The 57,198-nt window shown below is 74.9% G+C and carries 50 protein-coding genes; 21 read left to right on the plus strand and 29 right to left on the minus strand.

Translation table 11 applies throughout. The annotated features are described in order from the left end of the window. Positions 1-116 precede the first annotated feature (116 nt). Entirely contained in the window at positions 117-1,703 is a 1,587-nt protein-coding gene (locus tag ACFWH7_RS02500) for a transglutaminase TgpA family protein (protein ID WP_378214854.1), read from the plus strand. On the opposite strand, the gene ACFWH7_RS02505 is transcribed toward ACFWH7_RS02500, so the two are convergent. The 3 genes from ACFWH7_RS02505 to ACFWH7_RS02515 are packed head-to-tail and all read right to left on the minus strand — an operon-like array spanning position 1,651 to position 3,822. Further along, entirely contained in the window at positions 1,651-2,046 is a 396-nt protein-coding gene (locus ACFWH7_RS02505) for a DUF3040 domain-containing protein (protein ID WP_378214855.1), read from the minus strand. The genes ACFWH7_RS02500 and ACFWH7_RS02505 overlap by 53 nt on opposite strands. A 36-nt stretch (positions 2,047-2,082) precedes the next feature. After that, the gene (locus tag ACFWH7_RS02510; RefSeq protein ID WP_378214856.1) at positions 2,083-3,339 is read right to left on the minus strand and encodes a DNA polymerase IV; all 1,257 of its coding nucleotides are present in this window, start codon (positions 3,337-3,339) and stop codon (positions 2,083-2,085) included. A gap of 39 nt (positions 3,340-3,378) precedes the next feature. Then, positions 3,379-3,822 (minus strand): SAV_6107 family HEPN domain-containing protein, encoded by a 444-nt coding sequence (locus ACFWH7_RS02515; RefSeq protein WP_378214857.1) that lies wholly within the window; start codon positions 3,820-3,822, stop codon positions 3,379-3,381. Positions 3,823-3,985: 163 nt separating this feature from the next. Between ACFWH7_RS02515 and ACFWH7_RS02520 the strand changes: the two genes are divergently transcribed. Further along, the gene (locus ACFWH7_RS02520) at positions 3,986-4,861 is read left to right on the plus strand and encodes a spermidine synthase (protein WP_463054447.1); all 876 of its coding nucleotides are present in this window, start codon (positions 3,986-3,988) and stop codon (positions 4,859-4,861) included. Between the two features lie 84 nt (positions 4,862-4,945). Here the strand turns inward: ACFWH7_RS02520 and ACFWH7_RS02525 are convergent, their stop codons facing one another. The 5 genes from ACFWH7_RS02525 to ACFWH7_RS02545 form a co-directional block, all read right to left on the minus strand. Continuing rightward, entirely contained in the window at positions 4,946-5,149 is a 204-nt protein-coding gene (locus ACFWH7_RS02525; protein WP_034655075.1) for a cold-shock protein, read from the minus strand. Positions 5,150-5,469: 320 nt separating this feature from the next. After that, positions 5,470-6,396 (minus strand): proteasome assembly chaperone family protein, encoded by a 927-nt coding sequence (locus ACFWH7_RS02530; protein WP_378214860.1) that lies wholly within the window; start codon positions 6,394-6,396, stop codon positions 5,470-5,472. A gap of 143 nt (positions 6,397-6,539) precedes the next feature. Continuing rightward, a complete protein-coding gene (locus ACFWH7_RS02535; protein ID WP_047233762.1) occupies positions 6,540-6,980 on the minus strand; it encodes a response regulator in 441 nt (146 codons plus the stop codon). A gap of 51 nt (positions 6,981-7,031) precedes the next feature. Continuing rightward, entirely contained in the window at positions 7,032-8,669 is a 1,638-nt protein-coding gene (locus ACFWH7_RS02540; RefSeq protein WP_378214861.1) for a sensor histidine kinase, read from the minus strand. Between the two features lie 7 nt (positions 8,670-8,676). Next, the gene (locus ACFWH7_RS02545) at positions 8,677-10,005 is read right to left on the minus strand and encodes a PP2C family protein-serine/threonine phosphatase (protein ID WP_378214862.1); all 1,329 of its coding nucleotides are present in this window, start codon (positions 10,003-10,005) and stop codon (positions 8,677-8,679) included. 182 nt (positions 10,006-10,187) lie between these two features. On the opposite strand from ACFWH7_RS02545, the gene ACFWH7_RS02550 reads away from it, so the two are divergent. The 3 genes from ACFWH7_RS02550 to ACFWH7_RS02560 all read left to right on the plus strand — a co-directional run bounded on the left by ACFWH7_RS02550 (position 10,188) and on the right by ACFWH7_RS02560 (position 14,315). Further along, a complete protein-coding gene (locus tag ACFWH7_RS02550) occupies positions 10,188-12,482 on the plus strand; it encodes a HelD family protein (protein WP_378214863.1) in 2,295 nt (764 codons plus the stop codon). Positions 12,483-12,578: 96 nt separating this feature from the next. Next, positions 12,579-13,778: a phosphoglycerate dehydrogenase gene (gene serA, locus ACFWH7_RS02555; protein WP_378214864.1), complete on the plus strand. Its 1,200-nt coding sequence runs from the start codon at positions 12,579-12,581 to the stop codon at positions 13,776-13,778. A 117-nt stretch (positions 13,779-13,895) separates the two neighbouring features. Next, entirely contained in the window at positions 13,896-14,315 is a 420-nt protein-coding gene (locus ACFWH7_RS02560; protein ID WP_378214865.1) for a pyridoxamine 5'-phosphate oxidase family protein, read from the plus strand. 58 nt (positions 14,316-14,373) lie between these two features. On the opposite strand, the gene ACFWH7_RS02565 is transcribed toward ACFWH7_RS02560, so the two are convergent. Then, a complete protein-coding gene (locus ACFWH7_RS02565; protein WP_378214866.1) occupies positions 14,374-14,631 on the minus strand; it encodes a DUF5302 domain-containing protein in 258 nt (85 codons plus the stop codon). Positions 14,632-14,733: 102 nt separating this feature from the next. On the opposite strand from ACFWH7_RS02565, the gene ACFWH7_RS02570 reads away from it, so the two are divergent. Continuing rightward, positions 14,734-15,825 (plus strand): aldo/keto reductase, encoded by a 1,092-nt coding sequence (locus ACFWH7_RS02570; protein WP_378214867.1) that lies wholly within the window; start codon positions 14,734-14,736, stop codon positions 15,823-15,825. 62 nt (positions 15,826-15,887) lie between these two features. Here the strand turns inward: ACFWH7_RS02570 and nrdR are convergent, their stop codons facing one another. Both nrdR and ACFWH7_RS02580 read right to left on the minus strand, forming a co-directional pair. Then, complete coding sequence (gene nrdR, locus ACFWH7_RS02575; protein ID WP_378214869.1) at positions 15,888-16,421, minus strand: transcriptional regulator NrdR; 534 nt, start codon at positions 16,419-16,421, stop codon at positions 15,888-15,890. 419 nt (positions 16,422-16,840) lie between these two features. Beyond that, positions 16,841-17,209 carry a LysM peptidoglycan-binding domain-containing protein gene (locus tag ACFWH7_RS02580; protein ID WP_378214870.1) on the minus strand — a complete coding sequence of 123 codons (369 nt, stop codon included), beginning with the start codon at positions 17,207-17,209 and terminating at the stop codon, positions 16,841-16,843. A 332-nt stretch (positions 17,210-17,541) separates the two neighbouring features. On the opposite strand from ACFWH7_RS02580, the gene lexA reads away from it, so the two are divergent. Next, entirely contained in the window at positions 17,542-18,276 is a 735-nt protein-coding gene (lexA, locus tag ACFWH7_RS02585) for a transcriptional repressor LexA (protein ID WP_378214871.1), read from the plus strand. Between the two features lie 96 nt (positions 18,277-18,372). Here lexA and ACFWH7_RS02590 read toward each other — a convergent pair whose 3' ends face one another. The 3 genes from ACFWH7_RS02590 to hflX all read right to left on the minus strand — a co-directional run bounded on the left by ACFWH7_RS02590 (position 18,373) and on the right by hflX (position 23,223). Next, positions 18,373-19,383: an L-lactate dehydrogenase gene (locus tag ACFWH7_RS02590; RefSeq protein WP_378214872.1), complete on the minus strand. Its 1,011-nt coding sequence runs from the start codon at positions 19,381-19,383 to the stop codon at positions 18,373-18,375. A gap of 48 nt (positions 19,384-19,431) precedes the next feature. Beyond that, positions 19,432-21,543, minus strand: a complete 2,112-nt coding sequence (locus ACFWH7_RS02595; protein ID WP_378214873.1) for an ATP-dependent DNA helicase — start codon at positions 21,541-21,543, stop codon at positions 19,432-19,434. Positions 21,544-21,675: 132 nt separating this feature from the next. After that, the gene (gene hflX / locus ACFWH7_RS02600) at positions 21,676-23,223 is read right to left on the minus strand and encodes a GTPase HflX (RefSeq protein WP_378214874.1); all 1,548 of its coding nucleotides are present in this window, start codon (positions 23,221-23,223) and stop codon (positions 21,676-21,678) included. 158 nt (positions 23,224-23,381) lie between these two features. Here hflX and ACFWH7_RS02605 point away from each other — a divergent pair, with 158 nt between their 5' ends. Then, positions 23,382-24,071 carry a class I SAM-dependent methyltransferase gene (locus tag ACFWH7_RS02605; protein ID WP_378214875.1) on the plus strand — a complete coding sequence of 230 codons (690 nt, stop codon included), beginning with the start codon at positions 23,382-23,384 and terminating at the stop codon, positions 24,069-24,071. A 57-nt stretch (positions 24,072-24,128) separates the two neighbouring features. On the opposite strand, the gene dapF is transcribed toward ACFWH7_RS02605, so the two are convergent. Both dapF and miaA read right to left on the minus strand, forming a co-directional pair. Continuing rightward, a complete protein-coding gene (gene dapF / locus ACFWH7_RS02610; protein WP_378214877.1) occupies positions 24,129-25,181 on the minus strand; it encodes a diaminopimelate epimerase in 1,053 nt (350 codons plus the stop codon). Continuing rightward, positions 25,178-26,233 carry a tRNA (adenosine(37)-N6)-dimethylallyltransferase MiaA gene (gene miaA / locus ACFWH7_RS02615; protein WP_378214878.1) on the minus strand — a complete coding sequence of 352 codons (1,056 nt, stop codon included), beginning with the start codon at positions 26,231-26,233 and terminating at the stop codon, positions 25,178-25,180. Before miaA ends, dapF begins: the two co-directional genes overlap by 4 nt. A 176-nt stretch (positions 26,234-26,409) precedes the next feature. Here miaA and ACFWH7_RS02620 point away from each other — a divergent pair, with 176 nt between their 5' ends. From ACFWH7_RS02620 to ACFWH7_RS02630, 3 genes are read left to right on the plus strand one after another with little or no spacing between them, the layout of a single operon-like run. Beyond that, positions 26,410-26,910 (plus strand): type III secretion system chaperone family protein, encoded by a 501-nt coding sequence (locus ACFWH7_RS02620; RefSeq protein ID WP_378214879.1) that lies wholly within the window; start codon positions 26,410-26,412, stop codon positions 26,908-26,910. Beyond that, positions 26,907-28,874: an HSP90 family protein gene (locus ACFWH7_RS02625; protein ID WP_378214880.1), complete on the plus strand. Its 1,968-nt coding sequence runs from the start codon at positions 26,907-26,909 to the stop codon at positions 28,872-28,874. Before ACFWH7_RS02620 ends, ACFWH7_RS02625 begins: the two co-directional genes overlap by 4 nt. Next, positions 28,871-30,904 (plus strand): hypothetical protein, encoded by a 2,034-nt coding sequence (locus ACFWH7_RS02630; RefSeq protein WP_378214881.1) that lies wholly within the window; start codon positions 28,871-28,873, stop codon positions 30,902-30,904. The genes ACFWH7_RS02625 and ACFWH7_RS02630 overlap by 4 nt, the downstream gene beginning before the upstream one ends. Here ACFWH7_RS02630 and ACFWH7_RS02635 read toward each other — a convergent pair. Further along, entirely contained in the window at positions 30,894-31,514 is a 621-nt protein-coding gene (locus ACFWH7_RS02635; RefSeq protein ID WP_378214882.1) for a hypothetical protein, read from the minus strand. The genes ACFWH7_RS02630 and ACFWH7_RS02635 overlap by 11 nt on opposite strands. Positions 31,515-31,737: 223 nt before the next feature. Between ACFWH7_RS02635 and ACFWH7_RS02640 the strand changes: the two genes are divergently transcribed. Together ACFWH7_RS02640 and ACFWH7_RS02645 are read left to right on the plus strand one after the other, a co-directional pair. Then, a complete protein-coding gene (locus ACFWH7_RS02640; protein WP_378214883.1) occupies positions 31,738-32,334 on the plus strand; it encodes a type III secretion system chaperone family protein in 597 nt (198 codons plus the stop codon). Further along, the gene (locus ACFWH7_RS02645; protein ID WP_141389658.1) at positions 32,331-32,843 is read left to right on the plus strand and encodes a type III secretion system chaperone family protein; all 513 of its coding nucleotides are present in this window, start codon (positions 32,331-32,333) and stop codon (positions 32,841-32,843) included. Before ACFWH7_RS02640 ends, ACFWH7_RS02645 begins: the two co-directional genes overlap by 4 nt. A 98-nt stretch (positions 32,844-32,941) precedes the next feature. Here ACFWH7_RS02645 and miaB read toward each other — a convergent pair whose 3' ends face one another. Beyond that, positions 32,942-34,615: a tRNA (N6-isopentenyl adenosine(37)-C2)-methylthiotransferase MiaB gene (miaB, locus tag ACFWH7_RS02650; RefSeq protein WP_378214884.1), complete on the minus strand. Its 1,674-nt coding sequence runs from the start codon at positions 34,613-34,615 to the stop codon at positions 32,942-32,944. A gap of 102 nt (positions 34,616-34,717) precedes the next feature. Between miaB and ACFWH7_RS02655 the strand changes: the two genes are divergently transcribed. From ACFWH7_RS02655 to ACFWH7_RS02670, 4 genes are all read left to right on the plus strand, one after another. Beyond that, a complete protein-coding gene (locus ACFWH7_RS02655; RefSeq protein ID WP_378214885.1) occupies positions 34,718-35,536 on the plus strand; it encodes an amino acid ABC transporter ATP-binding protein in 819 nt (272 codons plus the stop codon). A 103-nt stretch (positions 35,537-35,639) separates the two neighbouring features. Then, the gene (locus tag ACFWH7_RS02660) at positions 35,640-36,515 is read left to right on the plus strand and encodes a glutamate ABC transporter substrate-binding protein (protein WP_053371634.1); all 876 of its coding nucleotides are present in this window, start codon (positions 35,640-35,642) and stop codon (positions 36,513-36,515) included. 99 nt (positions 36,516-36,614) lie between these two features. Continuing rightward, positions 36,615-37,304, plus strand: a complete 690-nt coding sequence (locus ACFWH7_RS02665; RefSeq protein WP_378214886.1) for an amino acid ABC transporter permease — start codon at positions 36,615-36,617, stop codon at positions 37,302-37,304. Next, complete coding sequence (locus ACFWH7_RS02670) at positions 37,301-38,203, plus strand: amino acid ABC transporter permease (protein WP_378214887.1); 903 nt, start codon at positions 37,301-37,303, stop codon at positions 38,201-38,203. The genes ACFWH7_RS02665 and ACFWH7_RS02670 overlap by 4 nt, the downstream gene beginning before the upstream one ends. A 5-nt stretch (positions 38,204-38,208) precedes the next feature. Here ACFWH7_RS02670 and ACFWH7_RS02675 read toward each other — a convergent pair whose 3' ends face one another. The 5 genes from ACFWH7_RS02675 to ACFWH7_RS02695 all read right to left on the minus strand — a co-directional run bounded on the left by ACFWH7_RS02675 (position 38,209) and on the right by ACFWH7_RS02695 (position 43,455). Beyond that, entirely contained in the window at positions 38,209-38,718 is a 510-nt protein-coding gene (locus ACFWH7_RS02675; protein WP_378214888.1) for a regulatory protein RecX, read from the minus strand. A gap of 116 nt (positions 38,719-38,834) precedes the next feature. Then, the gene (recA, locus tag ACFWH7_RS02680; protein ID WP_141389653.1) at positions 38,835-39,950 is read right to left on the minus strand and encodes a recombinase RecA; all 1,116 of its coding nucleotides are present in this window, start codon (positions 39,948-39,950) and stop codon (positions 38,835-38,837) included. A gap of 209 nt (positions 39,951-40,159) precedes the next feature. Next, complete coding sequence (locus ACFWH7_RS02685) at positions 40,160-40,963, minus strand: MBL fold metallo-hydrolase (RefSeq protein ID WP_378214889.1); 804 nt, start codon at positions 40,961-40,963, stop codon at positions 40,160-40,162. After that, positions 40,960-43,152 (minus strand): phage holin family protein, encoded by a 2,193-nt coding sequence (locus ACFWH7_RS02690; protein WP_378214890.1) that lies wholly within the window; start codon positions 43,150-43,152, stop codon positions 40,960-40,962. Before ACFWH7_RS02690 ends, ACFWH7_RS02685 begins: the two co-directional genes overlap by 4 nt. Positions 43,153-43,221: 69 nt before the next feature. Then, positions 43,222-43,455: a DUF3046 domain-containing protein gene (locus ACFWH7_RS02695; protein ID WP_087471778.1), complete on the minus strand. Its 234-nt coding sequence runs from the start codon at positions 43,453-43,455 to the stop codon at positions 43,222-43,224. A 95-nt stretch (positions 43,456-43,550) separates the two neighbouring features. On the opposite strand from ACFWH7_RS02695, the gene ACFWH7_RS02700 reads away from it, so the two are divergent. Both ACFWH7_RS02700 and ACFWH7_RS02705 read left to right on the plus strand, forming a co-directional pair. Further along, a complete protein-coding gene (locus tag ACFWH7_RS02700) occupies positions 43,551-48,689 on the plus strand; it encodes an Lhr family helicase (RefSeq protein WP_378214891.1) in 5,139 nt (1,712 codons plus the stop codon). A 65-nt stretch (positions 48,690-48,754) separates the two neighbouring features. Next, positions 48,755-49,594 carry a DNA-formamidopyrimidine glycosylase family protein gene (locus ACFWH7_RS02705; protein WP_378214892.1) on the plus strand — a complete coding sequence of 280 codons (840 nt, stop codon included), beginning with the start codon at positions 48,755-48,757 and terminating at the stop codon, positions 49,592-49,594. Positions 49,595-49,645: 51 nt separating this feature from the next. Here the strand turns inward: ACFWH7_RS02705 and ACFWH7_RS02710 are convergent, their stop codons facing one another. The 4 genes from ACFWH7_RS02710 to ACFWH7_RS02725 form a co-directional block, all read right to left on the minus strand. Then, complete coding sequence (locus ACFWH7_RS02710; protein ID WP_047234712.1) at positions 49,646-49,987, minus strand: helix-turn-helix domain-containing protein; 342 nt, start codon at positions 49,985-49,987, stop codon at positions 49,646-49,648. A gap of 359 nt (positions 49,988-50,346) precedes the next feature. Continuing rightward, entirely contained in the window at positions 50,347-50,901 is a 555-nt protein-coding gene (locus ACFWH7_RS02715) for a CinA family protein (protein WP_378214893.1), read from the minus strand. Continuing rightward, on the minus strand, positions 50,898-51,527 hold the full coding sequence (gene pgsA, locus ACFWH7_RS02720) for a CDP-diacylglycerol--glycerol-3-phosphate 3-phosphatidyltransferase (protein ID WP_141389646.1): 630 nt from the start codon (positions 51,525-51,527) through the stop codon (positions 50,898-50,900). The genes ACFWH7_RS02715 and pgsA overlap by 4 nt, the downstream gene beginning before the upstream one ends. 107 nt (positions 51,528-51,634) lie before the next feature. Continuing rightward, entirely contained in the window at positions 51,635-54,469 is a 2,835-nt protein-coding gene (locus ACFWH7_RS02725) for a DNA translocase FtsK 4TM domain-containing protein (protein WP_378214894.1), read from the minus strand. Between the two features lie 144 nt (positions 54,470-54,613). Between ACFWH7_RS02725 and ACFWH7_RS02730 the strand changes: the two genes are divergently transcribed. Next, positions 54,614-55,546: an MBL fold metallo-hydrolase gene (locus tag ACFWH7_RS02730; protein ID WP_378214895.1), complete on the plus strand. Its 933-nt coding sequence runs from the start codon at positions 54,614-54,616 to the stop codon at positions 55,544-55,546. Between the two features lie 69 nt (positions 55,547-55,615). Here ACFWH7_RS02730 and ACFWH7_RS02735 read toward each other — a convergent pair whose 3' ends face one another. Both ACFWH7_RS02735 and ACFWH7_RS02740 read right to left on the minus strand, forming a co-directional pair. Further along, positions 55,616-55,981, minus strand: coding sequence for an Imm51 family immunity protein (locus ACFWH7_RS02735; protein ID WP_378214896.1), 366 nt, complete (start codon positions 55,979-55,981; stop codon positions 55,616-55,618). 96 nt (positions 55,982-56,077) lie between these two features. After that, complete coding sequence (locus ACFWH7_RS02740; protein WP_378214897.1) at positions 56,078-56,488, minus strand: hypothetical protein; 411 nt, start codon at positions 56,486-56,488, stop codon at positions 56,078-56,080. Between the two features lie 110 nt (positions 56,489-56,598). Between ACFWH7_RS02740 and ACFWH7_RS02745 the strand changes: the two genes are divergently transcribed. Next, the gene (locus ACFWH7_RS02745; RefSeq protein WP_378214898.1) at positions 56,599-57,186 is read left to right on the plus strand and encodes a TetR/AcrR family transcriptional regulator; all 588 of its coding nucleotides are present in this window, start codon (positions 56,599-56,601) and stop codon (positions 57,184-57,186) included. The last annotated feature ends 12 nt before the right edge of the window (positions 57,187-57,198 follow it).

Below are 57,198 nucleotides of genomic sequence, written 5' to 3' on the forward strand. Positions count from 1 at the left end.
CCCTCGCCCGGCCCCCCGCGGTCCACCACCCCCCCCCCACCGTCCCCCGCGCCCCGACCGCGCGCCGCCCGTAGGACCGTGCGGCCGGCGGCCTGCGGGCCGCCGGCGCGCTCGTCGTGGCGGTCGCCGTCGCGGTCGTCGCCCTGGGTCTCGGTTCGGCGAGCGCCTCGCTCCCCGAGGTCGCGTCCGCGTCGTGGTCGCGTCTGTTCTCCTCGACCGGGCAGACGGTGCGGCTCTCCGACGACCTCGACATGCGGCGCGACCTCGCGGAGCGCTCGGGCGAGGTCGTGCTGCGCTACCGGACCGACGCGGACGAGGTCGGCCCGCTCCGCGTGTTCACCCTCACGGGCTTCGACGGCACGAACTGGCGGCGCGGCGCGGACCGCGACGGCACCCCGATCGAGGGCGCGGACCAGCTGCTGTGGCCCACCGACCCGGCCGGCGTCGAGGAGGCCGCGTCCGTGCGCGTCACGCTCGAGTCGCTGCGGGACACCAAGCTCCCCGTCCCGACCGAGCCCCGCACCGTGGACATCGACGGCGACTGGTCGTACGACGACGTCCGCGACGAGGTGCTCGGGGACCAGCCCACCGGCGCCGGGACCGCGTACGAGCTCGCGGTCTTCTCCCGGCCGCTGGACGCGGCGTCCCTGCGTGGTGCGACCGGCGCGGACCCGGACGACCCCAACTACCTCGACGTGCCCGCGACCGAGCACGAGCAGGACATCCGTGACCTGGCCGCCGCCGTGGTCGACGGGGCGCCCACGCGCTACGACCAGGCGCTCGCCCTGCAGACCTACTTCCGCGACGTCTCGCAGTTCACCTATTCGACCGAGGTACCGCCGGGCGACTCCGGCGACGCGGTCTGGGACTTCCTCGAGGACCGGACGGGATACTGCGTCCAGTTCGCGACCTCGATGACGATGATGGCGCGGACCCTCGGCATCCCCGCACGTCTCGGGGTCGGGTTCCTGCCGGGCGAACGCGTCGACGACTCGAGCTTCCAGGTCACCGGTCGCGACTCCCACGCCTGGCCGGAGCTCTGGTTCCCGGGGCAGGGCTGGGTGCGGTTCGAGCCGACCCCGGCCCAGCAGACGGGCCCGACCCCGCGGTGGGCGACACCCGTGGCCGTGACGCCGGGGGGCCCGGGAGACCCGGGCAACGTGCCGACGCCGGGCGCGACGACCGCTGCTCCCTCCGCCCCCGCGAGCCCGGTGCCCACCACGCCCGGCACGGGCGGCACGACCGGCGGCTCTCAGGACGACGGCGCACCCTGGCTGCTCGTCGTGGGCGTCGCGCTCCTCGTCGCGGTGGCCGTCGGCGGGACGCTGTGGCTCGCCCTCCGTCGACGGTCCGAGACGCAGAGCCTGCGGGACGCCGAGGACGCGTGGGCCGAGCTGACCGACCGGCTCGGGGCGCTCGACGTCCGGTGGCCGACGTCGACGACACCGCGGCGCGTCCCCGCGGCGGTCGTCGCGGCGCTGCAGACCCGTCGCGGGCAGCACCCGCGGGACGAGGACGTCGCCGAGGCGGTCTCCGGGCTGGCGTCGGCCCTCGAGACCGAGCGCTACGCCCCGGAGCCGCGGACGGTCGCCCGTCCCGACCGGCTCCAGGAGCTCGTCGACGCGGCGGTCGACGCCGTCGAGGAGTCGCTCAGCGACCGTCCTGCTCGCGCCGACGGTCCCAGCGCTCTTCCAGTCGGCTGAGGAACGGCCTGCGGGCCGGCTTGCTCGGCGTGGCCGGGCGGACGGTGCCGTCCGCCTCGACGGTCCCCACCGGTCCCTTGCGCGACGAGCGCGGAGACTGGAAGACCAGGACGACGCCCCCGAACATGAGGACGAAGCCGATCACCCCGAGCCAGGTCTGCGAGAGCGCAGCACCCAGCACGAGGAGGAGGAGGCCGCCGACGACGCCGACTCCGGCCAGGACGTAACGCAGCGCCGAACGTCGTCGTGGCGCCTGGAGCGTGTTGGCCAACCGCGGATCGTCCGAGGTGAGCGCGCGCTCCATCTGCTCCAATACCCGCTGCTCGTACTCAGACAGAGGCATGAGCACCCCGTTTCTCCACGTGGTCGTGTGTCACCCTCAGGATAGATCGACATCCGCGGGGGTGGTAGTCGAGCGGGCCCTCGCGGGCCCCATGGCGATGGATCTCACCCCGAACCGCCCTCGGACCGCGTCGACGGCCTCCTCCACCCGACGCCGGGTCGCGCTCGTCTCCTCGACGGCTTCCTCGAGCGTGGGCTGCACGACGGCCTCCGCACGGGGTTCGAGACCCTCGGCGCGGACCCCCACGAGCCGGACGGCGAGGCCCCGCAGGTCGACGCTCGCGACGAGCTCGCGCGCCACGAGATAGATCTCGCGCGCGACGTCCGTCGGGGCGCCGAGGGTCCGCGCGCGGGTCACGGTGCGGAAGTCGCTCGTCCGGACCTTCACGCTCACGGTGCGCGCGACGAGACCCTGGTGGCGCAGCCGGCCGGCGCAGCGGTCGGCGAGCTCCAGCACGCGGGCCTGGACCGCCGTGAGGTCGCGCAGGTCGTGCGCGAACGTCGTCTCGCCACCGATGCTCCGTTCCGACCGCTCCGGCTCGACCGGCCGGGGGTCGCGCCCCCACGCGAGGTCGTGCAGGTGCGCGCCCGCGACCTTGCCGACCGCCGCCTGGAGCGACGCCACGTCCGTGTCGGCGAGCTCGGCGACGGTACGGATGCCCCACTGCGCGAGCACGCTCTCGGTCCGCTCCCCCACGCCCCACAGCGCGCCGACGGGCAGCGTGCGCAGGAACGGGACGGTGGCGGCCGCCGGCACGAGGAGCACGCCGTCGGGCTTGGCGTGCGTCGAGGCCAGCTTGGCGACGAACTTGTTCGTCGCGATGCCGACCGAGCAGGTGATGCCGTGCTCGGCCCGCACGCGACGCCGCAGCTCGGCCGCGATCCGCGTCGGCGGCCCGAGGCGCCGCCGCGCCCCGCTCACGTCGAGGAAGGCCTCGTCGACGCTCACCTGCTCCACGAGCGCGGTGATCTCGCCGATCGCCGCCATGACCGCACGGGAGACCTCGTAGTAGCGCGTGTGGTCCGGCGGGACGACGATCGCCTGCGGGCACAGCCGGCGCGCGGTGGCCATCGGCATCGCCGAGTGGACGCCGAACGCGCGCGCCTCGTAGGTCGCCGCGAGGACGACGCCTCGCTCCGCACCGCCGACGACGACCGGTCGCCCCACGAGCTGGGGTCGCCGGGCGAGCTCGACGGACGCGAAGAACGCGTCCATGTCGACGTGGAGGATGGAGCACCCCTCTTCGTCGTCGCCCCAGTCACGGCGGACGACGGCGCGCGGTCCGCGGCTCATCGCCGCCTCACCGGGCGCTCGACGCGGGCCGCGCCAGGGTCACGACGCCACCGTCCGCAGACCGGGCAGCCGGACGAACCCGGCATCCGGGTCGACGAGCATCGCGACCTCGTCGCGGAAGTCCTCGGCGCACGCCATGAGCTCGTCGGCCCGGCGCGGGTCCACGGCGTCGAACCGACCCGCGTCGACGGCGGCGCGCACGCGCGCCCCGCTCGCGAAGTAGCCGGACCACGCGGCGAGCGACGGCTCGGCGTCCGCGAGCTGCTCCCACACCGAGCGGGCCCGTCCGCGACGCACCGGTCGGGCGCGCAGCGCGACGACCGCCGCCGCGGCACGCAGGGCACCGAGGTGGGCGTGCACGAACCGCTCGCCCGCGTCCTGCGCGAGCGCCGCCGCGACGAGCTCCGCGTCCGCGCGGTCCAGCAGCCGACGGACCTCGGCGGGGACGGCGACCGCCCCCCTCGCGCCTGCTTCGTTCGACATCGCGCACCTCCTCCTCCACTATCGAACACCTGTTCGATCCTGTCAACGTCGGGCGGTCTCCAGCCCGTACGGTGAGCACATGGCTCGCCGCACCTCCCGACGCTCCTCAGGGTCCTCCGCACCACCCACACCGTCCCGACGGCGGGGCGGCGGGGGCCGCGGCGTGGCCGCCGGGCCGGAGCTCCCGACGGGGCCGGTGCCGACGTCGACGGGGACCGCGCACGTCGAGCGCGACCCGGACCACCCGTCGGCCGTCACCCTCTACGTCAACGGCGTCCCGAGCTCGTACCTCGACCTCGACGACCCCGGGATGCTCGCGTTCGAGTACATGCAGCAGATGGCGGCCGTCGTGGACGAGCTCGGCCCCGCGCCCCTGCGCGCGCTGCACCTCGGCGCGGCGGGGTGCAGCCTTCCCCGCTGGGTCGAGCACACCCGACCGGGCTCGACCCAGCTCGGTGTCGACCTCGACGCCCGCCTGCTCGAGCTGGTGCGCACGTGGTTCGACCTGCCACGGGCACCGCGCCTCCGGTTGCGTCCCGACGACGCGCGGCACGCGGTGGCGAGCCTGCCCGACGCCTCGTACGACGTCGTCGTGCGCGACGTGTTCGACGGCGACCGCACGCCCGACCACCTCACGACCCTCGGCATGGCGGCCGAGGTGCACCGCGTCCTGCGCCCGGGCGGCGCCTACCTGGTCAACTGCGCCGACCGTCCGCCGCTCACGACGGCGCGCCGCGAGGCCGCGACGCTCGCGGCCGCGTTCGGGGAGACGTCCGCGGCGGATGGCCGGGTCGCGGCGATCGCGGAGCCCGCACAGCTCAAGGGTCGGCGCTACGGCAACGTCGTGCTGGCCGCGGTCCGTGCAGGGTCAGGTGCGCCGAGCCTGTCGGGCACGACGCTGGCCCGCGCCGTCCGCTCGCTCGCCGTCCCGGCGCGCGTCGTCACGGGCGACGAGCTCCGCGCGTTCGTGGGCACCGCGCCGGTGCTCGACGACCCCGAGGAGGTGCCGGCCGGCGGCACCGCGGCAGATGCGTCCTGAGACGCGACAGGAGCCGCGCCCGACGGGCGCGGCTCCTGCACTGCTGCGACGACCGGGTGGCCCGGCCGCCAGACGTCGGGGACGTCAGAGCGGACGAACCTTCTCCGCCTGCGGGCCCTTCGGCCCCTGGGTGATCTCGAACTCGACCCGCTGCGCCTCGTCGAGCGTGCGGTACCCGTTCGACTCGATCGCCGAGTAGTGCACGAAGACGTCGGCACCGCCGCCGTCCTGCGCGATGAAGCCGTAGCCCTTCTCGGCGTTGAACCACTTCACAGAACCCTGCGCCATGCTCTTCCTCTGACCTTCTGTCCATCCGGGGACATCAGCGAGCGGACCCTTCGTCCACCCCCGTGCGCCGCAATGCCATGTCCCACGTCCTTCGCCGGCGCCCCGGCCGTGTGCGGCCGGCAGGCCCGACGCCGGACCACCCCGCCGGGCGGACCCACGTACCGGCCCTGCACCGGGTCGTGCGCAAGTACGTCACTGCAACGGGTGACAGTGTGGCACGGACCACGTCTGGTCCGCCATGGAACTCGCCACCTCTCGTGATGATTTTTCGGCACATTCCACCCCGGTCCGCGGACCGGGGTGAACCGGGTCGACGCGGCTCAGTCGCCCGACTGCTGGGCGAGGAAGCGCTCGAACTCGGCGCCGAGCTCGTCGGCCGTCGGGATCGGCGCGGACTCCGCGAGCAGGCTCGTGCGCCCGACGGAGCGCGCGAACGCGTCGTACTGCTCCTCGAGGGCGTGCACGACGGCGGCGACCTCCTCGGAGTCGCGCACCTGACGCTCGACCTCGGTCTTCGCGTCCTGCACCGCCTCCGCGAGCCCGCTCGTCGCGAGGTCCAGACCGGTGACGCGCTGCACGTGCTCGAGCGCGACCACCGCCGCCGGCGGGTAGGAGGACTGCGCGAGGTAGTGCGGCACGTGCACGGTGAAGCCCAGCGCGTCGTGCTCCGCCCGGCCGAGCCGCAGCTCCAGCAGGGCCGCCAGGCTGGCCGGTACCTTCACCGTGCCGAACCACGACGTGTGCTCCCCCAGCAGCTCCGGCCGCGTCGCGTGGGCAGTGACCGACAGGGGTCGCGTGTGCGGGATCCCCATCGGGATGCCGTGGAAGCCGACCGTGAGCGACACGCCCAGGCGCTCGACGACGTCGCGCACCGCGGCGACCACGCGCTCCCACTGCACGTCGGGCTCGGCGCCGTGCAGCAGCAGGAACCCCGTCCCCTCGGCGTCGCGCACGTGGTCGATCACCAGGTGCGGCTCGTCGTAGTCGGACCACCGGTCCGTGCTGAAGGTCATCGTGGCGCGCTTGGAGCGGTAGTCGAGGAGCTGGTCGACGTCGAACGTCACCACCCGGGTGACCTCGCCGATCCCCAGCAGGTGGTCGACCGCGACCTCGCCCGCGCTGCCCGCGTCGACGAACCCCGCGACGGCGTGCAGCAGCACGGGCCCCGCGCCCGGTTCCGGCGGCGTGGGCCACAGGCGTGCCACGGCCTGCTCGTCGAGCTCGTAGATCCCGCGAGGGTCCAGCATGCATCCTCCTCGTGACGTCCTTCGCCCGTGCGCTGCCGACGGCGCGCGACGGGCCTGACGAGGACAACACGGCTCGTCCCGCGGTTCTTCCCGACCCCGCGCTCCGTGCGGGTCCTCGGGGTCCGGGGCGGCCCGTGCCCGGGTCAGCGACCGGGCAGCCGCACCACCGAGACGAAGAAGTCGTCGATCTGGCGCACCACGTCGATGAAGCGGTCGAAGTCGACCGGCTTGGTGACGTAGGCGTTCGCGTGCAGGGAGTAGCTGCGCACGACGTCCTCCTCGGCCTCCGACGTCGTCAGCACGACGACCGGGATCTTGCGCAGCGCCTCGTCCGCCTTGAGCTCGGCGAGGACCTCGCGTCCGTCCATCCGGGGCAGGTTGAGGTCGAGCAGGATCAGGTCCGGCGTCGGGGCGCCCTCGTGCTCGCCCTCCTTGCGCAGGAACTGCAGCGCGCTCACCCCGTCGGAGACCACCGAGAGGCGGTTGGTGACCTTGTGGTCCTCGAACGCCTCGCGCGTCATGAGCACGTCGCCGGGGTCGTCCTCCACCAGGAGGACGTCGATCGGCTTGCTGCCGTGGCTCATGCGGGGCTCTCCTCGTCGTCGTGGCGTGCCCGGGCGGGGATCACTCGGGGATCACCGCTCCGCGCCGTCGTGGTCGGAGCGAGCGTAGCCGACCTGCGCGTGCACGTACGCGTGCGCGAGCGTGAAGCGGATCGTCGTCCCGCCCTCCCGCGGCTCGATCCAGATCCGGCCGCCGTGGTACTCGACGATGCGCTTGCACAGCGCGAGGCCGATGCCGGTGCCCTCGTACACGTCCTTGGCGTGCAGGCGCTGGAAGATGACGAACACGCGCTCGGCGTACTGCGGGTCGATCCCGATCCCGTTGTCCTCGACCGAGATCTCCCAGTGCGTGTCCCGCGCGAGCACGCCCACGTGCACGGCGGGCGTCCGGTCGGGGTCGCGGAACTTCAGCGCGTTGCCGAGGAGGTTCGCCAGGAGCTGGTGCAGGAGCGCCCGCTCGCCGACGACGACGGGCAGCGGGTCGTGCGTGATGCTCGCCCCCGTCTCCGTGATCTTCTCGGACAGGTCCTCGAGCACGCCCTCGAGCTCCCGCTCGAGGTCCACGTCGACACGCTCGTTGCCCGTGCGGCCGACCCGCGAGAAGCCGAGCAGGTCCTGGATGAGCCGCTGCATGCGCTTGGCGCCGTCGACCGCGAAGTCGATGTACTGGTCCGCGCGGTCGTCGAGCTCGCCGCCGTACCGCTTCTTGAGGAGCTGCGTGAAGCTCGCGACCTTGCGCAGCGGCTCCTGGAGGTCGTGGGACGCGACGTAGGCGAACTGCTCGAGGTCGCGGTTGGACCGCTCGAGCTCGCGCGCCTGCTCCGCGAGGAGCTCGTGCGAGCGGGCGGCGTCCTCGTGCGACGCCTTGATCTCGGCGACCTGGTTCACGAGCTCGACGCGCATGTGCTCGACGTCCTGGGCGAGGTCCGCGATCTCCGCCGGGCCGGAGGTGACGACCGGCTCGTCGAGGCTCCCGGAGCTCACCAGCCGCACACGGTGCGCGAGCCCGGCCATCGGCTCGGTGACCCACCGCTTGAGGCACACCCAGAGGATGATCCCGACCGCGAGCGCCGAGCCGACCAGGACGAGGACGCTCCCGAAGAGAGCCCTGCTCCAGCGGTCGAGCGTGTCGAGCCGCTCGAGGCGCTCGGCGCGGATCGCGTCGACGTACCGCGCGGTGTCGGCCCGTGCGTCGGCGAACAGCCCGGCCCCGTGCGACTGGTCCACGGCGCGCACCCGTCCCGGGCCGTCGTCCTCGGTGGTCGCGATCGCGGGCTCGGCGTAGTCGGTGACCCAGGCGCGCACCGACGCGTCGGCCTGCGCGAGCGTCGCCGCCTGCTCCTCGTCGAGCCCGAGCAGGTCCACGAGCGCGGGGTCGGGGACGACTCCCTCGGCGTCCGTCCCGACCGCCCGGGTGTAGGCCTCGAGCGCCGTGTCGTCCCCGGTCGCGACGTACGCGCGCACCGCCACCTCGGCGTCGAGCAGGCCCACGTACGCGGCGTCCGCCTCGGTCACCGCGTCGAAGAACGGCCCGGTGACCTCGCCCTGGGTGGTCAGCACGCGCGAGAGGGCGATGGCCGACGTCGCGAGCACGCCGAGCAGGATCACGCCCGCGACGACGAGCGCCCACCCGAGCCGGCGGCGCAGCGTGGGGGCGCGCCGGCGCCCGGCGTGCGCCGTTCCGGTCGTCCCGCTCGCCGTGGCGGTCACCGGGCCCTCACCGGGCCCACTCGTCCGAGTCCGCGAGGGTCGCCGTGCGCTCGCCGGGGGTGCCCTCGTCCCCGCCCCAGCCGAGCACGAGGAGCGCGGCGTCGTCCGCGAGCGGGCCGCCGTGGAGGTCGCGCACACGTCGGAAGACGCGCTCCACGACACCCTCGACACCCTGTTCGAGCGCGCTGTCGACGGCGCGGCGCAGGCCGTCGACGCCGACGCGCTCGGGGCGGGCCTGTCCCGCCGCGACCACCGGCCCCGCGACCGTCGCCTCGACGAGCCCGTCCGTGTAGAGCATGAGCGCCCAGCGATCCCCGAGCTCGACGGACTGCGACGTCCACCCTCCCTGGACCGGGATCCCGAGTGCGCGGCCGCGGGCCGTGGGCGTGATCTCGGTCGCGGTGTCCCGCAGCAGGAGCGGCGCGAGGTGCCCCGCGAGGTAGACCTCCGCGCGTCGGCGGTCCGCGGAGACGAGGACCTGGCAGAGCGTGACGAAGACCTCGGGGCGGGCGCGCTCGGGCACGAGGACGCGCTCCAGGAGCGGGAGGATGCCGTCGGGCTGGGTGTCGGAGAGCACGATGGTGCGCCAGGCCGTGCGCAGCGTCGCGCCCAGCGCGGCCTCGTCAGGACCGTGGCCCGCGACGTCGCCGATGACGCAGAGCACCGTCCCGTCCGGGCGCTCGACCGCGTCGAAGAAGTCGCCGCCCAGGAGACCGTTCCCGCCGGGGACGTAGCCCACCATGACGTCGAGCCGGTCGTCCTGGACGAGCGGCGTGGGCAGGAGCGCGCGCTCCAGCCGTGCGGTCTCGGCCGCCCGTACCTCGCTGCGGTACAGCGCACGCTGCTGCTCGACCGACATGCGCCGCTGCACGGCGTAGCGCACCGACCGGCCCAGGAGGTCGCCGTCGACCTCCCCCTTGACCAGGTAGTCGTCGGCGCCGGCCGCGACGGCCTGGACGCCGAGGTCGATGCCCGAGTGCCCGGTGAGGACCACGAGGGCGGGCGGGTGGGTGCCGGTCCGCACCCGCTCGACCGCCGACAGCCCGACGGAGTCGGGCAGCCCGAGGTCCAGCAGGACGCAGTCGACGGGCCGCGAGACGAGCATCTCGAGCGCGGCGTCGAGCGTCGTCGCGCGATGGAGCTCGACCGTGAGGTCGCCGTCCGACAGCAGCTCCTCGACGAGGATCGCGTCCCCGTCGTCGTCCTCGACGAGGAGGATGCGCAGCTCGTCCGTGGGGGCGAGGACCGCGCGCTCGGACAGCACCTGGTCCCGCGCGCCGGCCTCGTCGCCCCGCGCAGAGGGTCGCGCGGGGACCTGACGGTCGGTCCCGGTCACGACGCCCGCTCCCCTCTGGTCGCCATGGCCCACGATCCTAGCGTCAGCGGCGCGTCGGGCCCGGTCACGGGTGCGGGACGCGCCGGGGACCGGTCCGGGGCGGGGGCGCCCGTGGGCCATAATGGACGGCCGTGTCACGGGCGGGCGCCCGGGCGCGACGCCCGGCCGAGGGAAGGGACAGCGTGGGACGCAACGACGAGCTCCGGCTCGAGCAGGAGGTCGTGGACACCCTCTACGCGCGCCTCGACGAGCTGCGTGCCGCCGCCCGCGCGCGGCTCGACGGCGTCCGTCGGTCCGGGCCGTCCGGCTCGCCGCAGAACCGGAGCGAGCGCGACGCGTTCGCGACCCTGTACGAGGACCGGGTCGCGCAGCTCGACGCGGTCGAGGACCGGCTCGCGTTCGGCCGCCTCGACCTCGACGACGGCGCACGCCGCTACGTCGGGCGCATCGGCCTGACCGACGCCGAGCACACGAGCCTCCTCACCGACTGGCGCGCGCCCGCGGCGCAGTCGTTCTACCGCGCGACGGCGGCCCACCCCGACGGCGTCGTCCGGCGGCGGCACCTGGTGACGCGCGGGCGGGACGTGACGGGCCTGGAGGACGAGCTCCTGGACCTGGACGCGCCCGAGGCCGTGACCGGGACGACGCTCTCGGGCGAGGGCGCGCTCCTCGCCGCGATGGCGGCGGGCCGCACCGGCCGCATGGGCGACATCGTCGCGACGATCCAGTCCGAGCAGGACACGATCATCCGGTCCGGCCTGGCGGGCGCGCTCGTCGTGCAGGGCGGCCCGGGCACGGGCAAGACGGCCGTCGCCCTGCACCGCGCCGCGTACCTCCTCTACGCGCACCGGAGGGTGCTGGAGCGCTCGGGCGTCCTCCTCGTCGGTCCGAGCCACTCGTTCCTGCGCTACATCGACCAGGTGCTGCCGTCGCTCGGCGAGACGGGGGTCGTCAGCACGACGATCGCCGACCTCCTTCCCGGCGTCGTCGCCGACGGCGCGGAGGACCCCCGCGTCGCCCGCGTCAAGGGCCGGGCCGTCATGGCCCGGGCGGTGCGACGCGCGGTGCGCGCGCGCGAGCGCGTGCCTGCGGCGGACGTCCCGGTGCGCCTCGACGGCCACGACCTGCTGATCCGGCGCCGCGACGTCCGCGACGCGATCGCCAAGGCCCGGCGCACGCACAAGCCGCACAACCTCGCGCGCGTGACCTTCGTCCGCGAGATGCTCTCGCGGCTCGTCGACCAGTACGGCCGCCAGCTCGGCGAGCCGCTCGTCGGCGAGGACCGCGCGCTCGCCCTCGAGGACCTGCGCTCCCACCGCGACGTGCGCGTCGCGCTCAACCTCGCGTGGCTGCCCCTCACGCCGGAGCGCCTGGTCGAGGATCTCTGGACCAAGCCGCACCGGCTCGCCGAGGCGGCGCCCGAGCTCTCGCCGGCCGACCGCCTCCTGCTGGAGCGCCCGAAGGGCTCACCGTGGACGCCGGCGGACGTCCCGATCCTCGACGAGGCCGCCGAGCTGCTCGGCGAGGACGACCAGGCGGAGCGGGCCGAGGCCGCCGCACGGGCGGCGCAGCGCGCGCAGGACCTGGAGTACGCACGGCAGGTGCTCGAGTCGTCGGGCGCCGGCGGCGGGATCGTCGGTGCGGACGTGCTGGCCGAGCGCTTCTCGGCGAGCGGCCCGCGCCTCACGACGGCCGAGCGCGCCGCACAGGACCGCACGTGGACGTACGGGCACGTCGTGGTCGACGAGGCGCAGGAGCTCTCGGCGATGGCGTGGCGCATGCTCGTGCGCCGGTGCCCGACGCGCTCGTTCACCGTCGTCGGCGACGTCGCGCAGACGTCGTCGCTCGCGGGCGCGCGCTCGTGGAAGGGCATGCTCGACCCGGTGTTCCGCGACGCGTGGCGCCTCGCGGAGCTGACCGTCAACTACCGCACCCCGGCCTCCGTGGCCGACGCCGCACGGCGCGCCGCCCTGGCCGCCGGGCTACCCGTCTCGCCGCTGACGTCCGCGCGCGACGTGGAGGACGCGCTGCGCGTCGTCGAGGCGGCGCCCGCCGACCTCGCCGCCCTGGTCCGGGCCGAGGCCGACGCCGCCCGCGCGGAGTTCGTCGCCGCGGAGTCGGGGCGCGTCGCCGTCGTCGCCGCCGCGCCGGCCGTCGCGGACCTGCGCGTCGCTCTCGGCCTCGAGGACGCCGGTCCGGACGCCCCGGTCACGGTGCTCGACCCGGTGCAGGTGAAGGGGCTGGAGTTCGACGCCGTCGTGCTCGTGGAGCCCTCCGACGTCGCTACCGGCCCGTCCGGCGCGTCGGACCTCTACGTCGCCATGACCCGCCCGACCCAGCGCCTGGTCGTCGTGCACGCTCGCGCGCTCCCCGCAGGCGTCGCCGGTACCGGGCCGGGCGCCGAGACGCGAGCGAGCACCCCGACGAGCGCCCGTGCGGGCACGGAGGCAGCCGGCGGTGCGCGCGTCGCCCCGTGACGCGGCGGGTCCGGGCCGTGCCGGTCGGCCGTTCACCTCGTCCCGAAGGTCAAGACCCGTTTGGTCCGGACCGCGGACCGGGCGCACCATGGGAGCGTGCTACGCGCCCTCCTCCTTGAAAACCTGCACCCTCTCGCTGCCTCGAACCTCGAGGCGGCAGGGATCGACGTCACCGTCCGCACCGGCGCCCTCGACGAGTCCGAGCTGATCGAGGCCCTCGACGGGGTCCACCTGCTCGGCATCCGGTCCAAGACGAACGTCACCGCGAACGTGCTCGAGAACGCCCCGGACCTGGTGGCGCTCGGCGCGTTCTGCATCGGCACGAACCAGATCGACCTGCGCTCTGCCGCGACGCAGGGCGTCGCCGTGTTCAACGCCCCGTTCCAGAACACGCGCTCCGTGGTCGAGCTCGCGCTCGCCGAGATCATCGCGCTCACGCGCCGCCTCACCGAGCGCGACCGCGCGCTGCACGAGGGCCGCTGGGACAAGTCGGCGGAGGGCGCGCACGAGGTCCGGGGCCGCACGCTCGGCATCGTGGGCTACGGCAACATCGGCACCCAGCTCTCGGTCGTGGCGGAGAACCTCGGCATGTCCGTGGTCTTCTACGACACGGCGGAGAAGCTCGCGCTCGGCAACGCGCGTCGCATGGACACGCTCGACGAGCTGCTCGAGCAGGCGGACGTCGTCACGCTCCACGTCGACGGCCGCCAGGGCAACGCCGGGCTGTTCGGCGCCAAGCAGTTCGCCCGCATGCGCCAGGGCTCGATCTTCCTCAACCTGTCGCGCGGGTTCGTCGTGGACTACGGCGCGCTGCGCGAGGCGATCGTCGAGGGCCGCGTCTCCGGCGCCGCCGTCGACGTGTTCCCGCACGAGCCCAAGCGCAAGGGCGACAGCTTCGACTCCGAGCTGCGCGGCCTGCCGAACGTCATCCTCACGCCGCACATCGGCGGCTCGACGGAGGAGGCGCAGGAGGCGATCGGCCAGTTCGTGTCGGCCAAGCTGCGCGACTACCTCACGACGGGCTCGACGACACTCAGCGTCAACGTGCCGAACCTCGCGCTCGAGCAGACCACCGGGATCACGCGCATCACGCACCTGCACCGGAACACGCCGGGCGTCCTCGCGGCCGTCAACGCGACGCTCGCGGAGCACGGCACGAACATCGAGGGCCAGCTGCTCGCGACCCGTGGCGAGATCGGCTACGTCGTCACCGACGTCGGCTCGCGCGTCGAGCCCGCCGTCATCGACGCGCTCGCCGCGATGGAGCAGACGATCGCCCTGCGCGTCCTGGACTGACGCCTGCCGCGAGCGATCCGCCGCGTGTGCCGGGCGACCGGCGCACGCGGCGAAGGTCCTCGGTCGGCATGACCTTCGCCGCTGAGCGCCCCGTCCGCGTCGGTGCCACGATGAGGCATGACCGGATACACGCACGACGGGCCGCAGATCCTCGACGCCGACGCGTCGTGGGACCTCGTGGAGGGGACCCACGTCGCACGCCTCGCCGTGAGCGTGCGGGGCGAGCCGGACATCTATCCCGTCACCGTGCGGGCGCACGAGCGCACGCTCGCGTTCCGCACCGTGCCGGGGACCAAGCTCGCGACCCTCGCGACCAACGAGCGCGTCGCGCTCGAGTGGGACCACGTCGACGACGACGGGGCGTGGAGCGTCGTCGCCCGGGGCACGGCCCACCGGATCCGGAGCGAGCACGAGGTGGACGCCGTCCAGGACGGTGCGGACCCGCTGGTCCCCACGGTCGACGTGCCGACCGAGGAGTGGGTCGTGGTCGAGGCCCGCGAGCTCACGGGACGGCGCTTCGCCCGGTCGGGGGACTGACCCCGGACACGCTTCGTCCGGCCGCCCCGTGCGGGACGACCGGACGACGGGACGCAGGTCAGCCGGACTTGCGGCGGAACGTTCGCTGGACCGGGCCGACGGTCTCGGAGCCGTGCACGGACCCGGTGTTGGTCTCGCCGTCCGCCGTCCGGTGGCGCGCCGCGTTCTTCCGGTCGAGCGCCTCCCGGAACTTCGCCTTGGCCTCGTCGGTCGGTGCGGTGTCTGCAGCGGATCGCTGCTGGTCGGACGCCATGGCGGTCTCCTCGTCGATGGGGAACTCGGTCGTGCACTGCGGTCGGCCCGACGGTGCGGGCACCTCGCCAGCCTCCCGCACCCGGTCGCCGGACGCCACCTGATTTGTCCCCTGGCCTGCCAGCTCCTCGACGGCCGTCGGACGGCGTCGGGTAGCGTCGGCACCGTGCCGCCCGACGCCTCCCCCGATCCCGCCGCCCGACCGACCGCGCCGCCGTCGCCCACGGACCGCGCCTCGCTGCCGCACCGCCGTCTCGGCCGTTCCGGGCTCGCGCTGCCGACCGTCTCGCTGGGCCTGTGGCAGAACTTCGGGGATGCCGACCCCCGGGCGACCCAGCGCGAGATCGTGCTGCACGCGGTCGACCGCGGGGTGACCCACCTCGACCTCGCGAACAACTACGGCCCGCCGGGCGGAGCGGCGGAGGAGTCGCTGGGGCATCTGCTCGCGCGCGAGCTGCGGCCGGTCCGCGACGAGCTCGTCGTGACGACCAAGGCCGGCTACCGCATGGGACCGGGCCCCTACGGCGAGGGCGGCTCGCGCAAGTACCTGCTCTCCTCCCTCGACGCGTCGCTGCGCCGGCTCGGGCTCGACCACGTCGACATCTTCTACTCCCACCGCTTCGACCCGACGACGCCGCTCGAGGAGACCGTCGGCGCGCTCGCCACGGCGGTCCGCTCGGGGCGAGCGCGGTACGCGGGCATCTCCTCCTACTCGGCGCGCCGCACCCGGGAGGCGCTGCGTGTCGCGGAGCAGCTCGGGGTCGACCTCGTCGTGACCCAGGTGTCGTACTCGATGCTCAACCGGTGGGTCGAGGAGCCCGACCCGCACGATCCCGCGGGCGCGTCCGTGCTCGACGTCGCCGGGGCCGAGGGCCTCGGCGTCGTGGCCTTCTCACCGCTCGCACAGGGGATGCTCACCGACCGGTACCTGCGCGGGGTCCCGGACGACTCCCGTGCGGCGCGCGGCGGGCCCCTGCGACCGGCGTTCCTCTCGGACGCGAACCTCGACCACGTGCGCCGGCTCGACGGCCTCGCCCGCGCCCACGGGCGCAGCCTCGCCACGACGGCGATCCTCTGGGCCATGCGGGACGCGCGCGTCACCTCGGTCCTGCTCGGCGCGAGCTCGACGCGCCAGCTCGACGAGAACCTCGCCGCGCTCGACGCGCCGGGTCTCTCCGCGGAGGAGCTCGCCGCCGTCGACGCGCTGCCCGCGGACACGGGCATCAACGTCTGGGCGTCGCGGTCCAGCGACCTGTAGCACCGCGGACGCGGTCCGGAGACGACGACGCGGGACCGACGACGGGGCGCGGCCTCGCCTTCTCAGGCGTGCGGCGCGGGCTCCTCGCGCACGTCCGGGGCGGGAGCGGCGTCGTCCAGGCCCTCGGCCCGTGCCGCCGACTCGCGCTCCTCGCGCTCGACCCGGAGCGAGGTGATGGCGCTCTCGAAGTCCTCGAGCGAGTCGAACGCCTGGTAGACGCTGGCGAAGCGCAGGTAGGCGACCTCGTCGAGCTCACGCAGCGGCCCGAGGATCGCGAGCCCGATCTCGTACGCGTCGAGCTCCGCGCTGCCGCTCGCCCGGATCGTCTCCTCCACGCGCTGCGCGAGCACCGCCAGGTCGTCCTCGTTGACGGGGCGCCCCTGGCAGGCCTTGCGCACGCCGTTGACGATCTTCTCGCGCGAGAAGGGCTCCGTGACGCCCGAGCGCTTGACCACGGACAGGCTCGCGGTCTCGATCGTCGTGAAGCGGCGGTTGCACTCGGGGCACTGGCGTCGCCGACGGATCGACGCGCCGTCGTCCGAGGTGCGCGAGTCGACGACGCGGGAGTCCGCGTGGCGGCAGAACGGGCAGTGCATGGCGGGCTCCTCCGCGGGTTCGCGCCGACGGGTCGGCGCGACGAACGTATGCCGTCGCGGCGGGGCGGTGCAACACGCCTCCGACCCCCGGGCCCTGCTGAGGGTGGGACGACGGCGCACAGGCGCTCGCCCGTGGACAGCAGAACGGGGGCGGTCGTGGTCGACCGCCCCCGTCGGGACGCCCCCGTCCCCATCTCGCGCGTGACTCGCCTCACGCGCGGCGACGTGCACAGGAGTCGCGGTGGACCGCTCACTCCTCGCCTCGTCCGCCCAGCCCCCCAGCCGGCGTTGTGAGGTGACACTAACTTAGGTGGGCCTAATCAGAGATGCAACCCCTGTGACCCGGCGCACGACGGATTCCTCCCGTGTCCTGCGTCACACGAGTCCGACCCGCCCGCGACGACGGACGTGCGCAGCCCCTAGGCAGATGCCGGAAGAAGGATCTTCTGCCCGGCCTGAAGGCCCGACGACGAGAGCCCGTTGAGCTCGGCGAGCCCGCTCACGACGTCCCGCAGGTCCTCGCCCGGAGCCGCCACGCCCTGCGCGAGCTCCCACAGCGTCTCCCCCGCGGCCACGACGTGGACGCGGACCTCCACGGGCTCGCCCGGTCCGCTCGCGACGGCGACGCCCACGCGCGCGGCGAGCAGCAGCACCACGGCCGCCAGGAGCACGAGGACCACGCGGCCCCGTCGGGTGAGCCGCAGCGGCCGCTCGCCCGCACGCTCCCGCGCCGCCGCCCCGCCCGAGCGGCCGAGGGGCCCGACCGTCGAGATCGCCATCGCATCCATGCCTGCTCCGTCCCGGCCAGCGGACCCGATCGCCTTCCCCGGTCGATCGGACGCCGCGAGCCCTTCGTCTCCATGCCGACCGGGTCGGTCGAACACGTGTACGTAGAACATCTGTACGAAGGTGTATCACGAACGACCGACAGAGTCGAGACATGCTCGAACAGGTGTTTGATTCGTGTCGCAACCTCCCCTAGCCTGGGGTCAGGTCGGTTCGCCGGACATGTCCGCTCGGACCTGGAGGAACGACCGAGGTCCCGGGGCGCACGTCCCGGGGAGGGGAGGCCGCAGGCCGGGAGGCGTCGGCGGCCGCGACGGACGAAGGCGGAGCGACCATGGCGGCACGAGGCACGGACAGGGCACGGGGGCTCGCCGAGGTGCGCGAGCTCCCGGACGGGTCGGCAGGGGGTGACGGGCTCACGCCGCGGCAGCGCCTCGTGCTCGAGACCATCCGCGCATGCGTCGAGCAGCGTGGCTACCCGCCGAGCATGCGGGAGATCGGCGAGGCCGTGGGCCTGACTAGCCCGTCGTCCGTGAAGCACCAGCTCACGACGCTCGAGCGCAAGGGCTTCCTCCGGCGCGACCCGAACCGTCCCCGCGCGATCGAGGTCGTCCAGCCGGACGACGCGCGTCGTGCGACGCCGCTCGGGGCGGCGGGCGCCGCGCCCCAGCCCACGTACGACGAGGCGCACCCCGCGCCGTCGTACGTCCCGGTCGTCGGACGCATCGCCGCCGGCGGGCCGATCCTCGCGGAGCAGGTCGTCGAGGACGTCTTCCCGCTCCCCCGCCAGCTCGTCGGCGAGGGCGAGCTCTTCCTCCTGCGGGTCCAGGGCGACTCGATGGTCGACGCCGCGATCTGCGACGGAGACTGGGTCGTCGTGCGCCGCCAGCCGGTCGCGGAGAACGGCGAGATCGTCGCGGCGATGATCGACGGCGAGGCCACGGTGAAGTCCCTGCGTCGCGCGGACGGCCACGTGTGGCTCATGCCGCACAACGCCGCGTACGACCCGATCCCGGGCGACGACGCCCAGGTCCTCGGGCGCGTCGTCTCCGTCCTGCGCAGCCTCTGAGCGACCAGGGTCCCACCCCTCAGGACGCCGAGAGCCGGGTGGTCGTCGACCACCCGGCTCTCGCGGTGCTCGGGCCCGGGCGGCGGGCCCGGTCGGTCAGAGACCGAAGCGGCGCGCGACGGCGCGCAGCGACTCGGCGGACGAGCGCAGGCCGGCGAGCTCCTCGTCGGCCAGCGGGACCTCGACCCGCTCGGCGGCGCCGCGGCGGTCGACGAGCGTCGGCAGCGAGAGGCACACGTCGTCGAGCCCGTACGCGCCGTCCAGGAGCGTCGAGACGGGCAGGATGCGGTGCTCGTCGTCGAGCACGGCCTCGATGATGCGCGTGCCCGCGAGCCCGACGGCGTAGTTCGTCGCGCCCTTGCCCTCGATGATCCGGTAGGCCGACTGCACGACCTCCCGCGCGATGTCGTCACGGACCTTCCCAGTGAGCGGCCCCCGCCCGCCGAGGCCAGGCCACTCGAGGAGCGGCACGCCGCCGATGGTCGCCGAGCTCCACAGCGGGATCTCGCTGTCGCCGTGCTCGCCCGCGACGTACGCGTGGACGTTCTGCACCGCGACGCCGCAGTGCTGGGCCACGAGGAAGCGCAGGCGCGACGAGTCGAGCACCGTCCCGCTGCCGAAGAGCTGCGTCGGCGGCAGCCCGGAGAACTTGAGCGCCGCGTACGTGACGATGTCGACGGGGTTGGTCACCATGACGTAGACCGCGTCCGGGGCGACCTCCACCAGCCCGGGCAGGATCGTGCGCATGAGGCCGATCGTGCCCTCGGCGAGGTCGAGCCGCGTCTGGCCGGGCTTCTGCTTCGCCCCGGCCGTCACGACGACGACGTCCGCCCCGGCGCACACCGCGACGTCGTCCGAGCCCTCGACCCGTGCCATCGGCATGAACTGGATGCCGTGCTGGAGGTCGAGCACCTCGGCCTCGACCTTCGCCCGGTTGACGTCCAGGAGCGCCACCGTGCGTGCGGCGCCGCGCATGAGGGCCGCGTACGCGAGCGTCGACCCGACCGCGCCGGCCCCGACGATCGCGAGCTTGGTGGTCCGCGCTCCCCCTCCCGGACCGCCCGTGGTCGCGTCGCCGGTGCCCTGCGGGGACGTGCTCGTCGTCATCTCGCCTCCGTGAAGTTCGCTGGATTCCCTGCTGCTCGCGGGAAGGACTCAGCCTAGGGCGGCGAGGCGCCGTAGCGCAGCGGTAGCGACGTCGCGGTCGGTCGTCTGCCAGAACCCCGGCATGGACCGCGTGAGGAACGTACCGTAGCGCGCCGTCACGAGCCGCGGGTCGAGGACCGCGACCACGCCCCGGTCCGCCGTGGACCGCACGAGCCGGCCGGCGCCCTGCGCCAGCAGGAGCGCGGCGTGCGTCGCGGAGACCTGCATGAACCCGTTGCCGCCCGCGGCCTCGACCGCACGGGCCCGTGCCGACTTGACCGGGTCGTCCGGGCGTGGGAACGGGATGCGGTCGATGAGCACGAGCTGGCACGACGGTCCCGGGACGTCGACGCCCTGCCACAGCGACAGCGTGCCGAACAGGCACGTCGCCGGGTCGGCGGCGAACTCGCGCACGAGCGTGGGGAGCTGGTCGTCGCCCTGGCAGAGGACCGGCACGTCGAGTCGCTCGCGCATCGCCTCCGCCGCGGCGACCGCGGCGCGGCGCGACGAGAACAGACCGAGCGTGCGCCCGCCCGCGGCCTCCACGAGGGCCGCGATCTCGTCGAGCTGGTGCTCCGTGGACGCCTCGCGGCCCGGCGTGGGCAGGCGCTTGGCCACGTAGAGGATCCCCTGCCGCGCATAGTCGAACGGGCTCCCGACGTCGAGCCCGCGCCACCGCGGCGCATCGGCGTCGCCACCCTCGCCGCCGCTCCCGAGGCCGAAGGTGCGCGCCACGGCGTCGAAGCTTCCGCCGAGCGCGAGGGTCGCGGACGTGAACACCCCGGTCCGCTCGGCGAGCAGGTGCGTGCGGATGAGGCCGGCGACACCCAGCGGGGCGGCGTGCAGGCGGCTCGCACCCTCGCCGAAGCGGTCCGCGGACCACCCGCCCTCGCCGGGCCGCGAGCACCAGAGCACATCGTGCCCGGTGGGGTCCGCGGCCATGCGCTCGGCGACCTCGAAGAGTTGCAGCATGGTCGACTGAGCCATCTTCAGCCCGGAGTCGGGCTGGGCAGGCTTGGTCACGCCGGTCTCGGGCTTGAGCGTCGAGAGGACCTCGCGCGCGGCGTCCCGGACGGCGGCGACGGCCGAGCGCGCGCCGTCGGGCAGGCCGTCGGGGAACCGTTCGGCGGGGAGCGAGCCCACGACCGTGCCGAACGCCGCCGACGCCGCGTCGAGCGCGTCCGTCGTGACGCCGCCGTGCCGGCGCGCGAGCCGCGCCGCGCTCTCGATCGCGGGCACCGACAGGTCGACCGTCGCCGCGGCGGTCACGCGGTCGGCGAGCTCGTGCGCCTCGTCGACGACGAGCACGTCGTGCTCGGGCAGCACGCCGGGCGATCCCATCGCGGCGATGCCGAGCATCGCGTGGTTGGTCACGACGACGTCGGCCTCGCGGGCTGTCGCGCGCGCCTTCTCGGGGAAGCACTCCGCGAGCATCGGGCACCGCTGACCCAGGCACTCGAGCGCCGTGACCGAGACCTGACGCCACGCCTTGTCGCTCACGCCCGGCACGAGGTCGTCGCGGTCGCCCGTCGACGTCTCGCCCGCCCACTCGCGCAGGCGGACGACCTGCTCGCCGAGCGCCGCCGCACTGGTCCCTCCACGCGCGGCCGGGTGGTCGGCGGCGCCCGCGGACTCGCCCGGCAGGTCGAACAGCGTCGGCTCGTCGGCCGGGTACCCGCCCGCGATCTTGTGCACGCACAGGTAGTTGTGCCACCCCTTGAGGAGCGCGATGGTGGCGGGGCGCGGGAGACGGTCCGCCACGGCGTCGGCGACCAGCGGCAGGTCTCGCGTGATGACCTGGCGCTGGAGCGCGAGCGTCGCGGTCGAGACGATCACCCGCTCGTCCGTCGCGACGGCGTGCCGCACGGCGGGCACGAGGTACCCGAGCGACTTCCCCGTGCCCGTACCCGCCTGGACGACGAGGTGCTCCGAGCCCTCGATCGCCTCGGTGACCGCGCGCGCCATCGCGTGCTGACCGTCGCGCCGCGCCCCGCCCAGCCGCGTGACGGCGACGTCGAGGAGCGCGTCGACCTCGGGCACGTCGCCTCCCGAGGCGACGGCCGTCGTGCCCGGCCCCTCGGCGTCGACATGGTCGGGGGCGGGTCGTGTGGAGGGGGGCACCCGCCGAGTCTACGGTCGGGCACCCACGGGTCGGCGGTCCTGTGGACGACGGCGCGGGCACGGCACGACCCCGCACGGCGCGCGCCGTACGGGGTCGTGGAAGGCGTCAGGCGGGGGCCCGGCGCGGGGCACTCAGCCCTGGGTCGAGGCCCCGACGAGCTCGGTCGCGAGCGCCTGGGCGACGCGCCCGCGCAGGAGCGTGCCCTCGGGCGTGTGCTCCTCGTGGTCGATCTCGCCCTCGGTGTGCACGCGGTGCACGAGGTCGCCGCGGTGGTAGGGCACCACGACGTCGATCTCGACGTCCGGACGCGGGAGCTCGTGCGCGATGAGCTCGCGCAGGTGCTCGATCCCCTCGCCCGTGTGCGCCGACACGACGACCGTGCGGCGCTCGCGCAGGCGGATCCGCGCGATGGTCTCCGGGTCCGCGAGGTCCGCCTTGTTGAGGACGATCACCTCGGGCACGTCCTCCACGCCCGGGATGTCGGCCAGGACGTGCCGGACCGCCGCGATCTGGCCCTCCGGGTCGGGGTGCGAGGCGTCCACCACGTGCAGCAGCAGGTCGGCGTCGCCGACCTCCTCGAGCGTCGAGCGGAACGCCTCGACGAGCTGGTGCGGCAGCGCGCGCACGAAGCCGACGGTGTCGGCGAGCGTGTAGACGCGGCCGTCCTCGGTGCGCGTGCGGCGCACCGTCGGGTCGAGCGTCGCGAACAGCGCGTTCTCGACGAGCACGCCCGCGCCGGTGATGGCGTTGAGCAGGCTCGACTTGCCGGCGTTCGTGTAGCCCGCGATCGCGACGGACGGGACGGCGTGCCGCTTGCGCGACGCGCGCTTGGTCTCGCGGCCCGGTGCCATCGCCTGGATCTCGCGGCGCAGCTTCGCCATGCGGTTGCGGATACGGCGGCGGTCCAGCTCGATCTTCGTCTCACCAGGCCCGCGCGAGCCCATGCCCGCGCCCGCGCCGCCGACCTGTCCGCCCGCCTGCCGGGACATCGACTCGCCCCACCCGCGCAGGCGCGGGAGGAGGTACTCGAGCTGGGCGAGCTCGACCTGGGCCTTGCCCTCCCGGGACTTCGCGTGCTGGGCGAAGATGTCCAGGATCAGCGCGGTCCGGTCGATCACCTTGACCTTGACGATGTCCTCGAGCGCACGACGCTGGGAGGGCGCGAGCTCGCCGTCGATCACGACCGTGTCCGCGCCGCTGGCCGCGACGACGTCGGCGAGCTCCGCCGCCTTGCCGGAGCCGAGGTACGTGCCCGGGTCGGGCTTCGCGCGGCGCTGGATCACGCCGTCGAGCACCTGGGAGCCGGCCGTCTCGGCGAGGGCCGCGAGCTCGCGCAGCGAGATCTCGGCCTCCTCCGCGGACGAGGGTGCGCCGTCCTCGCGCGGGTCGGAGCCGGGGCTCCACAGCCCGACGAGCACGACCTTCTCGAGTCGCAGCTGCCGGTACTCGACCTCGGTGACGTCCTCGAGCTCGGTCGACAGACCGACCACGCGGCGCAGCGCGCTGCGCTCCTCGAGCTCGAGCTGCTCGCCGTCGTGCCGTGCGTGGACCGTGCCGCCCTCGGCGCGCGCCGTCCCGGCCCGAGCGAGCACCCGCGCCACGACGTCGCTCGCGATGTCCCGCGTCGCGCCGGTCGGCTCGTCCTGAGCCGGGGTGGGGGTCGCTGGGGTCTGGGTCATGTGCCGCCTTTCGTCACGGAGCGGCGCTCGTGCGCCGTGGTAGGAGAACAAGCGTGGCACGGGAAATCGTCCCGAGGCCAGCGGATAAGCGGGTGAGGCCCGGCGGCACGGGCCCGACCGCCGTCGTCCGCGAGCCTGCCCGCGTAGGATCGGCCGACGTGACCGAGGACCAGGACCCCGCCGTCGACCCCGCGCAGGACGGCTCGCACGACCACTACTTCACCGCGCGGCCGGCGTCCGCCGCCGAGCGCCGCACGATCTCCGTGCGCCTGGCCGGCCGGGACGTCGAGGTGGAGGTCGCGTCCGGCGTCTTCTCCCCCGGTCGCCTCGACCTCGGCACGCAGGTCCTGCTCCGCACGACCCCGCCGCTCGCCGGCGTCCTCGCCGCCCGGGTGGACGCCGGAGCGGCGCACGTGCTCGACCTCGGTTGCGGCTGGGGCCCCGTCGCGCTGACGATGGCGCTCGAGGCCCCCGACGCGACCGTGTGGGCGGTCGACGTCAACGAGCGCGCGCTCGACCTCGTGCGGCGCAACGCGGAGCGGCTGGGCCTGACGAACGTCCGCGCGGTCCTCCCGGACGACGTGCCCGACGACGTCGCGTTCGCCGCGCTGTGGTCCAACCCGCCGATCCGGGTCGGCAAGGACGTGCTGCACGCGATGCTCCTGCACTGGCTGCCGCGCCTCGCGCCCGGCGCGAGCGCGCACCTCGTCGTGCAGCGCAACCTCGGCTCGGACTCGCTCCAGCGCTGGCTCGCCGACGCCCTGGCGCCGCTGCTGCCGGGCGCGGTCGTCGAGCGGGCCGCGAGCGCGAAGGGCTTCCGGGTCCTGGAGGTCGTGGCGCCGGGCTGAGCGGGGCCGCCGCGTGGCGACCGGTCCGCCGGACCGAGCGCGCGGTGCGGCCGCCCGTCAGACCGCGGTGCGCTCCGCGTCCGGCGTCCCGTCAGGGACGACCTCACCGGTGTCGGCGCGTGGGGCGCCCTCCGACCCGTCGTCGCCTTCGGGGGCCGCGTCCTCGGTGTCCTCGGCTCCTGCCGCGGCGGGGGCAGGCAGGAACGACGCGAGGTCGACCTCGCCCGCGTACACGAGCTCGGCGGGCCCCGCGAGCTCGACCCGGTCCCCCTCGAGCGCGCGCACGCGGACGGTCCCGCCCGGGACGTCGACGAGCCAGGTGTCCGGCGCGTCCGGGCCGCCCCAGACGCGGACCGCGAGCGCCGCCGCGCACGCGCCGGTGCCGCACGACGGCGTCTCCCCGACCCCGCGCTCGTGCACACGCATGCGGACGCGCCCGACGAGCGTGCCGTCGTCGGCCGTCGTCTCCCCCAGCGGCACCACGAGCTCGACGTTCGTCCCGTGCGCCGGGTGCGGCTCGACGACGGGCGCCTCCGTGAGGTCGGCACGGTCGAGCAGGTCCTCGCGCGCGACGGCGAGCACCGTGTGCGGGTTGCCGAGGTCGACGCTCAGCGCGGGGCGCGGGACCTCCCAGCCGCGCACGACGACCGTCGCGTCGTAGCCGTCGTGCAGCGCGGGACGGCCGCCGGGCAGGAACCAGCGGCCCATGTCGACCGCGAACCAGCCGTCGGCCTCCTTGCGCACGCGCTTGACGCCCGCGCGCGTCCCGACGGGCACCTCGGTCCCGCCCGCGAAGCTCACGAGCCCGAGCCGCTCGGCGAACGCGGCGAACACGCGCACGCCGTTGCCGCACATCTCGGCCACCGAGCCGTCGGCGTTGCGGTAGTCCATGAACCAGATGGCGTGCGGGTCCTCGGCGAGCACCTCGCGCGACTCGGGCACGAGCGCCGTCGGGACGAGGCGGATGACGCCGTCGCCGCCGATCCCGCCACGGCGGTCCGCGAGCGCGCGCACGAGCTCCGGCGTGAGGTCGAGCTCGCCCTTCGTGTCCGCGAGCAGCACGAAGTCGTTGCGGGTCCCGTGGCCCTTGGTGAAGCGGGTGCGCGTCATGAGCCCAGACTACGGCGCACCGAGGCGTCGCTGTCCGCTTCGTCCGGCTCGGGGACGTCGCCCCGCGCGACGGCGTCCGCGCGCTCGTCCGCCCGGGCCACGAGCGCCAGCGCGTCCTCGACGCGTGTCGGGGACTGCGCGTCCAGCCAGTGCACGCGCGGGTCCCGCCCGAACCAGCCCATCTGCTTGCGCGCGAGACGACGCGTGTTGCCGGTGACCGCCTCGCGCGCCGCGTCCTCGGTCACCTCCCCGTGGAGCGCCGCCAGCACCTCGGCGTACCCGACGGCGCGACGTGCGGTGCGGCCCATCCCCTGCGCCTCCACCCGGCGCACCTCGTCGACGAGCCCCTGCGCCCACATGCGCTCGACGCGTCCGGCCACGCGCGCGTCGAGGACCTCGCGGTCGCAGTCGAGGCCCACCTGGACGGTCGGGCGCACGTAGGCCTGCCGCGGGAGGTTCGCCGTGAACGGCTCCCCCGTGAGCTCCATGACCTCCAGCGCGCGGACGACGCGCCGCGTGTTGGCGGGGCCGATGCTCGCGGCCGCCGCGGGGTCGCGCCGCGCCAGCTCGTCGTGCAGCGCGCGCGTCCCCTCGGCCTCGGCGCGCGCCTCGAGCGCCGCCCGCACGGCGGGGTCGGTGCCCGGGAAGCGCATGTCGTCGAGGAGAGCGCGCACGTAGAGGCCGGACCCGCCCACGACGACGGCGCGCGCCCCGCGGGCGGCGATCTCGTCGAGCACGCGCCGGGCCTCGACCTGGTAGCGCGCGACCGACGCGTCCTCCACGGGGTCGATCACGTCGAGCAGATGGTGACGCACGCCGCGGCGCTCGTCGACCGGGACCTTCGCGGTGCCGACGTCCATGCCGCGGTAGAGCTGGTAGGCGTCGGCGTTGACGATCTCCGCCGGCGCCCCGGGGACGGAGAGCCGCTCGGCCAGGTCGAGGGCGAGGTCCGACTTGCCCGTGGCGGTCGGGCCCACGACGGCGACGACGACGCGGCGGTCGTGCTGGTCGTCCCCGTCCTGCGCGCCGGTCGGGTCGTGCTCGGTTTTCACCCGCGCAACGGTACCGGCCGGGTCCGCGAGGCCGGGGCCGTGTGGGCGGGGATGCGTAGTGTGTCCGGTGGACGGTCCGCCTGCTCGCGGGCCCTCCACCGACCCCGTCGCGTGCCCCGACCCGCCCTCTCGCGGGCGGTGCACGCACCCTCACACCGACGACAAGGACTCGAGACATGGGTTTCTTCACCAAGCCGGACGCCGCCCCGACGAGCCAGAACGCGCCGCTGACGCGCGAGCGGGTCGAGGCGTTCCTCAAGAGCCGCGACTGGAAGTACTTCGTCGACTCCGACGGGGACCTCGGCGGCAACTGGGACGGCAAGGTGTTCTTCTTCTTCCTCATGGGCGAGAAGCAGGAGATCCTTCAGGTCCGCGGCCGGTGGAACCGGACGCTGCCCGCCGCGGCGGAGGCGCAGGTCGTGCTCGTCGCCAACGAGTTCAACCGCGACAAGATCTGGCCCAAGGTCTACACGCGGGTCGAGGACGACCAGGTCGCCGTGTACACCGAGGTCGCGACCGACCTCGAGTTCGGCGCGGCGGACGACCAGCTCGGCCAGCTCGTCGAGTGCGGCCTCTTCACGGGCCTCCAGTTCTTCGACGTGCTCGACGAGCGCTTCCCCGACACGGCGGCGCAGGGTGTGGTCACCGACGGCACCGCCGACGTCGACGCGCGGTGAGCGCGGCGCACGAGCGCGCCGACGGCGGGAGCCACCCGAACGCCACGGCCCCGGGCGGGGACACGACGGCGGCGTTCCAGGTCGATCTGCGAGGCGTCGTGGACCTCCTCGCCCGGCACCTGTACTCCAGCCCGCGCGTGTACCTGCGCGAGCTGCTGCAGAACGGGGTCGACGCCATCACGGCGCGCGTCGCCCTGGAGGGCCTGGAGGCCCCGAGCCGCATCCTGCTGCGCCCGCTCCCGGACGGCGGTCTCGAGGTGCACGACTCGGGCGTGGGCCTGACCCGCGACGAGGCGCAGGAGCTGCTCGCGACCATCGGGCGCAGCTCCAAGCGCGACGTCGAGCTGGGCTCCGGGCGCGAGGAGTTCCTGGGTCAGTTCGGCATCGGGCTGCTCTCGGCGTTCATGGTCGCCGACGAGATCGAGCTCGTGTCGCGCTCCGCCCGCCCGTCGCCCTCGGGAGGACGGGCCGCCCCGGTCCGCTGGCGAGGCCGGGCGGACGGGCGGTACGAGCTCGTCGAGCTGGGCCCGGACCACCCGGACGCACCCGCCGAGCCGGGGAGCGTCGTGCGGCTGCGCCCGCGCCGGGACACCGAGCACTGGCTCGCACCGGAGACGGTGATCGCGCTCGCGCAGGACTTCGGCTCGCTCCTGCCCGTCGAGCTGCTCGTCGAGACGCGTCTCGACGGCGAGGCCATGGACGGCGCGGACACCCCCGTCGCGCTGCGCCGGCTGAGCGGCGACGAGCTCCCCTGGCGGGCCGCGCACCCGACGCCCGCCGCACGCGACGCGGCCCTGACGGGCTACGCCGAGCGGACGCTGGGATTCGGGCCGCTCGCCCGGATCGACCTCGACCTGCCCCTCGCGGGCCTGTCCGGCGTGGCGTACGTGCTCCCGGCCGCGGTCGCACCGACGACCACGGCGCGGCACCGGGTCTACCTCAAGCGCATGCTGCTCGGCAGCGCGGTCGACGACCTGCTGCCCCCGTGGGCGTTCTTCGTCCGGTGCGTCCTCGACGCGTCCGTGCTGCGGCCGACCGCGTCGCGCGAGGGCCTGTACGAGGACGAGGTCCTGCTCGCGACCCGGGACGCGCTCGGCGCGCAGGTCCGCCGGTGGCTGCTCGAGACGCTCGCGGCGGACACCGTCCTCGCGCGACGCTTCCTGGAGACCCACCACCTCGCGGTCCGGGCCCTCGCGCTCACCGACGACGAGATGCTCGACGTCGCGGCGCGCGTGCTGCCGTTCGAGACGACCGCCGGGACCGCGACGCTCGCCGACCTCGCGGAGGCTCACCCGGAGGGCCGCCTGCTCTACACCTCGAGCGTCGAGGAGTTCCGCCGCATCGCCCCGGTCGCGGCCGCCCAGGGCCTGGCCGTCGTCAACGGCGGGTACGTCTACGACGCGGACCTGCTCGAGCGCGTCGCGGCGCGGTTCCCGCAGTGGCGGCTGTCGCCGGTCTCCGCCACCGACGTCGCGCACGTCCTCGCCGAGGTCGAGCCCCTGCGCGAGCTCGAGGTCGCGGAGGCGCTCGCGTCGGTCGACGCCGCGCTCGCCGACCAGGACTGCGACGTCGTGCTGCGCCGGTACGAGCCGGAAGCCCTGCCCGCGATGCTGCTGCACGACCGTGACGGCGACCACGCGCGCGAGGCGGCCCGCGTGGCCGAGACGGACGACCTGTGGGGCGAGATCCTCGCGGGTCTCAGCGGCCCGGCCCGCCCGCGTCGGCTGGTCCTCAACGACGCGAACGACACGGTGCGCGACCTGCTCGCGAGCCCCGACGCCGAGGTCCGTGCCGCGGGGGCCCGGTCCCTGTACGTCACCGCGGTGCTGGCGTCGGGCAAGGCGCTCCAGCCCGTCGAGGCCGCGCTCATGAACGACTCGCTGTCGCTCCTGCTGGCGCGCGCCCTCGCGACCCCCCGCCCCGACCAGCACACCGACCAGCACACCGACGAGGAGAACCGATGACCCGGTCCGTGGACCAGGTGAACGCCGCGCTGTACGACGTCCGCCGCATGCCCTACGGCCTCGCCCGCTCCACGGCCGCCGCGGCCGAGGTCGAGCGCGTCGAGGCCGAGGGGCCGGACGGGGCGCGCGCGTACGCGCTCTTCGTCCTCGTCGAGTCCTTCGTCTGGGGCGGCGAGGTCACCAAGGCCTACCTTCCGTTCACCAAGATGCTCCGCTGGTGGGACGAGCACCCCGAGCACTTCGACGCCGAGGACGCGCACTCGCTCTTCTGGTCGTTCAAGTGGATGGTCGGGCACCTCATGGAGTTCCCTACGGTTCCCGCCGCGCAGATCGAGCGCACGCTCGACGATATGGCGCGGCGCTACGCGCTCGCGGGGAACGGGACGAACGCCGTCGAGCTGGAGCGCTTCGAGTGGGCCCGCGAGCGGGGCGGCGCGGACGTCGAGGACGCCTATCGCGCCTGGGTCGCGACCCCGCGGGACGAGTACTCCCAGTGCGAGGCGTGCGAGCCGGGCGACCGCGCCGCATACCTCTTCGAGACGGGGCGCCACGAGGAGGGCATCCGGCTCCTCGAGCAGGTGCTCGAGGGGTCGCCCTCGTGCGCCACCGAGCCCGGTGACATGCTCTCCCACCTCCAGCTCGCGTACGTGGAGGTCGGCGACCCCGAGGCCGCCGCCCGCACGCACCGGCGCGGCCTGCGACACCTCGACACCGGGGTGTCGATGACGGGCCCGAAGGGCCGGCACGTCGAGTTCCTCGCGCGCACGGGCAACGCGTCGCGCGCGCTGCGCCTGCTCGGCGAGCACCAGGCGTTCCTCACCGAGACCGACTCGCCGGGCGACCGTCTCGGCTTCCTCACGAGCGTGAGCGTCGCGACCGGCGTGCTGCGGGCCGAGCACGCGGACGCGCCGCTCGCCCTGCGCGACGTGCCCGCGTCGACCGTCGCGGAGCTCGACGACTGGGTCCGCCGCGAGGCGGCCGAGCTCGCAGCGTCGTTCGACACCCGCAACGGCACGCGCGCGGCGTCCGAGCGTCTGCGGGCCGCGTGGGACCACGGGTCGCACACGGTCCCCGTCGACCTCTCGGTCCTGTCGGCCGCGCCGGGGGCCGGAGCGGGCGACCCGGCCGGTCTCGCGGTGGACGACGGCGCGGCAGATGTCCGGGCGGCGTCCTCACCGGGCGGCGCGACCCCGTCGCTCCCCGGCGGCGCGACCGGCGCAGACCCCGGCACGGAGCACGGCTCCGGGCACGTCGGGCACGCCGCGGCCGAGCCCAGCGACGCCGAGGGGCTGCTCCGGCTCGCCGACGACGTCGCGGGCGAGGACCCGGTGCGTGCGGCGCAGCTCCTGCGGCGCGCGTCGGCGCTCCTGGAGTCGGCGGGCCACCTCGACCGGGCCGGGTTCGCGCTCGCCGAGGCGGCCCAGCTCGCCGCGGTCGAGGGCGACGCCGAGGGCGCCGCCCCGGCGTTCGTGCACGCCCTCGCGCTCGTCCGCGCGGGCGGGGTCCCACCCCGGTTCGTCGGCCCCGTCGTCCGCGCGTACGCCCGGCTCGAGGCCGGGCGCGGCGACGTGACCGGAGCGCTCGCGCAGCTCCAGCGCACGCTGGACGACCTCGAGGCAGCCGGGTCCGCCGTCGCCGAGCCGGCCCCCCGTGCCGCCGACCTCGTCGAGCGGGACGCGGCGGCCGACGCGCAGGAACGTCGCGACCTGCGGGACACCCGAGCCCGGCTGCTGGCGACCGCGGGAGAGCTCGACGCTGCCGCGGCGCTCGCCGAGGCCGTGGCGGAGGAGTTCGCGCGCGCGGGGCAGGTCGGCGACGCCGCTCACGCGTTCTGGCTCGCGGGGCGCTCGCGCTGCGAGGCCGGTGCCGACGCGGAGGCCGTCGACCTCCTCGAGTCCGCGATGGAGGGCTTCGCGATCGTCCACGACCGCGACGCCCGGACGCTGGCGGCGAACGAGCTCGTCGCGACCCTGCGTCGCCTCGGTCGCGACCAGGACGCGGCGGCCGTCGGGGCGGGGCTCAACGGCTGACGGGCCCGCCGGCCGGGGCGGTGGGGGCGACGTCGTCGTACCAGCGCACCTCGTAGCGGTGCTGCTCGTACTCCCCCGTCGCGACGTGACGGTGCCCGGCGTCGGGCGCGGCGCCGAACCCGGCGAGCACCGCGTCGGGCGCCGCGGCCCGCGGGTCGTGCACCACGACGAGGCGCGCGCCCTGCCGGGCGAGGCTCGCGCCGAGCGCGAGGGCGGCGGGCGCGTCGGCGTCGTCGAGCTCGACGACGTCGACGGGTCCCGCCCAGCCCGCGCCGGCGAGTGCGAGGAGCCCCACGGACGCGGCTACCCCCGCCACCGGGCAGTCCCGCGCGGCCGGACGTGTCGCGACGGCCCACGCGGTGTCGAGCCAGGCGTCCGCGACGCCCGCCGCCGCGAGCGACGCCCGCGCCGAACCCCGCGTCGGCGCGGCTCCCGGCGCGACGACGACCACGGGCGCGGTCCCGTCCCCCTGCACGAGCCGGACACCGTCAACGAGTCGGACCAGCGCCGCGAGCGCCGCGGCGCGCGTGTCGTCGAGCACCGTGCTGCCACCCGCGGCGCCGGGGACGAGGAGCGGGGTACCGGGCAGGACGACGGCGCGGACGGTCACGGGCCCACCGTAACCGTCGTTGCGACGACCTCGGGCCAGCCCGGACGCCAGCGCCGGACGGCAGCGGCCGGCGGTACCCGACGGGGTGCACGCGGCGATGCGGCGGGACCGTGCCGTGCCGACGGCGCGCAGCGGCTCGCGCGACGCGGGTGCGCCGCCGCGAGCGCCCGCGGGCGACGTCCGCGATGCGACGTCCAGGGGCGCGCGCGAGTACGGTGGGTGGGTGAGCTTCTTCGGGGCGCGGGACGACGACGACCGGCGGGACGGTGATCCCGGCGGGGTTCCGGACGGCGGGGCGGTCCCCGGCCGCGCCGGGGACGAGCTGCAGTCGCAGGTCGAGGACCTCCTGGCGCGAGAGCTGGGACAGGTCGCGACCGACGTGCTGCGTCCCCCGACCCCGCTGGCGCTCTCCCGGATCATCGAGTGGATCACGGACAGCGGCTACAGCTACTTCGTCGACTCCGACGGTGACGTGGGCGGGCTGTGGCACGGCCGCCTCTTCTACTTCCTGCTCTTCGGCCACGGTGACGAGATCCTCCAGGTCCGCGGCCAGTGGAACCGCGACCTCGCGCTCGAGCGGCTGGAGGAGATCCTCGAGTTCTGCAACGAGTGGAACGCCGACCGGATCTGGCCCAAGACGTACACGCGCGTGCGCGACAACGGGATGATCCAGGTCTTCACCGAGGTGACCGTCGACCTCGAGCACGGGGTGACGGACGACCAGCTCGACCAGCTCCTCCAGTGCGGGCTGAGCACCGGGTCGATGTTCTTCGACGCGCTCGACGAGTTCTACCCCGACCCCGCGAGGCAGGCGCCATGACGCAGGCCCGCACCAACTGGTTCACGCGCCTGTTCGGCAACCGCCGGCCGAAGGCGCCCGACTCGCTCCCCCGCGAGGAGGAGCTGCCGCGCGCGCTGTCGATGGCGCGCATCGGCGACCACCTCACGCGCCGCGGCTACCACTTCCGCGTGGACGACGACGGCGACATCACCGGGACGTGGGACGGGCACCGGTTCTGGTTCCTGCTGCTCGGCGACCGTTCCGAGATCCTCCAGGTCCGGGGTCGCTGGTCGACGTCGCTCCCCCTCGAGTCGCGGCTCGTGACCCTCCAGGCCGTCAACGACTGGAACCGCGAGCGCATCTGGCCCAAGGTCTACGTCCGCGAGGAGGCAGGCCGGCTCGCGCTCTACGCGGAGGTCTCCGTGGACCTCGAGCACGGCGCGACGGACGACCAGCTCGCGCAGACCGTCTCGTGCGGTCTCGGGACCGCCGTGCAGCTCTTCCACGCCATCGGCGCGCAGCTGCCCCCGGGAACGCTGGACGGCTGACGTCGGCTCACGAGCGGGGCTCTCACTCCGGTCGCGCTCGACGCCGACCTACCCGTCCTGCCTGACCCGCCCGCACTCGACGTCGGACGCCCGGGGGTTCAGGCGCGGAGCGTGGGGAGGCCCAGGACGACGGGGCCGGACGGGGCGCCGCCGCCGTGTCCGTGCCCGTGGTCGTCGTCGCCCCCGCCGAGGCGGGCGCGCTCGCGCGTCGCCCAGGCGTCGCCGGAGCGGGTGCGGCGCACCGCGAACGTGCCGCCCGCGAGCGCCGAGTCGGCGATGAGGTGGTGGGGGGCCGAGCGCGTGACCTCCACCGTCACGACGTCGCCGGGTCGCGGCAGGCGAGGGTCGAGGCCGTCCGCGAGGCGCGGGTCCGCGAGCCCGGGCGTCGCGGCGGAGGACGGCGTTGCGTCGTCGGGCGCCGTGGGCACGACGTCCGCGGGGAGCGCGAGGTGGACGAGCCGGTTGTCGGGGGCGCGACCGGTCACGCGGTGCGTCGCGCCGTCCTTGCGGCCGGCGCCCTCGCCGACCAGCACGTCGATCGTCCGGCCGACCTGACGGGCCGACTCCTCGCCCGCGATGCGCTCCTGGAGCGCCTGGAGCCGCTCGAAGCGCTCCTGCACGACCTCCTTGGGGAGCTGGTCGTCCATCGTCGCGGCAGGCGTCCCGGGGCGGGGCGAGTACTGGAACATGAAGGCCGAGGCGAAGCGGGAGGCCTCGACGACGCGCATCGTCTCCGCGAAGTCCTCCTCGGTCTCCCCGGGGAACCCGACGATGATGTCGGTCGTGATGGCGGCGTCGGGCAGGACGGCGCGCACGCGGTCGAGGATGCCGAGGAAGCGCTCGGAGCGGTAGGAACGGCGCATGGCGCGCAGGATCCGGTCGGACCCCGACTGGAGCGGCATGTGGAGCTGGGGCATGACGTTCGGCGTCTCGGCCATCGCCGCGATGACGTCGTCGGTGAACGCGGCCGGGTGCGGCGACGTGAAGCGGACGCGCTCGAGGCCGTCGATCGTCCCGCACGCGCGCAGGAGCTTGGCGAACGCGCCGCGGTCGCCGAACTCCACGCCGTAGCTGTTCACGTTCTGGCCGAGCAGGGTGACCTCGATGGCTCCGGCCTCGACGAGCGCCCCGACCTCGGCGAGGACCTCGCCCGGGCGGCGGTCGCGCTCCTTGCCGCGCAGGTGCGGCACGATGCAGAACGTGCACGTGTTGTTGCAGCCGACGCTGATCGAGACCCAGCCGGCGTAGACCGACTCGCGCTTGGTCGGCAGCGTGGACGGGAAGACCTGGAGCGACTCGGCGATCTCGACCTGCGCGGCCTCGTTGTGGCGCGCCCGCTCGAGCAGCACGGGCAGCGCGTCGAGGTTGTGGGTGCCGAACACGACGTCGACCCACGGCGCCTTCTCGACGATCGTGCCCCTGTCCTTCTGGGCGAGGCACCCGCCGACGGCGATCTGCATCCCGGGCCGCGCGGCCTTCACCGAGGCGAGCTGCCCGAGGTTCCCGTAGAGGCGCGTCGCGGCGTTCTCCCGCACCGCGCACGTGTTGATCACGACGACGTCGGCGCGGTTCGCGGCCTCGTCGTCCGCGCTCGCGCGCGTGTACCCCGCCTCCTCCAGCATCCCCGCCATGTGCTCGGAGTCGTGGACGTTCATCTGGCAGCCGAGCGTGCGGACGACATAGGTGCGCGGGCGCGCGTCGTCGACCAGCGCACCGGGGGTGGCGCGGGGTGCGAGCGGGGCCGGGACGGGGGCGGGGGCGATCGTGGACATCACCGTCCAGGGTACGGCGCCGGGCGCTGTGTTACTGAACTGTTGCCCGACTGTTGCCGGATGAGGTGGCACCGCGCAACAGAAGGGACATAGTGTCCAGGAATGGCCGACGAAACCTCTTCGCCGTCCGACGCGCAGCGCAGCGCGCAGGACGCTCAGCCCCTCCCCGCCGAGCAGGTCCTCGGTGAGCCGCTCGTCGAGCTGCGCGACGTCAACAAGCACTTCGGGGACCTGCACGTGCTGCGGGACATCAACCTCACGGTCCGGCGCGGCGAGGTGCTCGTCGTCATCGGACCGTCGGGCTCCGGCAAGTCGACACTGTGCCGCGCGATCAACCGGCTGGAGACCATCGACTCCGGGGAGATCCGCGTCGACGGGCAGCCCCTGCCCCAGGAGGGCAAGGAGCTCGCCCGGCTGCGTTCCGACGTCGGCATGGTCTTCCAGTCCTTCAACCTCTTCGCGCACAAGACGATCCTCGACAACGTCACGCTCGGCCCCGTCAAGGTGCGGCGCGAGAAGGGGAAGGTCGCCAAGGACCGCGCGCTCGCGCTGCTCGACCGCGTCGGCGTGATGAACCAGGCGCAGAAGATGCCCGCCCAGCTCTCCGGCGGGCAGCAGCAGCGCGTCGCCATCGCCCGCGCGCTCGCCATGCAGCCCAAGGTCATGCTGTTCGACGAGCCCACCTCGGCGCTCGACCCCGAGATGATCAACGAGGTCCTCGACGTCATGGTCGCCCTCGCCAAGGAGGGCATGACCATGATCGTCGTCACGCACGAGATGGGCTTCGCCCGCAAGGCCGCGAACCGGGTCGTCTTCATGGCCGACGGCCAGATCGTCGAGGAGGCCCACCCCGAGGAGTTCTTCACGGCGCCCAAGAGCGACCGCGCCAAGGACTTCCTCTCGAAGATCCTCACCCACTGAAGCCCGCCGGGCACCCACGGGCCCGGCCCGACAGCCCCAGAACCCGGTCGACCGTCGAGGCACACCTTCGACGGGCGGCCACCACTCACGAAGGGTAGGAACGATGCGCACACGACACGCAGGTGCTGCCGTGCTGGCCGCTCTCACCGCGCTCACGCTCGCGGCGTGCGGCGGCGGCGAGGTCGGCGGCGAGGACACCGCGACCGACGGAGCCACCGACTCGGGCGACACCGGCGGCGGCGCCGAGGGCTCGATCAAGATCGGCATCAAGTTCGACCAGCCGGGGCTCGGGTACCAGGACGGCTCCACCTACACGGGCTTCGACGTCGACGTCGCCACGTACGTCGCGGGAGAGCTCGGCTACGGCGAGGACCAGATCGAGTGGGTCGAGGCGCCGTCCGCCCAGCGCGAGACGATGCTCCAGACCGGTCAGGTCGACATGATCTTCGCGACCTACTCCATCACCGACACGCGCAAGGAGACGGTCGCGTTCGCCGGGCCGTACTTCGTGGCCGGGCAGGACCTGCTCGTCGCCGAGGACAACACGGACATCACGGGGCCGGAGTCTCTCGAGGGCAAGAACCTGTGCTCCGTCACGGGCTCGACGTCCGCGCAGCGCATCAAGGACGAGTACGCCGCGGGCGTGCAGCTCCTCGAGCGCCCCGGGTACGCCGAGTGCGTCACCGCGCTCACCGCCGGCCAGGTCGACGCCGTCACGACCGACGACATCATCCTCGCGGGCCTCGCGGCCCAGCCCGCGAACAAGGGCAAGGTGAAGGTCGTCGGGGCGCCGTTCTCGACCGAGCGCTACGGCGTCGGCCTCCCGCAGGACAACGACGTCTGCGAGGACGTCAACGCCGCGATCGAGAAGATGATCGAGGACGGTTCCTGGGAGGAGTTCGTCACCAAGAACACCGAGGGCACCGGGTACACGCCCAACGCCAGCGAGAACCCGCCGACGGTCGACCCCTGCGCCTGACCGTCCACGGTCGGGGGAGCCGCGCGACGGTGCGCCGCTCCCCCGGCCGCCGGGCCGTCGACGCGGCCCGGCACGTACCCTCCCGGAGGACCACCAACCGTGGGTGACTACCTGTCGCAGACCTGGGCGCTCGCCCGGGAGTACGACGTGCTCGGCGCGTTCTGGGTCAACATCCAGCTGACGTTCTGGGCCGCGATCCTCTCGCTCGTGCTCGGCACGGCGCTCGCGCTCATGCGGATCTCCCCCGTGCCGAGCCTGCGCTGGGCGGGGACCGCGTACGTCAACGTGTTCCGCAACACGCCGCTGACGATCATCATGACGTTCATGGTGCTGGGCCTGTGGGGGCAGCTCAACGTCACGCTCGCCCCGGACTTCGCGGCGAACTTCTTCCGGCTCGCCGTCGTCGGCCTGGCGATCTACCACGCCGCGTTCGTGTGCGAGTCGATCCGGTCCGGCGTGAACACGGTGCCGATCGGCCAGGCGGAGGCGGCGCGGGCGATCGGCCTGTCGTTCCTGCCCGCGGCGCGGCTCATCATCCTGCCCCAGGCATTCCGCGGCGCCGTCGCGCCGCTCGGCAACACGCTCATCGCGCTGCTGAAGAACTCGACCGTCGCCGCCGCGGCGAGCGTGACGACCGAGACCTCGAGCCTCATGAAGACGATGATCGAGTTCAACTCGAACTACATCTACGGGATCTTCCTGACGTTCGCGATCGGCTACGTCATCCTCGTCATCCCTATCGGCCTGCTCACCACGTCCCTCTCCAACCGACTGGCGGTCCGCCGATGAGCACCCAGCAGTCCGTCCTCTTCGACGCCCCGGGTCCCCGCGCGCGCCGCGCGATCCTGCTGGGCAACATCGTCGGCGCCATCGTCGTCCTCGGGATCGCCGCGCTCGTCCTCGTGGCGCTCGGCAACAAGGGCCAGCTCGCCCCGGAGCTGTGGTCGTCGCTGTTCACGGCCGACGCCTGGCAGTACTACTTCATCCCCGGTCTCCAGAACACGCTGCGGGCCGCAGGGTTCGCCATCGTGGGCGCGCTCGCGTTCGGGCTCCTGTTCGGCACCGGCCGACTCTCGCACCTGCGCGCCGTGCGCGTCGTGAGCGGCATCGTGGTCGAGTTCTTCCGGGCCGTACCCGTGCTGCTCATGATGATCTTCTTCTGGCTGCTCCTGGGCTTCAACAACGTCGACGACGCGCCGTTCCTCGCCGTGGTCTTCGCGCTCGTGCTCTACAACGGTTCCGTCATCGCCGAGCTCGTGCGGTCGGGCGTCGGCAACCTCCCCAAGGGGCAGGGCGAGGCCGGGCTCGCGATCGGGCTCACGCAGGGTCAGACGCTGCGCTCGGTCCAGCTCCCCCAGGCGCTCATCGCGATGCTCCCCGCGCTCGTCTCGCAGCTCGTCGTCGTCCTCAAGGACTCCGCGCTCGGGCAGATCATCACGTACAACGAGCTCCTGCGGGCCGCGCAGCTCTACGGCGTCGGCAACGGCAACATCCTGCAGTCGCTCGTGCTCGCCGCCGTGATCTTCATCGTCATCAACTGGATGCTCACGCTCGTGGCGCGGTGGCTCTCCCGCTTCCTCAGCGGCCGCACGGCCGGCGCGACCGCCGCCGGCCCCGGCATCGGCAACCCCACGGTCGTCGCGGGAGGACCGACCGAGGACGCCCCCGCCGTCTCCGCGACCCGCTGACGGCCTCAGTCGAGCGGGGGTTCGGAGGCCTCGGCGTCGAGCTCCCGCTGGACGATCTCGAACGCCAGCGACGGGCTGTAGCCCTTGCGGGCGAGCGCCCCGACGGTCCGGCGCACCCGCACGTCGCGGTCGAGGCCGCGCGTGCGGGCGAGGCGCGTGCGGGCGAGCTCCAGGGCCGCGTCAGCCTCGGAGTCGTCGTCGACCTGCTCGAGCGCCGCGGCGCCGACCTCGCCGTCGATACCGCGCCGCCGTAGCTCCGTGGAGATCGCGCGGCGGGACAGCCCGCGCTCGGCGTGCCGGGTGCGGACGATCATCTCGGCGTACTGCGCGTCGTCGACGAGACCGACTTCCTCGAACCGGTCGAGGATCGGCAGGACGACGTGCTCGGGATAGCCCTTGCGCGCGAGGGACTGCGCGAGCTCGGCGCGGCTCTTGGGTGCGGCCGTGAGGATGCGCAGCACCGTCTCCCGCGCGCGCTCGGCGAGGTCGGCGTCGCTGATCTCGCCGCGCTCCACGAGCTCGTGCAGGGTCGGGCGCGGGCGCCGCCCAGCCTTGCGGCCGGGACGACGCCCGTCGTCCTCCTCGGACGGGCTCGGCGGCTCGAAGCCGTCCTCCCCGTCCCGCTCGTCGATCAGAACGGCGACTTCTTCCCCTTGGCGGCCGCGGCCGGGGCCTTTGCCGCGGCAGGCGCGGCCGCGCCGTCGGCCGGGACCGTCACGCCCGCGGCCGGGTCGGCCGGCGCGTCGATCTTGGCCCCGACGCCGAGCTTCTCCTTGATCTTCTTCTCGAGCTCGTTGGCGAGGTCCGGGTTGTCGCGCAGGAACGAGCGCGCGTTCTCCTTGCCCTGACCGAGCTGGTCGCCGCCGTAGGTGAACCACGACCCGGACTTGCGCACGAACCCGTGCTCCACGCCCATGTCGATGAGGCCGCCCTCGCGGGAGATGCCGACGCCGTAGAGGATGTCGAACTCGGCCTGCTTGAAGGGCGGCGCCATCTTGTTCTTGACGACCTTGACGCGGGTCCGGTTGCCGACCGCGTCAGTGCCTTCCTTGAGCGTCTCGATACGACGGATGTCCAGGCGGACGGACGCGTAGAACTTCAGCGCCTTGCCACCGGTCGTCGTCTCGGGCGAGCCGAAGAACACGCCGATCTTCTCGCGGAGCTGGTTGATGAAGATCGCGGTGGTCCCGGAGGCGCTGAGCGCACCCGTGATCTTGCGCAGCGCCTGCGACATGAGGCGGGCCTGGAGACCGACGTGGCTGTCGCCCATCTCGCCCTCGATCTCCGCCTTGGGCACGAGGGCCGCGACGGAGTCGATGACGATGATGTCGAGCGCGCCCGAGCGGATCAGCATGTCGGTGATCTCGAGCGCCTGCTCGCCGGTGTCCGGCTGGGAGACCAGGAGCGCGTCCGTATCCACACCGAGCTTCTTGGCGTACTCCGGGTCGAGGGCGTGCTCGGCGTCGATGAACGCCGCGATGCCGCCCGCGCGCTGCGCGCTCGCGACGGCGTGCAGCGCGACGGTCGTCTTGCCGGAGGACTCCGGGCCGTACACCTCGATGACGCGACCGCGCGGCAGGCCGCCGATGCCGAGCGCGATGTCGAGCGCGATGGAGCCCGTGGGGATGACCTCGACGGGGGCGCGACCCTCCTCGCCGAGGCGCATCACGGAGCCCTTGCCGAAGCTCCGGTCGATCTGGGCGAGGGCTGCCTCGAGCGCCTTCTCGCGGTCTGCGGGTGCGGGCATGTCAGTCCACCTTCGGTTCGACGTTCATCTGTTCGTTGTGGCCCGACGCTACGGGCAGCCACCGACACGCGGCTTCCGGCGACCCTCGAGCCTGTGGATCGTCGTGCCGGACCGGCGTCCTGGACCCGCCGGAGCGCGCCCTGTGCACAACTCTAGCCGAACACGTGTTCGATCCGGGAACCCGCCCCGGCGTGTCACGACCCCGCCGCTCACGCGTCGTCGGACGACGACCACGACTCCCCCGGGCGCAGGACCACGACGCGGGTCCCGGGCGCCTCGCGCTGCGCGGCCGCCTCGAACGCCGCCCCCGCGTGGTCCATCCAGCCGCGCGGGAGGTGCCGCCCGCCTGGGGCGTGGAGCGTGCCCCAGTGCACCGGGATCGCGACGCCCACGCCCACCTCGGCGCACACGCGCGCCGCCTGCGCGGGACCGAGGTGCCCGCCCGACAGGCGCGGGCCCCACCCGCCGACCGGCACGAGCGCGACGTCCACCGGACCGCCCGCGAGCGCCGGCAGGTGGACCATGTCCGGGTAGTGCTCGGTGTCCCCGACCGCCCACACCCGCACCCCGCCCGGGCCGTCCGCCCGCACGAGGTGCCCGTTCGCCGCGTTGGGCCGGTGCGGCATCGGCCGGTGCCCGTGCACCGCCGCCACGAGGCGCACCTCGACCCCCGCCGCCTCCGGCCCGACCCCGTGCCACGCGTCGTCGAGCCCGACCCCGCGCAGGCCCTTGGCGCGCAACCAGCGCGCGTTCGCCGGGGCCGTGAGCACGGGCGCGTCGCCGAGGAGGCGCAGCGAGTGCAGCTCCGCGTGGTCGTGGTGCAGGTGGGACAGCAGGACGGCATCGCTGTCCTGCCACACCGCGGCGGGCCGTCCCCCGCGCCGCCTCAGCATCCCCGCGTGCCGGTGCAGGAGCGGGTCGGTGACGAGGCGCACGCCCGGCGCCCCCGCGCGTCCGGACCGCACGTCGAGGACGACGCTCGAGTGGCCGAGCCACGTCACGCGGACGCTCACGGCTCCCCCACCCGACGCCCCGCGCCGTCCGCCGCCGGGGCGACGGACCGCACACCGAGGTCGACGAGCCACGCCACGAGGCGCCGGTGCACCGCCTCCGCGCCGACGAGCATCGGCGTCCCGTCCACGTCCTCGAGCTCGTCGTCGGGCAGCTCGAGGCGCGCGGGATGCAGCAGGACGGCCTCGTTCTGGGCGCCGCCGAGGCCGCCGTGCGACCCGACCAGCCCTTCGAACGCGTGCACCATCCCGACCTCGTCCACGCGCGAGACGAGCACGAGGTCGCCCGCGTCCTCGAGCCCCGCCACGCGCAGCAGGTCCGCCGCCGCGCGCGACCCGTGGCCCGCGAGCGGGTCCTCGCCCACGACCTCCCCGGTCCGCAGGTCGCGCGAGCCGCCACGCCCGTGCGCCCGCACCTCCCCGCCCGCACCGCGCTCGACGACGACGCCGACCGCCGGGTTCGCGACGAGACCCGGGAGCAGCCGCGGCCACCGTTCGCGGACCTCGTCGCCCGTGAGCCGGCGGGGCTCGCGCGGGAACCAGACCATGCCCAGGTTGCCCGACCCCACGACCGCGACCTCGGGCAGCTCGGGCAGCGCGGCGCCCTCGGCGCCGGGGCGCCGCTCGCTCCGGTCCGGACCGACCATCATGCGCCCGTGGCCCGGACGAGCACGGCCGTCCTCGCCCGACGCCCCGGGCCGCAGCGCGTTGAGGGCGGTGTTGGCCGGGCCCCACGACTCGCTGTCCGGCGAGGTGGCCCGACGCCGTCCCTCGGCGCGGGCGTCCTCCCCGCCGCGGCGCACCCCGGCGCGCCGGACGGGCTCGGGCGCCATGAGGCGCCGGACCTCGTCGAGGAAGGACCGACCCTCGACCTGCTCGAACGTGGCGCCGAGCGACTGCCCGTGGTCGGACAGCACGACGACGTCGTAGCGGCGGGGCGCGACGGCGGCGACCTGCTCCCAGAGCCCGACGACCCGGTCGAGGCCCTCCAGCGCTCGCAACGACTCGGGGCGCAACGGCCCGGCGTGGTGGGCGATCTCGTCGTAGTCGACGAGGTCGACGCACACCACCGGCGCCCCGCGCACGAGCTGCTCCGCGACGAGCGTCGTGTTGAGGTCGCGCAGCACGACGTTCGTCACCGCGCGCAGCACCGGGTACCAGCCGAGGCGCGACACCCGGGGCTCGACGCCCCGCACGGCCTGCTGCCAGCCCTGGTAGAGCTCCTTGAGGAACTCCCCGAGCGCGACGACGACCGCACGCACGAGCACGAACGGGCTCGCGAAGAAGTGCACGAACATCTGGCCCGGCCCGAGCCCCTCGCGGGCTCGGCTCATGACGAGCAGGCTCGTCGCCGCGTCACCGGAGAACATGGTCGAGACCGCGACGCCGCCACCTGCGAGCAGGCCCGCGCCGTCGCTCGTCCGGGCCTCGACCGCCGCCGCGTCGGCGGGCCGGTTCGTCACGACGAGCCGGCCGAGCGCGCGCGACCACCAGCGGAACGCGGGCACGTGCTCGGTCGAGCCGTGCAGGAGGCCGATCGTGGAGGCCGGCGTGGTCGCGGGCACGCGCGCCCACCAGGTCGTGAGGTGGTGGCTCCCGCTCCCGAGCCAGCGCGCGAGCGTCGGGGCGAGCCCGGCCTGGAGCGCGTAGTCGAGCGTGGGGCGCGCGACGCCGTCGAGCAGGACGACGAGCAGTCCCACCGGGCGCTCGGTCGCACTCGCGGCCCCCGGGTCGCGTCGCGGCACGCCGGCCTGCCGGCGCGCCCGCCGGAGCAGGTCGCCGAGGACGTACTCGTTGTCGCTCGCCCCGACCACCCAGCGCCCGAGCGCCATGAGGACGGCCGCGAGCACCAGCACCGCGAGCACGTCCACCCACGAGCCGCTCCGGAACCCCGGCAGGTACGTGAGCGCCGCCCACGCGACCGCGAGCTGGGCCACCACGCCCGACACGAGCGCGCCGACCACGCCGAACCGGTGCGCCAGACGCCGGAGCACGGGTCGCAGGAGCACGTCGCCCAGCCCGACCGCGAGCGCCGCGAGGACGAGCGACCACGGGTTGGTGACCTCGACCCCGGGGACGAACCAGATCGCGAGCCCGAGGCCGACGGTCGTCGAGACGAGCGACCAGACGGCTCCGCGCACGTCCGCCGCGGTCACGCGGACCGCGGCAAAGCCTCGGGCGGGAGCGCTCATGCCGCCATCATCGTGGCCCGCGGCCCGTCGCGCCCCTCGGCGGTCCCCGGTCGGCCGGCGCCGGCGGGGTCAGCGGCGCGGCGGGGCCTGGCGGTGGTCGTCGTGGCCCCAGCGCCGCGCGTCGGGCACGTCGAGCGCGTCGCACAGGGCGTGCCAGACGACGCGCGGCTCGACGCCGTCCTCGAGCGCCTGGGCGGCCGTCCGGTCGTCGAGCGCGGACAGCACCTGCTCGCGGACGTAGGCGCGTCCCAGGGACGCGCCGAACACCTCGTCGACCAGCTCGGAGAACTCGCGGTAGCGCACGGGACCAGCCTCCCACGGGACGACCGCCGTCCCGTCCCCTCCGCCTGACCGACCGCCGCGCGGCGCGTGTGGGTGGGCGCGACAACAATGGGCGGGTGACCACGGACCCGCTCGCGCGCTTCGCCGCGCCCACGCGCGCCTGGTTCTCGGGCGCGTTCGACGCGCCGACCGCGGCGCAGGCCGGCGCGTGGGACGCGGTGTCGAGCGACCGGCACGCGCTCGTCGTGGCGCCGACCGGGTCGGGCAAGACGCTCGCGGCGTTCCTGTGGTCGCTCGACCGGATCATGAGCGCGCCCGCGGCCGGCGAGGTCGCGCGCGAGCAGCGCTGCCGCGTCGTGTACGTCTCGCCGCTCAAGGCGCTCGCGGCGGACGTCGAGCGCAACCTCCGCTCCCCGCTCGCGGGCATCCGCCAGGCGGCGGTGCGGCTGGGGCTCGACGTGCCGGACGTGGTCGTCGGGACGCGCACGGGCGACACGCCCACGAGCGAGCGCCGGCGCCTCGCGACGCATCCGCCGGACATCCTCATCACCACGCCCGAGTCGCTGTTCCTCGTGCTGACCTCGCAGGCGCGCGCCGGGCTCGCGGGCGTCGAGACCGTGATCGTCGACGAGATCCACGCCGTGGCGGGGACCAAGCGTGGCGCGCACCTCGCGGTGTCGCTCGAACGTCTCGACGCCTTCCTCGAGGCGCAGGACCGCCCGCCCGCGCAGCGCATCGGGCTCTCGGCGACGGTCCGCCCCGTCGAGGCCGTCGCGACGTTCCTCGGTGGGCACCGCCCGGAGGCGGAGGCGGGACGCGAGGTCGTCGTCGTGCAGCCTCCGGCGACCAAGCGCATCGAGGTCGACGTCGTGGTGCCCGTCCCCGATCTCGCGGACCTCGGCACGGCCGCCCTGGTGCCCGACGCCGGCGCGCGCCCGGGCACGGAAGCTTCTGGGGGTGGGGGCGCGGGTCGCGGAGCGGCGGACGGGAACGTGCTGCCGCCCTTGCCCCCGGGCGAGCGCGACCTGTCCGGACCCGCGACCTCCCGCCCGACCGGGGCGCCGGACGTCCGGCCGCAGCGCCCGTCGGTGTGGCCGCACGTCGAGGAGCGCGTCGTCGACCTCGTCGCCGACCACCGCTCGACCCTCGTGTTCACGAACTCCCGCCGCGGCGCCGAGCGCCTCACGGCGCGCATGAACGAGGTGTGGGCGGAGCGCCAGGGCGAGGACGTGCTCGACCCGGGGACGATCACCGCGGCGCAGGTGCAGGCGCAGTCGGGCGCGAGCTCGGGCGTCGAGCCCGTCATCGCGCGCGCGCACCACGGGTCGATGAGCCGGGCGGAGCGTACGCGGACGGAGACCGAGCTCAAGGACGGGCGGCTGCCCGCGGTCGTCGCGACGTCGAGCCTCGAGCTCGGCATCGACATGGGCGCGGTGGACCTCGTGGTGCAGGTCGGCGCCCCACCGTCGGTCGCGTCCGGGCTCCAGCGCATCGGGCGCGCCGGACACCAGGTGGGGGCCGTGTCGCACGGCGTCGTGTTCCCCACGCACCGGGGCGACCTCGTCCCCTCCGCGGTCGTCGCCGAGCGCATGCGCACCGGCGGCATCGAGGAGCTCCACGTGCTCGCGAACCCGCTCGACGTGCTCGCGCAGCAGGTCGTGGCCATGGTCGCGGTCGACGAGTGGACGGTCGCGGAGCTCGCGACCGTCGTGCGGCGCAGCGCGCCCTACGCCCACCTGGGCGACGCGTCGCTGCACGCGGTGCTCGACATGCTCGCGGGGCGGTACCCGAGCGAGGACTTCGGCGAGCTGCGCGCGCGCATCGTGTGGGACCGCGCGTCGGGCCGGCTCACGGGGCGGCCGGGCGCGCTGCGGCTCGCCGCGACGAGCGGCGGCACGATCCCCGACCGCGGGATGTACGGCGTCTTCCTCGCGACCGACTCCGCCACGGGCACGGTCGCCGGGGACCCGGACACGGCCGGCGGCCGCGCGCCGCGCGGCGGCAAGCGCGTCGGCGAGCTCGACGAGGAGATGGTCTACGAGTCGCGCGTCGGCGACACCTTCACGCTCGGGTCGAGCACGTGGCGCATCGAGGACATCACGCCCGACCGCGTCCTGGTCACGCCCGCCCCGGGGATCCCCGGGCGCCTGCCCTTCTGGAAGGGCGACTCCCCCGGGCGGCCCGCCGAGCTCGGCCGGGCGCTCGGCGCCTGGGTGCGCGAGACCGACGCGCTCGCGGCCGACGACCACGACGCCGCGGCCGACCGGCTGCGCGCCGCCGGGCTCGACGCGTGGGCGAGCGACAACCTCCTCGCGTACCTCCGCGAGCAGCGCGACGCGACCGGGCGCGTGCCGGACGACCGGACGGTCGTCGTCGAGCGGTTCCGCGACGAGCTCGGCGACTGGCGCGTCGTCGTGCACTCTCCGTACGGGGCCAAGGTCCACGCGCCGTGGGCGCTCGTGCTCGCCGCGCGGCTGCGCGAGCGGTACGGGGTGGACGCCGCCGCGATGCACGCCGACGACGGCATCGTCCTGCGCCTGCCGGACACCGGCGACTCGTGGCTCGAGGGGGCGACCGACGGTTCGGGCGGGCTCGGCGGGGACGCGCCCGTCGTCGGCGTGGAGGACCTGCTGCTCGACCCGGACGACGTGCTCGACGCGGTGCGCGACGAGCTCGGCGGATCGGTCATGTTCGCCTCCCGGTTCCGCGAGGCGGCGGCCCGCGCGCTCCTGCTCCCGCGTCGCCGCCCGGACCGCCGCCAGCCGCTGTGGCAGCAGCGCCAGCGCTCGGCCCAGCTCCTGTCGGTGGCGTCCGAGTACCCCGAGTTCCCGATCGTGCTCGAGGCGGCGCGCGAGTGTCTCCAGGACGACTTCGACGTCGCCGCGCTCACCGACCTCATGCGTGACCTCGCGGCGGGGCGCGTGCGCCTCGTCGAGGTCACGACGCCCACGCCCTCGCCCTTCGCGCAGTCCCTGCTGTTCGGGTACACGGCGCAGTTCCTGTACGACGGCGACGCCCCGCTCGCGGAGCGCCGCGCCGCCGCGCTGTCTCTCGACCCCACGCTGCTCGCCGAGCTGCTGGGCGGCGACGGCGTCGCGGCCCAGCTCGCCGACCTGCTCGACCCGGCGCAGATCGAGCGGACCGAGGCCGAGCTCGGCGCGCTCGCGCCCGAGCGGCAGGCCCGGCACGCCGAGGACGTGTGGGACGTGCTGCGCCGGCTGGGCCCGCTCACCGAGGCCGAGGTCGCGGCGCGGACCCGCGAGGACGTGCGCGCCGACGTCGCGGCCTGGCTGCGCGAGCTCGAGGCCGCGCGCCGCATCATGCCCGTGCGGCTGGCGGGGGTCGCGCCCGAGCGCGCGCAGCAGTGGGCGGTCGTGGAGGACGCCGGGCGCCTGCGCGACGCGCTGGGCGTCGCGCTGCCCGTCGGCATCCCCGAGGTGTTCACCGAGCCCGTCCCCGACCCGCTGGGCGACCTCGTGCGCCGCCACGCGCGCACGCACGGCCCGTTCACCGCCGCCGACCTCGCCGCGCGTCTCGGCCTGGGCGTCGCCGTCGTCGTGCAGACGCTCGAACGGCTCGAGGCGGCACGGCTCGTCGTCCGGGGGCGCCTGCGGCCCGAGTCGATCGGCGGCACCGGGGACGACTGGTGCGACGCCGAGGTGCTCCGCGTGCTGCGACGCCGCTCGCTCGCGGCGCTCCGCGCGGAGGTGGAGCCGGTCCCCGCGGAGACCCTCGGCGTCTTCCTGCCGCGGTGGCAGGGACTGGGAGCGCTGCGCGGGACGGACGGCCTGCTGCGCGTCGTCGAGCAGCTCTCGGGAGCGGCTGTGCCCGCGTCGGCCCTCGAGACGCTCGTCCTGCCGTCCCGCGTCACCGACTACACGCCGACGATGCTCGACGAGCTGACGACGACCGGAGAGGTCGTCTGGTGCGGTCATGCGGCCCTCCCGGGGTCCGGTGGCGGCGACGGGCTCGTCAGCCTGCACCTCGCGGAGTGGGCGCCGCTCACGCTCCCGGACCCCGGGCCCGCGCCCGAGACCGGGCTGCACGCGACCCTCCTCGACCTCCTCGACGGCTCGGGCGGGTACTTCCTCCCGCGCCTCGCGGAGCGGGCGGGCGCGGACGTCGGCCCGACGCTCGAGGCGTTGTGGGACCTCGTGTGGTCCGGCCACGTGACGAACGACGGGCTGGGCTCGCTGCGCGCCCGGCTCGGTGCTGGGGGCGGCGCCCACCGCGCCCCCCGCGCGCCGGCGCGCGCGCGTCCGGTCGGACGCGGGCGGTTCGCCGGGCTGCGCCCCCCGGTCTCCCCCGACACCACCCTGCGCGGCGGCGCCGGCCGCTGGTCGGCGCTGCCCGCGCGCGAGGCCGACCCCACCCGCCGGGCGCACGCGCTCGCGCGCGTCCTGCTCGACCGCCACGGCGTGCTCACGCGTGCCGTCGCGCCCGCCGAGGGCGTGGCGGGATCGTTCCGCGCCGTGTACCGCGTGCTCAGCGAGCTGGAGGCGACCGGGGCCGCGCGGCGCGGGTACTTCGTCGAGCACCTCGGCGGCTCGCAGTTCGCGCTCCCGGGCGCGGTCGACCAGCTCCGGACCGACGGGCAGGATCGCGAGCGAGCGCTCGAGGCGGCCGCAGCCCGTGGGCTGCGCCGTGCACCCGGTGGCGATCTCGCCCCGGCGCCCGGCGACCCGATGCTCGGCGACCCGATGCTTGGCGACCTGATGCTCGACGACCGGATGCTGGGCGGCAACCGGACCGCGCGCGGCGGTCCGCGCCCGGGCGCCGTCCTCCTCGCCGCGACCGACCCCGCCAACCCGTACGGCGCGGCACTGCCGTGGCCGGCGCGACCGTCCGCCGTCGGGCCTGGTGCAGCGACCACCACGACCGTCGCGGCGCACGCCGGAGGCGGTGCCGTGCCGGCGGACCGCGCCGCGACCGGTGCCGACACACCGCGCGGGCACCGTCCCGGGCGCAAGGCCGGGGCCGTCGTCGTGCTGAGCGACGGCGACCTCGCGCTGTACGTCGAGCGCGGGGGCCGGTCCGTCCTGTCGTTCGTCGACGGCCCGCGGCTCGCCGAGGCGAGCGCCGAGCTCGTCCGCGCGGTCCGGGCCGGCCGGCTGGGCAAGGTCGTCGTGCAGCGGGTGGACGGCGTCGAGGCGCTGGCCGGCGCGGGCACGACGGCCACGCCCGCCGACGACGCGGTGCGCGCCCTTCTCGACGCCGGGTTCCGTGCGACGCCGCGCGGGCTGCGGGCGGCCTGAGATGACGGCCGAGGGCACGGGACGGGCGCGCCGCCACCCCCTCGCGACCGCCAGGGGGTACGGCCGTGCCCGAGGGTGACATCCTGCGCCTCGTGTCCGCGCGGCTCGACGAGGCCCTCGCCGGCCGGGTCCTCGTGCGCGCGGAGCTGCGCTGGCCGAGCGCCGCCGAGGTCGTGCTGACCGGCCGGACGGTCGTCGAGAACGTGGCGTACGGCAAGCACCTCTTCACGCGCCTCGACGACGGCAGGTCGCTGCACACCCACCTGCGCATGGAGGGGTCGTGGCGCCTCGCGCGCACGGGTGCGCGGGACGCGCGCGGCGCGGAGCCGAACGTGCGCGTGGTGCTCGCGAACGAGTGGTGGACGGCGGTCGGGAACCGGATCGGCATGCTGCACGTGCTGCGCACCGCGGACGAGCGGGTGATCGTCGGGCCCCTCGGACCCGACGTGCTCGGCGACGACTTCCCGGAGACCGGCCTGCCCGAGGCGGTCGCGCGGATGCGGGCCGACGACGCGGCGGGCGGGAGCGGCCCCCGGCACCGGCCGGAGCGGGCCGTGACCGGCGTCCCCGTCGCGGAGGCACTCCTCGACCAGCACCTCGTCGCGGGGATCGGCACGATCTACACGGCCGAGTCGCTCTTCGCCGAGCGCGTCTACCCGTGGACGCCCGTGCGCGACGTGGAGGACCTGGAAGGACTCCTCCTCACCGCCCGCGCGCTCATGCAGCGCACCGTGCGTCACGGGTTCGACCCGCGCGCCGGCGTCGTGCGCCACGTGCACGGACGCACACGAAAGGCGTGCCACGTGTGCGGCACGCCTGTCGTCGAAGGTACGGCGAACGAGCCGCCGTACGACCGTCCGGTCTTCTGGTGTCCCTCGTGCCAGGCGCCGCCCGCGAGCCGGTGACGGCGGCGTCGCTGCCCCGGCACCTGCTCCGGGTCGACCGGGCGTGGACCGTCAGCCGACGGGCTGAAGGTCCTCTCGTCGTGCCGTGCCCTCGGGGTTCTGCCGTCCGAGGACCGCGGTCGCGAAGTCGGCCGGGATGGTGTCCGGGATGAGCAGACCCTCGGCGACGGCGACCCGGTCGCTGACCTCGCGCAGCACCAACGACATCGGGATGTCGAGCGCCTCGCAGATCGAGCCGAGGAGCTCCGACGACGCTTCCTTCTGACCGCGCTCGACCTCGCTGAGGTAGCCCAGCGAGACCCGTGCGGCCGAGGACACCTCTCGCAGGGTGCGCCCCTGTCGCTGGCGAGCGTCTCGCAGCACGTCCCCGATCTCTCGTCGAAGAACAATCATCTGGCGACCCCCTTCCGTGTCCCGTGCGCCCCCGGGAGCCGGTGTGGCCCCCACCTGGGTGCGCGAACTGCTCGTGCCGGTCTTCCTGTTCACTGCCCCGCGTGACGGGGTCGTCCTACCGTACCCCGCCCGCGGTCCGCTCACGTCTCCGGTGCGTCGTGCCGGACCGGCCGTCGGCGCGTTGTCCGTGCGGCCCACCGGTCGGTTGACGGTCCTGTTGGCGATCACGTGCTGTGCAACGTCCCGACGTGGGGCCTTGTTCCCGCGGCCGCCTGCCCGGCGAACCCCCCGCGGCACGTTCACGACCTCTCCACGCGCGGTGACGGCGACGCCGGCCGCCCGGCACGGGCGACCGCGGATCACCCGCCGATTTCACCCGGCCTGCCGTCGTCCGCGGCGGGTCCGTCGACCACAGCACGGGCGAGGTCGATCGCCGCCGCGACCGTCCCGGCGCGGACGGCCCCGCGCTCGCCGGCAAGGTGCAGCCGCCGCACGCGGGTCCCGCGCGGACCGCTCGCCGCGACGAACACCGTGCCCGGTGGCTGGCCGTCCTGCGAATCCGGTCCCGCGACGCCCGTGGTCGCGACCCCGACGTCCGCACCGAGCACCTCCCGCACCCGCTCCGCCATCTGCCGCGCGACGTCCGGGTGGACGGCCCCGTGGGCGGCGAGGAGCCCGCCGTCGACCCCGAGCACGGACCGCTTGACGTCCGTCGCGTAGGCGACGACCGCGCCCCGGAGCACGCGCGAGGCCCCGGGGACGTCGACGATCGTCGCGGAGAGCAGTCCACCGGTGAGCGACTCGGCCGTCGCGAGCGTCCACCCCCGCGCCTCGAGCGTCGCGAGGAGGCCGACGACGTCTGGTCGCGCGACCGAGGCCCCCGCACCCTCGGCGTCGCGCGCCGCCCCGGTCACGACGCCGACGCGCCGTCCGGGGCCGCCCCGCGCTCGGCGAGACGGGCCGCGCGGATCGCGTCGCGCCGCAGCCGCCAGCCCTGGTAGGCGTACTCGAGCCCCGTCACCACCGTGACGAGGATCGCCGCGGCGAGCACGACCCAGGCCACGACGCCGATCCACCCCGGCAGGTGCGACAGGGGCAGGAGGAAGAGCGTGATCGCGACGGTCTGGAGCACGGTCTTGAGCTTGCCGCCGCGGGACGCGGGCATGACCGCGTACTTGAGGACCGCGAACCGCAGGAGCGTGACGCCGAGCTCGCGCGCGAGCACGACCACGGGCACCCACCACGGCAGCTCCCCGAGCGGCCACGCGAGCAGGACGAGCGCGGTGCCGACGAGCAGCTTGTCCGCGATCGGGTCCAGGAGCTTGCCGAGGTCCGTGACGAGGTCGTACTTGCGCGCCAGGTAGCCGTCGAGCCGGTCCGACGTCGCGGCCAGCACGAAGATGCCCGTCGCGACGAGCCGCCAGGTGACGGACTCGCCGCCGTCGACGAGGAGCGCCCACGCGAAGAACGGGACGAGCAGGATCCTCGCCATGGTGACGAGGTTCGCGGAGTTCCACGGCGAGGGGACGGCGGTGACCACGTGACCAGCCTAGGGGGTCCTCAGGGGTGCCCCGACCCTCGTCCGCCACCACGGCCACGCGACGCCGTGCCGGCACCGGGCGGGCTCGGTGGGCACGCGGTGCGCGCTCAGCGCCAGCCCGACTCCACGTCGGCGCCGTCGTGGTAGTCGGTCGCGACCGGCGGCATGTGCCCCTCGGTGCCCTCGCCGTAGTCGTGCCCCGCACCGCCACCCGGCGCCGCGGCAGGCGCGGGCGCCTGGCCGTCGAAGACGTCCTGCGCCGGCTCGCCGCGGATCAGCGCGAGCGCCGACGGCAGCTCCTCCGGCGTCACGAGCACCTCGCGCGCCTTGGACCCCTCGGACGGGCCGACGATCTCGCGCGACTCGAGGAGGTCCATGAGGCGACCCGCCTTGGCGAACCCGACGCGCAGCTTGCGCTGGAGCATCGACGTCGAGCCGAACTGCGAGGTCACGACGAGCTCCGTCGCCTGGAGGAGCAGGTCGAGGTCGTCGCCGATGTCCTCGTCGACCTGCTTCTTCGCCGCGGTCTGCGTGACGTCCTCGCGGTAGACCGGCTTGAGCTGCCCCTTGACGTGCTCGACGACCGAGTGCACCTCGGACTCGGAGACCCACGCGCCCTGGACGCGCATGGGCTTCGCGGCGCCCATCGGGAGGAACAGCGCGTCACCCTGGCCGATGAGCTTCTCGGCGCCCGGCTGGTCGAGCACGACGCGCGAGTCCGCGAGCGAGGAGGTCGCGAACGCGAGCCGCGACGGCACGTTGGCCTTGATGAGGCCGGTGACGACGTCGACCGACGGCCGCTGCGTCGCGAGCACGAGGTGGATGCCCGCGGCCCGCGCGAGCTGCGTGATGCGCTGGATCGACGCCTCGACGTCGCGCGGGGCGACCATCATGAGGTCGGCGAGCTCGTCGACGACCACGAGCAGGTAGGGGTACGGCGCGATCTTGCGCTCGGAGCCCGGCAGCGGCTTGACCTTGCCCGAGCGCACGGCGGCGTTGAAGTCGTCGATGTGCTTGTACCCGAACGCGGCGAGGTCGTCGTACCGGGCGTCCATCTCCCGCACGACCCAGTCGAGAGCCTCGGCGGCCTTCTTCGGATTGGTGATGATCGGCGTGATGAGGTGCGGGATGCCCTCGTAGATCGTCAGCTCGACCCGCTTGGGGTCCACGAGCACCAGGCGCACCTGCTCGGGCGTCGAACGCATGAGGATCGACGTGATCATGGAGTTGATGAAGCTCGACTTGCCGGCGCCCGTCGCGCCCGCGACGAGGATGTGCGGCATCTTCGCGAGGTTCGCGACGACGTAGCCGCCCTCGACGTCCTTGCCCACGCCCATGACCATGGGGTGCTCGGTCCGCCGCGCCGCCGACGAGCGGAGCACGTCGCCGAGCACGACCGTCTCGCGGTCGGTGTTGGGGATCTCGATGCCGATCGCCGACTTGCCGGGGATCGGCGCGAGGATGCGCACGTCCGCGCTCGCCACCGCGTAGGCGATGTTGTTCGAGAGCGACGTGATGCGCTCGACCTTGACCTTGGGGCCGACCTCGACCTCGTAGCGCGTGACCGTCGGGCCGCGCGTGAAGCCGGTGACCTTCGCGTCGACCTCGAACTGCTCGAACGTCTGTGTCAGCGCCTCGACGACGCGGTCGTTCGCGGCGGAGCGCACCTTGTGCGGCGCGCCCTTGACGAGGGAGTCCTCGTTGGGCAGGAGGTAGACGGTGTCGCCCTCGAGCATCGGCTGCACGCCGCGCGGCAGAGGGCTGCTGGGCGGGGGCGGCGGCACGCTGCCCGCACCGTCGCCGGGGGCCGGCGCGACGGCGCCCATCGCGGCGGCCGCGGTGTCCTGCGCGGTGCCCTGCCCGACGGCGGGCACCGCCTCGGTGGGCGCGGTGCCGGGCGCCGGGTCGTCCCCGCGGCGCTTCTTGCCCCGACCGCGCGGGGAGTCCTCCTCGTAGTCGAGGAACGCCGCCGTCTCGAACGCCTCGTCACCGGAGAACCCGCCCTCGGGCTTCTCGATCTCGGCGGCCTCCGCCGCGCGCTGCGCCTTGGTCTTCCGGGGCTTGCGCGGGCGACGACCTGCCGGTGCGTCGGACCCGTCGTGGCGCGAGACGCCCTCCGCGAGCGCGAGCGCGTCGGCGTCCAGCTCCTCGTCGTCCGGGCGGTGGTTGCCCGTGAGCACGTCGTAGAGGCCGCGCAGCCGGCTCGGGATCCGGTGCACCGGGGTCGCGGTGACGACGAGGAGCCCGAAGAAGCCGAGCAGCAGGAAGATGGGGACGGCGAACCACGGCGTGAGACCGGTGGTCACGGGCGTCGCAGCGAGGTAGCCGACGATCCCGCCCGCGTCCTGCACCGCCTCGAAGCCGTCGCGCGGCGCGGGGAGGTCCTCGGAGATGTGCACGAGCGAGCACACCGACACGACGATGAGCGTGAGTCCGATCGCGACGCGCGAGTTCGCCTGCGCGCGCTCGGGGTGCCGCATGATCCGCACGGCGAGCCAGAGCAGCAGGACGGGCACCGCGACGCCGGCGAGGCCGAACGTGCCGGCGACGACCCCGTGCACGACGTCGCCGAACGTGCCCTGGATGCCCCACCACTCGCGGGCCGCGACGACGACCGCGAGGGCGATGAGGAAGAACGCGACGCCGTCGCGCCGGTGTGCCGGGTCCAGCTCTCTCGCTCCCTTTCCGATGGTGCGCACGAGCGCCCCCACGCCGTGCGCGGCGCCGAGCCAGACCGCCCGCACCGCGCGGACGGGCCATGGCGGCCCCGACGCGGGGCGCCGGGCGGGCCGGCGCGTGCCGGAGGAGGAGGACCGCCCCCGACCGGTGCCGGCGCGCGACGTGCCGCGGGCCGAGGACGAACCGCCGCGCGCCGAGGTACGGGGCGCTGGCGTGCGGTTGCTCGCGGTCCGACGTGCCTGCGGGGACGTGCGGGTCGCCATAGTGGTCCTAACCTACCTGCGGGGGACGACACGGACGCGGACCCGGCGGCGCGTGTCCCCGCCGGAGTGCCGCCGGGCGGCCGGCGACCTCGCGAGCGACGCCCGTGAACCGACGACCCGTGAGCGACCAGGACCGGAGGAGCCGTGCACGAGCCCACGCACACCCAGCGGAACGACGTCCCGAGCGACCCACGGAGTGGGCCGAGCGAACCACCGAGCGACCAGACCACCGCGGCCGCCGACGGGTCCGCGACCGCACCGCGAGCGCGCGACCTCGTCGAGGCGGTCCCGGGGGTCTGGGTCGCGACGGCGGAGATCTGGACGACGACGTCGACCGTCGTCACCACGCAGGACGGCGAGGCGTTGGTCGTGGACCCGGCGGTGACGGTCGCCGAGGTCGAGGGGCTCGCCGCCGCGGTGCGGGCGCGCGGCTGGCGCGTGACCGCCGGGTTCGCGACGCACCCGCACTGGGACCACGTGCTGTGGTCGCCGGGGCTCGGCGACGCGCCCCGCTGGGCGACGGCGCGCACCGCCGACGCCACGCAGCGGCGGCGGGCCGCGGTGCTCGCGTCGACCGAGGCCGCCGCGCCCGGCCACGACCCCGCGCTCGTGGGCGCGCTGACGCCGCTCCCGCGCGGCGCACGTCGGGTCCCCTGGCCGCAGGCCGCCCGCCCGGACCCGTGCTCGGTCACCGTGGTCGAGCACGACGCCCACGCGCCAGGCCACGCCGCGCTCGTGGTGCGGACGCCCTACGGGAGCGCGCTCCTGGCCGGCGACATGCTCTCCGACGCCGAGGTGCCGCTCGTCGACACCGACGGCCGCGACCCGGTCGGGGTCTACCGCGGCGCGCTCGACGCGCTCGAGCTCGCCGCGCGCGACGTGGACGCGCTCGTCCCGGGTCACGGGAGCCCCGCACTCGGACGCGCCGCGGTCGCCGCGCGCTTCGCGACCGACCGCGCCTACCTCGACGCCCTGGACGCCGCTCTCCGCGGCGGGACCACGCCCGACGACCGCCGGCTCACGGGCTACGTCGCCGAGTGGCACGACGCGCAGCTCGAGGCGCTGCGCTCGCGCTGAGGCCGCCCTACCCCTCCCACGGACGGTGCGGGCGGCGAACCGGAGCGCTGTCGACGCAGGTCGCCGGGCTCAGTCGTCGAGCCCGAGCTCCTCGGACCGGGCGAGCGCCACGTCGAGCGCCTGCTCGTCGGTGACGAGGCGGTGCAGGTGCCGTGCCGCGGCGTGCAGCGCGCCGAGGTCCGACCCGTAGACGCTCACCATGCCGCCCTCGGGGTCGAACCCGACCGCGTCCAGGACGCTCGGCTCGTGATCGGTCAGCGTGGCCCGGAGCGCGCCGGAGAAGTCGTACCCGGAGCCCTCGATGCCGTGCCGCTCGAGGGCGCCCTTGTGCTGGTGCCACTCCGGGCCGCCGGGCGAGTAGATGATGCTCCACCCCTGCGCCTGGGTCACGAGGTGGACAGGGGCGAGCGGGGCGAAGTCCTCGGCGTTCGTCATGCGGGAAACGTAGCGCTGACCACCCACGACGCCGCGGCGGACCTCCGGCGACGCAGCCCGAGCCCAAGCCCGGGCCCGGGCCCGGGCCCACCGTCGTCAGGCGAGGAAGAGCCCGATCGCGAGCGTCACGACGCCCGCGGCGAGGACCACGCCGCCTGCAGGGAGCAGCACGACGGCCCGGTTCGGCGCCTCGCGCCCCGAGCCCACGGCGGAGAGGAAGAACCCGGCGGGCAGGAGGATCGCGGCGACGAGCACCCCGGTGGCGGCGAGCCACCGCCAGAAGCCCGCGAGCTCGGTGGCCTCCGCGAGCAGCAGGCACACGAGCCCCAGGATGACGAGCACGCCCGCGTGCGCGTGCCCGGCGCGGAAGAAGGAGGTCTGGAAGCCCGTCGCCGGCACTCGTCGCGTGACGACCTTGACGAGGAACGCGCCGCCGGACTCGATGCCGACGACCGTGAGGAGGACGACGCCGGCGGTGATGCGGGCGGCGTCGGTGAGCTCGAGCACGGGTCCTCCTGGGCTGGCGGGACACCTCGGCGCACGGCACGCCGCGGGTTTGCGAACAGTGTTATAGAACAGCGTTCGCAAACCCGTGTCAAGCCCTCTAGACTCGTCGCGTGGCACGACCTCGACTGCACGACGACGCCCTGCGCGACCGACTCCTCGACGTGGCGTCCCGGGCCATCTCCGAGCACGGCGAGGGTGCCGTGACGGTCCGCTCGGTGGCGACGGCCGCGGGGACGAGCCCGTCGGCCGTGTACGCGCTCTTCGGCAGCCGTGACGAGCTCGTGGCCGCCGTGTCGGCGGAGGGATTCCGGCGGTTCGCGGCCCACCTGGCGACCGTCGAGCAGACCGACGACCCGGGTGCCGACCTCGCCGCGCTCGGCGGCGCTTACCGGGGGTTCGCCCTCGCGGACCCGCACTTCTACGCCGTGATGTTCGCGCGCGGGGTCCGGCCCGCCGCGGACCGTCCGCGTGCCGTCGAGGAGGCGACGTTCCTCGTGCTGCGCGACGCGGTCGCACGGCTCGTGCCGGACGCGAAGGCCGCCGACGACGTCGCGCTCGGGCTGTGGGGCCTCGTGCACGGCCTGGTCTCGCTCGAGCTCGCCGGCCTCGTCCCCGGCGACGACGCGGAGCGTGCCGCCCGCTACGGCGCGACGCTCGCCGCCGTCGGCCCCGGGCTGGTCCGGCGCACCGGGACGTGACGGTCACCCGAC

Source organism: Cellulosimicrobium cellulans (assembly GCF_042723955.1).
Taxonomy (GTDB): Bacteria; Actinomycetota; Actinomycetes; order Actinomycetales; family Cellulomonadaceae; genus Cellulosimicrobium; species Cellulosimicrobium cellulans_H.

What these genes read in the sequence shown, in the direction of transcription:
- ACFWH7_RS02690 (WP_378214890.1), bottom strand. Translation starts at nt 43,152, where the DNA reads ATGAGCGCTCCCGCCCGAGGCTTTGCCGCGGTCCGCGTGACCGCGGCG.
- ACFWH7_RS02660 (WP_053371634.1), top strand. Translation starts at nt 35,640, where the DNA reads ATGCGCACACGACACGCAGGTGCTGCCGTGCTGGCCGCTCTCACCGCG.
- lexA (WP_378214871.1), top strand. Translation starts at nt 17,542, where the DNA reads ATGGCGGCACGAGGCACGGACAGGGCACGGGGGCTCGCCGAGGTGCGC.
- recA (WP_141389653.1), bottom strand. Translation starts at nt 39,950, where the DNA reads ATGCCCGCACCCGCAGACCGCGAGAAGGCGCTCGAGGCAGCCCTCGCC.
- hflX (WP_378214874.1), bottom strand. Translation starts at nt 23,223, where the DNA reads ATGACCCAGACCCCAGCGACCCCCACCCCGGCTCAGGACGAGCCGACC.
- ACFWH7_RS02530 (WP_378214860.1), bottom strand. Translation starts at nt 6,396, where the DNA reads ATGCTGGACCCTCGCGGGATCTACGAGCTCGACGAGCAGGCCGTGGCA.
- miaB (WP_378214884.1), bottom strand. Translation starts at nt 34,615, where the DNA reads ATGTCCACGATCGCCCCCGCCCCCGTCCCGGCCCCGCTCGCACCCCGC.
- dapF (WP_378214877.1), bottom strand. Translation starts at nt 25,181, where the DNA reads ATGACGCGCACCCGCTTCACCAAGGGCCACGGGACCCGCAACGACTTC.
- ACFWH7_RS02620 (WP_378214879.1), top strand. Translation starts at nt 26,410, where the DNA reads ATGGGTTTCTTCACCAAGCCGGACGCCGCCCCGACGAGCCAGAACGCG.
- ACFWH7_RS02525 (WP_034655075.1), bottom strand. Translation starts at nt 5,149, where the DNA reads ATGGCGCAGGGTTCTGTGAAGTGGTTCAACGCCGAGAAGGGCTACGGC.
- ACFWH7_RS02655 (WP_378214885.1), top strand. Translation starts at nt 34,718, where the DNA reads ATGGCCGACGAAACCTCTTCGCCGTCCGACGCGCAGCGCAGCGCGCAG.
- ACFWH7_RS02590 (WP_378214872.1), bottom strand. Translation starts at nt 19,383, where the DNA reads ATGACGACGAGCACGTCCCCGCAGGGCACCGGCGACGCGACCACGGGC.
- ACFWH7_RS02645 (WP_141389658.1), top strand. Translation starts at nt 32,331, where the DNA reads ATGACGCAGGCCCGCACCAACTGGTTCACGCGCCTGTTCGGCAACCGC.
- ACFWH7_RS02510 (WP_378214856.1), bottom strand. Translation starts at nt 3,339, where the DNA reads ATGAGCCGCGGACCGCGCGCCGTCGTCCGCCGTGACTGGGGCGACGAC.
- ACFWH7_RS02735 (WP_378214896.1), bottom strand. Translation starts at nt 55,981, where the DNA reads ATGACGAACGCCGAGGACTTCGCCCCGCTCGCCCCTGTCCACCTCGTG.
- ACFWH7_RS02725 (WP_378214894.1), bottom strand. Translation starts at nt 54,469, where the DNA reads ATGGCGACCCGCACGTCCCCGCAGGCACGTCGGACCGCGAGCAACCGC.
- ACFWH7_RS02535 (WP_047233762.1), bottom strand. Translation starts at nt 6,980, where the DNA reads ATGAGCCACGGCAGCAAGCCGATCGACGTCCTCCTGGTGGAGGACGAC.
- ACFWH7_RS02580 (WP_378214870.1), bottom strand. Translation starts at nt 17,209, where the DNA reads ATGGATGCGATGGCGATCTCGACGGTCGGGCCCCTCGGCCGCTCGGGC.
- ACFWH7_RS02670 (WP_378214887.1), top strand. Translation starts at nt 37,301, where the DNA reads ATGAGCACCCAGCAGTCCGTCCTCTTCGACGCCCCGGGTCCCCGCGCG.
- ACFWH7_RS02560 (WP_378214865.1), top strand. Translation starts at nt 13,896, where the DNA reads ATGACCGGATACACGCACGACGGGCCGCAGATCCTCGACGCCGACGCG.
- ACFWH7_RS02630 (WP_378214881.1), top strand. Translation starts at nt 28,871, where the DNA reads ATGACCCGGTCCGTGGACCAGGTGAACGCCGCGCTGTACGACGTCCGC.
- nrdR (WP_378214869.1), bottom strand. Translation starts at nt 16,421, where the DNA reads ATGCACTGCCCGTTCTGCCGCCACGCGGACTCCCGCGTCGTCGACTCG.
- ACFWH7_RS02515 (WP_378214857.1), bottom strand. Translation starts at nt 3,822, where the DNA reads ATGTCGAACGAAGCAGGCGCGAGGGGGGCGGTCGCCGTCCCCGCCGAG.
- ACFWH7_RS02505 (WP_378214855.1), bottom strand. Translation starts at nt 2,046, where the DNA reads ATGCCTCTGTCTGAGTACGAGCAGCGGGTATTGGAGCAGATGGAGCGC.
- ACFWH7_RS02710 (WP_047234712.1), bottom strand. Translation starts at nt 49,987, where the DNA reads ATGATTGTTCTTCGACGAGAGATCGGGGACGTGCTGCGAGACGCTCGC.